This window comes from Pacificibacter sp. AS14, from assembly GCF_038899935.1.
Taxonomy (GTDB): domain Bacteria; phylum Pseudomonadota; class Alphaproteobacteria; order Rhodobacterales; family Rhodobacteraceae; genus Celeribacter.
Genome location: NZ_JBBMQI010000006.1, coordinates 112,096 through 160,828 on the forward strand (window position 1 = coordinate 112,096; position 48,733 = coordinate 160,828).

Consider the following 48,733-nt stretch of genomic DNA (forward strand, 5'->3'; position numbering starts at 1 on the left):
GCGCTGCGCATTGAGGGTATGGGCTTTTTCGATCCGGATCTCGTTACATTTTATGGCTCTGATGAGGCTGGTACCAAAACCCAGCTTGTGCAACATGTGACTCAGCTCAACGTCATGCTGCGCGCTTTGCCAAAGTCAAAGCCAGAAGTCGCCGCGATGCGTATTGGCTTTCGTTTGGTCGATGATCTGGAAAGCAACAGTGAGACATAAGTTCACACGGGATGCGAAGAGCAGGTGACACAGGCGCGCAATTCCTTTAATTCAATCCAAAAATAGCGATAAGGATCAAAGCACATGTCCGAACATAAACATGGCGAAATGGATATTTCCGTTCAAGAACAGTCTTTTGAAGGCTTCATCAAATGGTCGACACGCGTCGCCGTTTTCTCGATTCTCGTGTTGGTTTTCCTCGCGATCTTCAGAACATAAGCGTGGCCAATCTTGTGGAAGGTGGAGCGCTGCGCGGTCTGCGACTTGGAATGCTTCTTTTAGCGGCAGCATTTCTGACGGCATGTGGCGCAGCTGAACCCGTTTGGGCACCTGACACGGAGGTTTCTCGGTCGGTCTATCGTGACGATGGGCCCGCTGCGATCACGCTATTCACTGTTGTGGGCGCCAAATCCGGTGTAGGCGCCCATTCCGGCCTGATGGTCAACGCGCCGTCTCAACGCGCGATCTTTGATCCAGCAGGCACATTCAACCACCCGCATTTACCAGAACGCAACGATGTGATTTTTGGTATGTCGGATGCAGCAGTGGCGTTCTACATAGATTACCATGCTCGCGTAACCTACGATGTGATTGAGCAAACGGTTTTGGTCAGTCCTGAGGTTGCCGAGCTTGCCTTGGCACGCATCCAAGCATATGGAGCTGTGGCTAAGGCGCAATGCGCGGACAGCATCACAGACATTTTGGCTGGTTTGCCTGGGTTCGAGGATGCTCCACAAACCATGTTCCCTAAAAAGGTGATGACATGGTTTGCCGACTTGCCCGGTGCCACTTACGAACTCCATTCGGACGATTCGCCGGCGCAAAATGGTAACTCGGTGGAAGCCCCCCACTTGTTGCTAAACTGATCAGCCGATAAGCGCACCCAGTCCGAAAAAGACGCTTAGGCCCGCAACGATAGCGTATAGCACATTGCGGGTTAGCAGACCCACAACAAGCGTGACCATAGCCGCTGACAGTCTAAGTGGGTCTGACGAATGCGCGGCAGTGCTGCCGATTAACATCGGGGCAACCACCCCAGGTAAAACGGCCACAGGTGTGAATCTGAGCATTTTTAAAAGCCAGCCTGGAAGATCTCTATTTCCGATCAATCCTAAGAATGAAAAGCGGATCACGTAGGTTCCGATTCCCATTGCAATGATGATGATCCAAATTTGTGTGTTGCTGGCCTCAATCATCGGGCTTTTCCTTGTGTTTCAGTCCATGTTTCAACCAGTGCACCCACCGCAAGCGCCACAACTGCTGCTGCCAAAAGGCCAGTGCCGTAGGGCATAAAGCTGAGCGTAAGTACTAAGGTGACAGATGTCATAGCTGCGGCGACATGCGCCAAGGACTTTAGCATAGGTGCCACGACGGCCAAAAAGGTGATCGGAACGGCAAAATCAACGCCGATATCAGATGGAATTTTTTCCCCCAGCACAGCACCGAAAAACGTTGCGATGTACCAAGTAATGCCCAACGGTACGCCGGCCCCAAGGAAATAGCTGAGCTTGTCAGCTGTGCTGCGATCAGGGTGCTTTTCAAATTCGATCGTTGACAGAGCATAGGGTTGGTCGAACAGGACATATGCCGCAAAAGCGCGTTTCCACAAGGGGGCTGCTCCAAGGTGCGGGGCGAGAGATGCCGAATACATTGCCATACGCAGATTGACTGCCAGCGCGGTGACGATAACGATCAAAGTAGGGGCGTGATCCGTCAAAAGTTGTAACGCCGTCAGTTGTGATGCGCCTGCAATCACTAGAACGGAAAATCCCATGATCTGCGCCAAGTTCATGCCTGCTTCGGTGGCGATAACGCCAAACAAAACACCAAATGGAATAACGACGATGAAAAATGGCAGGCTGCCTAAAGCGCCCTTAACAAATGGTCTGCGGTGGCGGGGGTGCTGCATGGTTTTGCTTTCAAAAATCTATCTGGTCGATGTCGCGCCTAATCGCATGAACGGCGTCGGGGGTATCTATTTTCAGCGGGCGTCGGGTTAGTCAAAGGTGCCCGTGACTCGCCCCAGCAGCATAAAGGCGCGCGCTGTGCGTGAATCAGACAGGGCCGCGATGTCTTCGTCGGTTGCCGTGGCTTCGAATTCAGCGAAGGTCTTGTCGAATTTGCGTAAGAAATGATGGACTGCATCGCGGAAAATCGCGTCCTGCTTCATCCGTCCAGAGGCCAGCGCCAAGCTGGATCGATCACGCACGCCGCCCAAAGGCGCCACAACGCGACCACGTTCTCCTTTGGCGAAGTGGCGCCAAATTTCAGGTTTGGCGCGGTCTGGACGCAGATCGTCCATGTAAATGCCGTCCTGACTGAGCAGGGTCAAAATATCTTGTGCGGCATGAATCAGCTGGCTGACTTTTCGATCAGTCAACGCGCGGCGTAGGGCGCGAAAACCTTCTTTGTCTTCGGCTGTCTCAGGGAAATTCATCGCACGGATGAAGTCGGCAACGGACAGGGGCGGCGCAAGGTTTTCTGACGGCGTGCCTAGCGCCAAAGAGGCTTGGTCTTCGGACAGCACCGGCGATGCAATCGCAAGCTTGTCTTCTGGCGAGGTCTCTTGTGGGCGGATCGACGTGAAGGTTGCCAGTGTCGTCTGAGTCTTGCGCTGCGCGGCTACAATTTCTTCAAGCTTTTTTTCGACTGACGCCGACGCGCCGGTGCCTTGGCCAGACAGATAGCTTTGACGCATCGCGGAAATCGCGGCCTGAAGGCGTCTACTTTCTTCGCGCATCGTCTGCGATGCGCGTATGGCTAGGGCACCGACCCAAAACATTGCAATCGGCATGAAAATTGCGATCAGCATCATCACAAAGCGAATGCTGTCGAAATTGGTTGCATTTTCGCCGCCATCAACAATGATAAAAAAACCAGTCGTCATCGCCAGCCAAATGATCGACAAAGCGCCAGCAACAATTTCAGTCAAAGTGATCCGCGCATTATCTTCTGGGCGTGTGTACACGCCAAGTTCGATGGATTGTTTGCCGTCATGAGCCAAATTGGCCTCCCAGCGAAATATTTTAAGCAGACAGTCAGTTAAAGACTAGATGTATTCAACTTTGAGAATTTCGTAGCTTTTCATGCCGCCTGGCGTGCGGACTTCGACGCTATCGCCTTCTTCTTTGGCGATCAATGCACGTGCAATTGGTGACTTTATGTTCAGCAAGCCGTTTTCAATATCTGCCTCGTGTTCGCCGACGATTTGATAGGTTTTCTCTTCGTCTGTATCTTCGTCAACGATTGTGACCGTCGCGGAAAACTTCACCGAGCCTGACAGGCTTTTGGGATCGATTATTTGAGACAAAGACAGAATGCCTTCGAGCTCTTTTACGCGCCCCTCAATGAAGCTGTGTTTTTCACGTGCTGAGTGATATTCAGCGTTTTCCGATAAATCGCCATGCTCGCGCGCTTCTGAAATCGCTTGAATGATTGCAGGGCGTTCAACTGATGTGAGGTTTTTGAGCTCAGCACTCAGCGCGGCGTGGCCGGCGCGGGTCATTAGAATTTTTTCCATAGCACTCATTCGTACGAAAAGAGGTCACGCCACAAAATGTTGCGCGTCCGATTGTTGATTTTGTTCAAACACCAGACCCCGAACCCGGTCAGATTGCAAGAGCAGAGACTGCCACCGAGAGAATGTGGCTGAAAAAATCCGTGTTGATTTCCATAATTGTGCCGTATTCGCGAACAATACTTCAGGTAAACGTAAACAATCTTGAGCGAGCCAAGGCCAAATGACTGTTTTTGCAAGATTTTCCATCCTTTATCTTGTCTTTGCCATCGTTACGACCGTAGTGCTTTACGGATTTTCCTTTGGGCATTTGACCAAAATCGGTTTCTTGGCCACTGACTTGATTAAATATATGGGCGCTGGTCCGTGGGTTTTGTGGTTGTCGCCCATTTTGATCTATTACGTCGTAGGTCACCCCGCGCGTATATCCGAGGCACTTTATGGTTTTGTCGCCACCATCGCGCTTGTGTGTGGCTATACCTTGATGAAAGGAATCATTCCCGTTCTGGTCCCCTATTGGGCAGACGGAATGTTTGCGCAGTTTGATTTTGCATTACATGGTGGTGTGGCACCGTGGGAATTGTCGCATCGATTGAGCGTCTACATTGATACGGATGGCGCGGTGCGGACGTATTCTGGTTTTTGGGGCGCGTTTGCGTTCTCATTTCCAGCATTTTTGGCGTTGAGTGACCAGGACTCGATCCGCAAGGCACGGTTTTTGGCGTTGTATGCCTTGGCTTGGATTGTGATTGGTAATGTCTTGGCCACTGTGTTTTCGTCCCTTGGGCCGATTTACTTTGATCGTTACTACGGTGGTGACACCTTTGCGCCGATGATTGCATCGCTCAAAGATCTTACCTTCCCCGGCACCTCTGTTGACGCTTTGCAAACGCGGCTTTGGGAGGGTTTGACAAGGGATGACGGCATGCAAACCGGTGGTGCGGCGATTTCAGCGTTTCCGTCCATGCATGTCGCTGTGGCTACGGTTTGGGCCGTTTACATGACCGAACGCAGTTGGTTTTTTGCGCCTGTTGCCATTGGCTTTGCCGTGACAATTTTGTTTTTATCGGTCTACACAGGCTGGCATTATGCAGTAGACGGTTACGCTTCTATTGTTTGCGTTTTGATGCTTTATGCTGCTTTGCGGCAGGTGATCAAAAAATAATTGCAGATCCGTTACAAAAAGGCTTTCCAGAAATTGACCACGCCCACTTTTAAAGGGTAGGAAGGCCAAGTGAATGACTGGCCGAGGGAGCAATTTTATGTCAAATATTGAGCGCGAGGCGATGGAATATGACGTCGTTATCGTTGGTGCGGGACCTGCGGGCCTGTCCGCCGCGATTCGATTGAAGCAGCTCGATGCTGACCTAAACGTTGTTGTTTTGGAAAAAGGTTCAGAAGTGGGCGCGCATATCTTGTCAGGCGCCGTGCTCGACCCAAGTGGTCTGGACGCTCTGATCCCTGATTGGAAAGCCAAAGGCGCGCCGCTGAAGACCCCTGTGAAAACCGATAATTTTTATATGCTCGGCGCTGCGGGTCAAATCCGTATCCCCAATTTCCCTATGCCGCCTTTGATGAACAACCATGGCAACTACATCGTGTCTATGGGCAATGTCTGTCGCTGGATGGCTGAGCAAGCCGAAGAATTGGGCGTCGAAATCTTCCCTGGCATGTCCTGTTCCGAGCTCATTTATGGTGATAACGGCGAAGTCAAAGGTGTGGTCGCAGGTGTGTTTGGTCTAGAGGCTGACGGCACGCTTGGCCCTGACTCAGAGCCCGGCATGGAATTGCATGGCAAATATGTTTTGCTGTCCGAAGGTGTGCGTGGGTCTTTGTCCAAAGAGGTCATCGCGAAATACGACCTGTCTGCTGGGCGCGATGTGCAAAAGCACGGCCTTGGCATGAAAGAAATTTGGGAAATCGACCCTGCTAAGCACAAAGAAGGCACAGTGACCCACACAATGGGCTGGCCTTTGGGTGGCAAAGCTGGCGGCGGAGCTTTTTTGTATCACGCTGAAAACAATCAAGTATTCATCGGTTTTGTGGTTCACCTGAACTATAAGAACCCGAACCTGTTTCCTTATATGGAATTCCAACAGTTCAAACATCACCCGATGATCGCAGAGCTGCTCAAGGGCGGCAAACGCGTAGCTTACGGCGCGCGTGCGATTTCCGAGGGCGGCTATCAGTCGATGCCAAAGGGGGCGTTCCCTGGTGGGGCATTGCTAGGCTGTTCGGTCGGTCTGGTGAATGTGCCACGCATCAAGGGCAATCATAACGCGATGTTGTCTGGCAAGGCGGCTGCCGAGGCTGTTGTATCAGCCATCAAAGACGGTCGCTCAGGTGATACGCTTGAGGCATATGAAACTGAACTGCGCACCGGGGCTGTTGGCAAAGATTTGAAAAAAGTCCGCAATGTTAAGCCGCTTTGGTCCAAATTGGGATTGTTCCCGTCTTTGGCGCTTGGTGGCTTTGACATGTGGTGCAACACGATCCTTGGGACCTCTTTGTTTGGTACGGTCAAACACGGCAAGACCGATGCGGCCAGCACGGGCAAAGCCAGCGATTACCCGATGATTGATTATCCTAAACCGGATGGCGTGTTGTCCTTTGATCGTTTGACGAACGTGTCTTTTGCGGCGACCAACCATGAGGAAAGCCAGCCAAGTCATCTGCAGCTGGCGGATCCGGCTGTCGCCATTTCAACGGATTATAATGTCTTCGGTGGTCCTGCTGCGCGCTACTGCCCAGCAGGTGTTTACGAATATCTGACCGAAGAGGGTCAAGAGCCTAAGTTCGTTGTGAACTTCCAAAACTGTGTGCATTGCAAAACATGTGACATCAAGGAAGCGAGCCAAAATATCACATGGACTGTTCCGCAGGGCGGTGATGGGCCGAATTACCCTAATATGTAGGCGCTTTGCCGCGAGCGTGATTGTTACGGACAGTTTTGGGGGCCTTTACGGGCCCCCAATCCATTGCAGCCCCCGAATGTGCGCGCTAGGTTCTTGTCAGCACAAAGGGAGACGCGTGTGAAACAGTTCGCGATTTTAAAACTTGCCGCCATGGGCCTGTCCATCGGTCTGACTCTATCCTCAACCACGGCGGCGTTCGCTGATGCGGGGTCTTACTTAGCGGCGCGACAGGCTGTGATGAAGCGTGATTATCAAGAACAAGCTTTTTACGCGACGCAATCACTTGTCTCTGATCCGCGCAATCCAGACTTGTTGGAAACCTTGATCGCGGCAAAAATGTCGGTCGGCGCATTTGAGGATGCCTTTGGCTATGCGACGATGCTCAAAGACATTGACCCTAGCAGTCAAACCGCAGCGATGATTTTGTTTCCCCGCTATGTTGAAGCTGGTGACTGGGACGGGCTGTTGACAATCATTGATGCGGGTGAGGGCGTTTCGTCTATTGTTGATGGGTTGAGCCGCGCCTGGGCCCATGTCGGCAAAGGTGAAATGAGTGAGGCACTGGAGCTGTTTGAGACCTTCTCAAAGGGTGATGAAGGTTTCCAAGTGTTTGGGCCCTATAGTCATGCTTTGGCCTTAGCTTTGGTTGGCGACTTTGAGGGCGGTTTGGCGCTTTTGTCCGATCTATCGATGCCGCAAACCGGTGGCGTTGTTTTCGCTCGCGCGCAAATGCTAAGTCAGCTGGAGCGTAACGATGAGGCGCGCGCGTTGCTTCGTGACGCGTTTGGTGCCACCCGAGATCCACAAGTTCTTGCGCTCGATGGGCAATTGTCGACTGGTGAAAGTGTACCCTTTGATATCGTGACCAATGCCCAAGATGGAATTGCTGAAGTCTTTAGTTCAGTCGCAGACGCAGTGAACGGCGAGTTTGATGATGGCTACACGCTTTTGTATGCCCGCGTCGCATTGAAACTGCGACCTGAAAAACCTGATTACGCGCTCAAAGTTGCAAGTCTTCTGGAGCGCCTGCAGCATTATGATCTGGCCTCGCAGGTTTATGGCACCATCGATCCTGCCTCGCCCACCTTCTACATGGGTGAGCTGGGCCGTGCTGCCGCGTTGCGTGCAGAGGGAAAATCGGACGCTGAGCTTGAGGTTTTGCGCGCCTTATCCAAAACCCATAGCGATATGCCTGAGATTTATACAGCGCTTGGCGATGCGATGCGGCGAGAAGAAATGTATGTTGAGGCTATTGAGGCCTATTCAACCGCGCTGTCGAAGTTCTCCGAGTTTACGGCCGCCGAGTGGCCGTTGTTTTTCACGCGGGCCATCGCCTATGAACGCAATGATCAATGGGCTAAAGCTGAAGCAGATTTTCGTTATGCGCTCGAATTGCAACCCGGCCAGCCGCAGGTTTTGAATTACATGGGGTACTCATTTCTTGAGATGAACGAGAACCTTGATGAGGCCATGGACATGATCCGCGCTGCTGTCGCTGCGCGCCCCAACGACGGCTATATTACCGATAGTTTGGCTTGGGGGCTTTTCCGTCTGCGTGACTATGAGGGTGCCGTGGCCCCAATGGAAAAAGCCACAGCGCTTTTGCCTGTCGATCCCATTCTGAACGACCACTTGGGTGACGTTTACTGGGCCGTAGGGCGCACACGCGAGGCGCGCTTTCAGTGGAACCGCGCTTTGTCGTTTGATCCTGTTGAAAAGGATGCGGAGCGCATTCGCCTCAAATTGTCCATCGGGTTGGATCGTGTTTTGATCGAAGAAGGGCTCGAACCAACTCGGACGCCCAGCGATGGTTGAAGTCTTTGCGCCTGCCAAAATTAACCTGTCACTGCATGTGACCGGACAGCGCAGTGATGGGTATCACATGCTTGATAGTCTGGTTGCATTTGTTGATGTTGGCGATCAGATCGTGGCGGAAGCTTCAAATGAGACAAGCCTCGCGGTCACCGGACCGTTCGCGCTGGGCGTGCCCACGGGTGATAGCAATTTAGTTGTGAAAGCGGCGAAGGCTTGCGGCTTTCCAATGGCGTTGACACTGGACAAACACCTTCCTCCGTCTTCGGGCATAGGGGGTGGTTCCGCAGATGCTGCGGCAACGATTCGTGCCGCGATGCGTCTTGGCGGCCCAATGGTGTCTCCTGACCATGCTTTGCTGCTTGGCGCAGATGTGCCCGTGTGTTTGGCGTCCAAATCGACACGAATGCGGGGAGTTGGTGATGTTTTGACGCAGACTAATCTGCCTGCGTTGCACATTGTAATGGTCAATCCGCGGGTCGAAGTGTCGACGCCTGCGGTTTTCGCGCAGCTGACATGCAAAGACAACCACCCTATGCCCGAAGACTTGCCACATTGGCCCGACAGCCTTGCGTTTGCAGATTGGCTGGGCACGCAGCGTAATGACCTGCAAAGCTCCGCTGCCAAACTTGCCCCCGAAATTGCCGCCGTTTTGGTTGCCTTGGCGCTTTCGCCTGAGGTTTTGATGTCACGGATGTCGGGATCAGGGGCGACCTGCTTTGCGATCTACCCAGACAGGTTTAAAGCTGAAGCCGCTGCCGCACGCATAGCGCACAGCAATCCATGGTGGTGGGTGAAGGCGGCAAGTACTTTGCCAGCCTAACCAATATTTTAACGCAGGCGCGCGACAACATAGTCCGCGATATCACTCAACATTTGACGAATGTCGCTTTCAGGCAATGCAGTCAAAGCGGACTTTGCTTTTTCCGCCCAGTCCAGTGCCTCAAGACGTGTCTCGGCCAGTGTGTCATGCTTTTTGAGTAATGTAATGGCGTGTTCTAGGTCGCCATCGGCTTGCTTGCCCTTTTCGATGGTTTTCACCCAAAACGCGCGCTCGGCCTCATCGGCCTTGGCCACAGCTTTGATCACGGGCAGCGTTAGTTTGCGTTCGCGGAAATCATCGCCAACGTTCTTACCAGTCTCGCCTGTGCCCTCGTAATCCAACAAATCATCAACAATTTGGAACGAGATACCCAAGGCATCACCATAGTCGTACAAGGCTTGTGTGATCTCAGGCTCAGCCTCGGCAATCACGCCGCCCACTTCGGTGGCCGCTGAAAACAGTGCTGCGGTTTTGCCGCGCACAACTTGCAAATAGATGTCTTCAGTCGTGGCCAAATCTTGCGCTGCGGTTAGCTGCAACACTTCGCCCTCGGCAATCGTTGCCGAGGCACCAGATAAGATATGCATCACGCGCATCGAATTGCATTCCGTCATCAACTGGAACGAACGCGCAAATAAATAGTCGCCCACAAGTACCGATGATTTGTTATCCCAAAGCAGGTTCGCGGTGGGGCGACCTCGACGTTGTGCGCTTTCATCAACGACATCGTCGTGTAGCAAAGTGGCTGTGTGGATGAACTCGACCGTGGCTGCGAGGTGAATGTGGTAAGGACCATCATATCCGCAGGCTTTGGCCGCCGCGAGCGTGAGCATCGGGCGCAAGCGTTTGCCGCCTGCCTCAACCAAATGCGCGGTCACTTCAGGAATGCGTGGGGCATGTTTAGAGGCCATGCGATCTTTGATGAGCGTGTTTACCTCTGCTAACTCCGACGCGAGTGCTGCGGCCAGTCTTTCATGTGGTTTAACAGTTGCGTTACCAAGGCTCATTCTGCAGGTCCTTCACTCGACAAATCAAACTGTTTGCCGTTAAATCGGAATTATGAAACAGCTCCTACGCACAACTGATCCTATGAAAATCATCTATGCCAAAGCATTGCTTGCTGGCGACGATATAAACTGCTTTGAAATGGACGTCCATATGAGCGTGCTAGAAGGGTCCGTTGGTATATTGCCGCGCCGCCTTATGGTGCTCGATGACGATCTTCCCCAAGCGCGCCGAATTCTAACCGAAAATGAGTTCGAGTTGGAGCCTGAGTGACCGACCAGTCTGAGACTGTTGACGCGTTTTTGATGGGGTTGGTGCAACTCAGACAGCCTGTGCGCGGTTATCGGGCAGGGGTTGATCCTGTTCTTCTTGCCGCGGCTACTCCAGGTGAGGCGGACCAATCGGTTCTTGAGCTTGGGTGTGGCGCTGGTGCTGCCTCTTTATGCCTCAATGCACGTGTCTCTGGCATGACGTTTGTCGGAGTGGAACTGCAAAGCTATTACGCAGATCTGGCGCGGCGCAACGCGGCAGAAAACAACGCGCAAATGGAGGTTGTTGAGGCGGACATTCGTGCATTGCCTTTAGGGGTGCGTGATCGCCGCTTTGATCATGTGATCGCCAATCCACCCTATTATCTGAAAGAAAAATCGACAGCATCCGATGATTCTGGACGAAACTTGGCCGTCAGCGGTGAGACGCCGCTGGACACTTGGATCGATGTGGCCTCGCGCCGTCTTGCGCCGCGTGGGTACTTCACCATGATCCAAAAAGCAGACCGCTTGCTTGATATTCTGTCCGCGCTCGAAGGACGCCTTGGGTCTGTTCGTGTGCGCCCCATTCAGGCCAGAGCTGGCCGTTCCGCACGCCTTGTTATCGTCCAGGCGCGTAAATTGGGACGCGCGGATTTTGTGCTAGAGGCCCCTTTACGTATGCATGATGGGCCTCACCATGAACGAGACGGTGACAGCTACAGTCAAAAAGCGTTATCCATATTGCGTCATTCTGCTGCTCTAGGCTGGGATGATTAAGGAATTGGCAAGGTTTCGCGTGCCAACCTCGGCCTATGAAAAAGTTTCGTAACAGATAGGTGACAAAACTCAAAAAATATGCTGCACTCTAGGTGTGGCTTTATAATTGGGCCAGTCAACACGAGAGAGAGGATTTAAAATGTCATTGAGTTCCCACATCCATGAGTTGAAGAAGAAACACCAAAATCTTGCTGATGCCGTCGAAAGCGCGCAGCGCTCGCCCGGTACCGATGCGCTGCAGGTTGCTGCCATGAAAAAACAAAAACTCCGTCTCAAAGAAGAAATTTCACGCCTCTCGGCATAGATTTTTCCTCAATCGGTTTGGCGGCTCGCATATGCTGCCAAGCCGGCGCCTACAGTGATAAAAACGGCTGATACGAAAAGTGATGCCTTTGGATCTGTGACGCCAAAAATGACCAGAATGAGCGTGGATAACAGGGGCGCGGCATAGGACGCGGTGCCCAAAATCTGGATGTTTCCCCGCTTGACCCCGATATCCCATACATAAAAAGCGGCACCAACTGGCCCCACACCAAGTGCCAAGATGGACAGCCATCCAATCGGCGCACTTGGCCATGCTGTGATTTCCAAAAATACATGCGCGAGCGCTGACAACAGGGCGGCTGCAAAACAGAACACAGCGACCGATGCTGTCGGAATGTCGCCCAGCCGTCGCGATAAAACGGAATAGGCAGACCACGTAAACGCACAGGCCAGCGCAAGCCCATATCCGAACAAGTTTTCAACCTCGAATTTTGCACCAGCGGCGACAATTAAACTGGCACCCATGAAGGACGTTATTGCCCCAACAATATGCAGTCCGCGCAGGCGTTCTCCGGGCAAAAGTCCCGAAAACAAAACGATTAGCAATGGCCAGAGATAGGCGATCAAGCCTGCCTCAGCAGGTGGCGCAGCGCGCAGGGCCGAGAAATATAAAAAGTGATAGCCAAAAAGGCCTAATGTTCCAAAACCGTATACCGAAAGGGGGACGCCTTTAAGGTCAGACCAACTTTTGGTCCAGCCGATCCACAATAGCCCGATGATCCCTCCAATTGAAAAGCAAAGTGCATTCAATTGGAACGGCGGTACAGGATTGGTTCCAACGGTCAAAAGCGCAAGGAGCGCCCAGAGCAGGATGGCGATAGATCCAATGAAAGTTGCTGAGCGTTTGGTCATAGCGAAAACTAGTCCGCTTTATGTGCGCAATCAACAAAAAGGGCCGCCCTAAGGCGACCCAAATTTTAAAAGTGAGTTATGTTCAAACGAAGAATTGAGCGCCATTCGCAGAAATGGTAGACCCGTTCATAAAGCCAGCATCATCACTGGCTAAGAACGCCACGCAGCGCGCAATTTCCTCGGGCTCTCCGAGACGTCCCGCTGGGATGCCCGCGACAATTTTATTGCGGACCTCTTCGGGAATGGCCATGACCATTTCTGTCGCGATATAGCCTGGACAAATCGCATTTGCTGTAATGCCAGCGCGTGCACCTTCTTGCGCCAGCGACTTCACAATGCCCAGATCGCCCGCTTTGGTCGCGGCATAGTTGACCTGTGCAAACTGACCTTTTTGACCGTTGATTGACGAAATCACGATCACGCGTCCAAATTTGCGTTCGCGCATTCCCGGCCAAACAGGATGTACCGTGTTAAAAACACCTGTTAGGTTTGTATCAATCACCTGATGCCATTGCTCGGGCGTCATTTTGTGAAACGGAGCGTCGCGTGTGATGCCTGCGTTAGCAACAACGACCTCAATTGGCCCAAGCGCAGCTTCGACAGCAGCTATGCCAGCTTTTGAAGCTTCATAGTCAGCGACGTTCCATTTAAACGTTTGAATGCCTGTTTCTTCTGTGAATTTTGCAGCGGCTTCTTCATTGCCTGCAAAACTCGCTGCAACCTTATAGCCTTCAGCTTTTAGTTTTGTTGAGATAGCAGCGCCAATTCCGCGCGTGCCTCCTGTTACAAGTGCAACTCTACCCATAGTGCCCTCCCCGGCGAGTAATTTTTAATATGAAATGATTTTCACTGCGCGAAACAATTGTTGCGCAGTGAATTCTGTTGTTAGTCGCGCTCAACGCAGAGAGCTACGCCCATTCCGCCGCCAATACAAAGTGTCGCGAGACCCTTCTTCGCATCGCGACGCTGCATTTCGAACAACAACGTGTTCAGAATGCGCGCTCCAGAGGCACCGATTGGGTGACCAATTGCGATCGCGCCGCCATTGACGTTCACGATCTCTGGGTTCCAGCCCATGTCTTTGTTCACCGCGCAGGCTTGCGCTGCAAAAGCTTCATTGGCTTCAACAAGATCAAGATCTTCAGCTTTCCAGCCAGCCTTTTCGAGCGCTTTTTGTGAAGCACGAATTGGACCTGCGCCCATGATGGATGGATCCAGACCAGCCGTCGCATAGGATGCGATGCGCGCAAGTGGTTTGATGCCGCGTTTGGCAGCGTTATCGGCAGACATCAGTAAAACGCCAGCAGCGCCATCGTTTAGGCCAGAGGCATTACCTGCGGTTACGGTGCCTTCGCGATCGAACGCAGGGCGTAGTTTTTGCATGCTCTCAAGCGTTGCGCCGTGGCGGATATATTCGTCTGCGTCTACAATTGTTTCGCTGCGACGCGTTTTGACCGCGAACGGAATGATCTCATCTACAAACTTGCCAGCCAACTGTGCTGCTTCCGCTTTGTTTTGTGATGCCAAAGCAAACGCATCTTGCATTTCGCGTGAAATTTCCCACTTCTTGGCAACGTTTTCAGCGGTGATGCCCATGTGGTAGCCGTTGAATGCGTCCCACAATCCGTCTTTGATCATAGAATCAATGAATTGCATGTCGCCCATTTTGTGGCCAGCACGAAGGTTGGCAACATGTGGGGACAAAGACATGTTTTCTTGTCCGCCAGCGCAAACGATGTCCGCATCTCCAAGCATAATATGCTGGGTCGCCAAGGCGACAGTGCGTAGACCGGATCCACAGACTTGATTGATGCTCCAAGCCGACGATTCTTGTGGCAGACCCGCAAGAATATGGGCTTGGCGCGCCGGATTTTGGCCTTGGCCGGCGGTCAAAACTTGTCCAAGAATAGTTTCAGAGACTTCGTCTTTGTCAATTTCAGCGCGGGCGACCAGGGCCTCAAGGACTGCGGCACCGAGGTCATGTGCCGGCGTATTGGCAAAAGAGCCGGTAAAGCTGCCAACGGCGGTGCGAGCGGCCGAGGCGATTACGACATTTGTCATGATAGTGCTATCTCTCCTAAAAAATTAGAGGGAGATTGCCATTTAGGCGCGTTTTTTGCAACAAAGTTGCGCACTCCCCGACACAAGACTATGCCGCGATTGCACCATAATCAATGGTCAGGACGCTTCACTTGCGATAAAAAATCCTGTTTAGCCCGCAATTTTGTGTGCAGAACGCTGTTTCCAGACGGGATCGATCGTAGCTGCACCAAAATAGTACCCTTGCATGCAGTCGATTCCGATGGATGCAAGATAGTCTGCATCTTCTTTCGTTTCGACAAATTCCGCAACAGTATACATGTCAAAATGCTGAGCGATTGAGACGAGCGCTTGGGTTAGTACCTGATTATCCGGCGTGTTCGCTATGCCACGGATAAATGATCCATCGATTTTGACCATGTCGAAATAGAAATTCCTGAAGTACCGAAAGGCAGTATATCCTGCGCCGAAATCATCCAATGCAAATGATATGCCTTTGGCCTGAAGTTCGGTCATAAAGACGCTGACCAGATCAGGCATGACAATTGCCGAACTTTCGGTGATTTCTAGAATCAAGCGTTCAGCAATGGTTTCATCTTTTGCCAAACCGCCCATCAAAGCCTCTTTCCATCGCGGGTATCCGATTGACCGCGCTGACATGTTTATCGACAACCGAATTTCAGGCTGCTCTAAAAGTGTTTGCAGCCCAAATTCAATGGCCAAGCAATCTAGTTCGCGCCCAATTTCCGACATCTCAGCAACTTCAATAAATTCGCGCGCAGGAATGACACGACCATTTCTGTCGAGAACACGAAGCAAGCCTTCATGAAACGCGGGACGATCGGGCCGTAACGTTTGTACGATAGGTTGATATGCCAACAGGACCTGCTTAGCCTTGATCGCGTCACGCACCATTTGCATGGTGTGACGGTCTCGTTCGGTGATGGCAGCAGATAATGGGCTGTCAAAGCCGCCTTGTAGTGAAACTGAACTGATCATCTCTGACTCCTTCGCACCCCGTTTGGTCATCGTTATACCAACATGGCTTAGAGTAGATAACGGTAAGTAAATTGATGAGTTTTACTTAGTTTTAGGACGATTTTTGGTAAAAATTTCAAAGCTTTGATTTCGTTAAGCTTTGTCATAATGTGCTTTGGGTTGGTTAGATTTGGTCTCAGGTTGACTTAGATTTTAACGATTTTTCTGATGGGCAGCAACAACGACTGTCTTGAAAAGCCAGTGTGTTGCAAAAGTTTTCCAAGATTGGCCGATTTCCTTAACTATATAGCAAGGTCAAATTGCTTGTATGTGTGCGTAAACAAATTCTGGATAGATCATGACTTTTCAACACAGCACATCGGCGTTTCAAAGCCATTTTGACGAAGTCCGGTTCGACTTTGAAGAACTGTTCTTTTCGTGCACTGATGAACGCGGGCTAATTACAAGCGGCAATGATGTCTTTCAACGTGTGTCAGGGTTCGAATGGGATGCGCTTTTGGGTGCCCCACACAAAGTGGTCCGTCATCCTGACATGCCTAAGGGTGTATTTCATATCCTTTGGAACCAGATCCAAAAAGGCGTTCCCGCCGGAGCATATATCTTAAACCGATGCAAAGATGGAAAAGCCTATTGGGTTTTCGCGGTCATTGCTCCAATTGAGAGTGGCTTCTTGTCGATCAGGATCAAGCCCTCATCAGAGCTATTCAATAAAACTCGAGAGCTATACGGCACATTGTTGGAGAAAGAACGCGAAGGGCTGTCTGTCGAAGAAAGTGCAGAGCTTTTCCTAAATACCCTCAAAACTGAAGGGTTCGATGACTATGTATCTTTTGGGGCGCGCGCAATTGGGCGAGAAATTGCTGCGCGCGATTCCGCACTCTCTCGCGAACCGAGTAAGCTTACCTCTGCGTTGAAATCTATGTCTGACCAATTGTTAGAACTAAGCGACAACCAAGAACAGCTCTTTGAGTTCTTTGAGGCCATCCGCGGCATTCCATCCAATATGCGAATCGTCGCTTCGCGTTTGGAACCCGCAGGCGGGCCCATTTCTGCAATTTCTCAGAACTATAGATTGATGTCCGATGAAGTGCAGGGCCATCTGGATGGTTTTCGAGCCGAGAAAGGTTCGAAAGTAACAGTATCATCTATTGTGTCCGCCCAAGTGGACACAGCTCTTTTACTTGCCGCTATGGCGCAGCTTTTGAAAGAGTTGCAAGCGCAATGCAATCAGCCGAACTCAGAGACGAGGGTGCTTAATGAGAGTGTTCGAGAGAATGAGGATCGGGAAAAACTCCTGCAAAGTTATTCAACACAATCAAGTAAAGCTATCAAAGACGCCAGCGTTGAAATTTTGCGGCTTGCGCGCTCATCAAAGGATCTGCGCCAGCTCGTCACGGGTCTCGATTCCATTCGGGTTTTATGCCGTGTTGAGGCGGGGCGGCTCGGTGCAGATTCTGTTTCATTGACGCCTGTCATTGATCAACTCGATAAGTTTCACAAAGAAATCGACAAATCTTTAAAAAGTATCTTGGCTCATGCAGAAAAAATCTCAGAGCTAATTGATACGGCGACGACGCATTCTGTGCTCTCAATTGACCGATTTGGCCGCATTTCTTGACATCTCGGTAAGGGCATCAAAGAGAGTAACGGCCTCAGGTGATGCCCAAGCGGCATCGCCAATGAGTCGCGCTACCTCTTTTCCTTCAGGCGAAAGAATGACGGTAACAGGTAAAGCCAAAACATTCATGTCGCGAGAGAATGTGCCCTTTGGATCAAGCAGAATGGGTAGGCTGTCTAATTCCTTATCTTCATAAAACTTTTTTATTGCGGGCAGTGGATTATGTCCGGATGCCACGGTGACCACTTTGAGCCCTTTATCGGAATATGTTTTCGAAAGGCTGTTCAAATCGGGCATTTCTTTGCGGCAAGGGACGCACCACGTTGCCCAAAGATTTAACAGGACATACTGTCCCTCAAAATCAGATAATTTGAACGCTGTGCCGTCGGGCGCTGTGAAAGGAACCTCAGACACCTTTTTTGGGTCGGTGTGAAAAACAAGTTTTCGCATAGATCCTTCGCGCAGCTGTGCAATATCGGACATGTCCAAGCCATGCGCAGCAATTGCAGTAAGGCTCAGGGCCGTGTAGAGGAGGGCAACAATTAGCTTATTTAACATTTGGGTGTGTCCATGACCGACAAAAAATCCAACGCGATGTGGGGCGGGCGGTTCGCCGCAGGTCCAGACGCAATCATGGAAGCCATCAACGCTTCGATAGGTTACGACAAACGATTGGCGTTCCAAGATATAACAGGGTCGCGTGCCCATGCCGCGATGCTTGCAGCACAAGGTATCATCACTGATACCGATGCCAAGACCATTCGTGAAGGGCTTCTCACGGTATTGTCAGAAATTGAGAGCGGGACGTTTGAATTTTCGACCGCGCTCGAAGACATTCATATGAATGTCGAATCTCGATTGAAGGAAATTGTTGGCGAACCTGCAGGGCGTCTGCACACCGCGCGGTCCCGTAATGACCAAGTCGCCACAGACTTTAAGCTGTGGACGCGTGATCAGATGGATGCATGTGTTGAAGGGCTTGAAGCTTTGATCAAAGCCTTGCTCGGTCAAGCTGAGGCGGGCGCCGATTGGGTCATGCCTGGATTTACACATCTGCAAACAGCGCAGCCCGTGACATGGGGTCACCACATGATGGCTTATGTTGAAATGTTGGGCCGCGATGTGTCGCGTTTCAAAGATGCGCGCGCACGAATGAATGAAAATCCACTTGGATCCGCCGCTTTGGCCGGAACAGGATTTCCCATTGATCGCCACATGACATCCGAAGCGTTGGGCTTTGATTGTCCGACTGCCAATTCGCTAGATGCTGTCGCTGACCGCGATTTCGCGCTTGAGTTTTTGTCCTGCGCGTCCATCACGGCTATGCATTTGTCGCGCTTTGCTGAAGAATTGGTGATTTGGTCATCCGCGCAATTCCGTTTTGTTACCTTGTCGGATCGTTTTTCAACTGGTTCATCCATCATGCCACAAAAGAAAAACCCAGATGCCGCAGAGCTGATTCGCGCCAAGGTGGGCCGCATCATGGGCGCTATGGTTGCTTTGTTCACTGTAATGAAGGGCCTTCCGCTGGCCTATTCAAAAGACATGCAAGAAGACAAAGAGCAGGTTTTTGACGCGGCGGATAACTTGATGCTCGCATTGGCTGCGATGACTGGCATGGTGTCGGATATGACTGCAAATGTGGACAGTCTACGGGCCGCTGCGGCGTCTGGTTTTTCAACCGCCACAGATTTGGCCGACTGGTTGGTGCGCGAAGCGGGCTTGCCGTTCCGTGACGCTCATCATGTAACCGGCGCTTTGGTTGCTTTGGCTGAGTCTAAAGGCTGCGATCTGCCAGACCTCAGCATTGATGAGATGAAATCTGCCCATGAAGCGATCACTGAAGATGTATACAGCGTATTAACAGTTGAAAACTCTGTGGCGTCTCGGACAAGCTATGGTGGTACAGCACCGTCGCAGGTGCGTGCTCAGATTGCGCGTTGGAAAGAGGTTCTTGGATGATAAGACTTTTTACGGCTTTCGCGTTTTGCGGTCTCATTGCGTCCTGTGGTGCAGACGGCACACCGACGCCGCCGAAAGTGACTGGCGGTACAACGGTCTCCGTGAACTCAAATAGCGGTGTCAGCACATCGACGTCTATCGGATTGGTTTTCGGGGCAGACTAAGACACGAAGTTTGCGAATTGATAGGGCGTCTTTAATGAGGCGCCCTTTTTGCACATTCACGGCTCTTTCATTGCGCTTGGAATTCCAGTATCTCCAGCACGACTTTATTTTGAAAGGCGCGGCCCATGGATCACTTTCTTTATCGCAACGGCGTGTTGCACGCTGAAGACGTCGCTTTAAGCGATATCGCCGCTTCCGTTGGGACGCCGTTTTACTGCTATTCGACTGCGACGTTGACGCGTCATTTTACACTTTTTGACGAAGCCTTGCATGGCATGGACCATCTCGTTTGCTTTGCGATGAAGTCAAATTCCAACCTTGCCGTGTTGAAATTAATTGGCGATCTTGGCGCTGGAATCGATGTTGTGTCGATGGGAGAGTATCTCAAAGCGCGCGCTGCTGGCGTGCCGGGCGAACGCATCGTCTTTTCTGGGGTTGGTAAGACCCGCGAAGAAATGCGCACTGCTTTGTCTGGGGGCATCCGTCAGTTCAATGTGGAATCGGAGCCTGAGCTTGAAGCGCTCAACGAGGTCGCGATCTCAATGGGCGTTAAGGCCCCGATTGCCATCCGCGTGAACCCTGATGTTGATGCCAAAACCCACGCGAAAATCGCAACGGGCAAAAGTGAAAACAAATTTGGCATTCCGATTAAAAGCGCGCGCGAGGTCTATGCGCGCGCCGCGAAAATGGAAGGTATTGATGTCGCTGGTATCGATGTACACATCGGATCGCAGCTGACACAACTTGAGCCATTTGAATTGGCTTTTACAAAAGTTGCCGAGTTGACCGAGGTTTTGCGCGGCGATGGCATTCATATTCGTCGCCTCGACTTAGGCGGTGGACTTGGCATTCCCTATGAACGGTCTAACGAGGCCCCGCCGTTGCCGATGGAATACGGCGATGTGATCCGCAAAACGGTTGGTCATTTAGGATGCGAGATCGAGATCGAGCCGGGGCGTTTGATCTCTGGCAATGCTGGCGTGATGGTGTCATCAGTGATTTACTTAAAGCATGGCGAAGGGCGCGATTTTTTGATCATCGATGCCGCAATGAACGATTTGATCCGTCCTTCAATGTACGATGCGCATCACGATATCGTGCCTGTTGTTGAGCCGAAAGCGGGTAGCGCGAAAACCATTTATGATATTGTGGGGCCTGTTTGTGAAACAGGCGACACTTTCGCCAAGGCACGCGAGATGACTGCGCTCGGACCTGATGATTTGGTCGCTTTCAGATCTGCAGGGGCTTACGGCGCTGTTATGGCGTCCGAATACAATTCCCGCCCTCTTATTCCAGAGGTTTTGGTGAATGGTGATCAATTCGCTGTCATCCGTGCTCGTCCCACCTATGAGGAAATGATAAATCGCGATACGATCCCTGAATGGCTCTGACGCGCGGATCATTTTGACCTGCGGCGGGAGTAAGCGGGCAACAGGTCATGGACTCACAAACGCCAATTGAGCGCGCACTGACGCGCCACATCAAACGCACGCTGCGCCTCACATTTGTGGGGCTTGTTGTCGAACGCTTTGTTCAAGCGTTTCTTTGGTTTGGTGTACTGGCGTCCTGTGCTCTTGCTGCTTTACTGTTCGATACGTTCGCAGCGCTCACTCCCTTGGCCTCAATTATTTCGGTGGCCTGTGTCGCAGTTGCGCTGGTTGTGTCCTTTGGCCTTTGCACGATGCGGTTTCGAATGCCGACAATGCGCGAGGCACGGGCGCGTGTTGATGAGGCTTTGCCGCACAGGCCGATTCAAGCGCTTGATGATCTTATGGCAACTGGCCATGACAACCTACAAACCCAAGGCATTTGGCGCGCGCATCAAGCACGTATGGCACAGCAGGCGTTGAGCGCGCGCGCGATTGGACCACATGTACGCCTGTCTGCGCGTGACCCTTATGCGCTGCGTTTGATGGCGGTCACAGTTTTGATCATGGGGCTTTTATTTGGAACGGGGGCTTTGCGGTTCGGCGGCGTGAGTCTTGCAAATGACATTGCTCTTGGGCCTGCGTGGGAGGGCTGGATAGAGCCGCCAGCCCATACCGGCAAGCCCACTTTGTATCTTTCTGACATGCCTGAGCGCTTTACCGCGCCACAAAATTCGAAAGTGACAATACGTTTATATGGCGACGCAGAGGCATTTCAGATGCGTGAAACAGTGTCTGGTCAAAGCGATCAGGCCGCGCTTTTGGGGCAAGACTTTACACTTCAGCAAACCGGCGAAATCGAGATTAAGGGCGAGACTGGGCGTTTGTGGAATGTGGCACTTTTACCGGACCAACCACCGGTCGCTGAACTGGTAGGCGATATGACCCGCGCGCCCTCAGGTGAATTGCGTCAATCGTTTAGGATGTCAGATGATTTTGGAATCGCCCGCGCGCAGTTTGAAATCGAATTGGATAGAAACGAAGTTGTGGCGCAATACGGCTATCGCGTGGACCCTGAGCCACGGCAGGCTGTAGTGCTGTCCATTCCTTTGCCGCGTGCTTTGCAACGTCAAGATTTTGAAGGAGTCGTGGCTGAAAACCTGTCGCGTCATCCGTTTTCAGGGCTTCCTGTGCGCGTGCGCTTGACGGCATGGGATGTGTCTGGACACGAGGCTGCGTCGCAGCACAATCAAGCCATTTTGCCGGGGCGTAAGTTTTTTGACCCCCTCGCTGCGGCTTTAATTGATGTGCGTCGAGAATTGCTGTGGAGTCGTAAAAATGCTGTTCGGTCGGCGCAAATCATTCGAGCAGTCAGTTATGCGCAAGACGATTCTTACGGCGGCGATCATGCCATTTTTTTAAGTCTGCGGGCTGTTGCAGGACTGATCGAGGCGCAGGGGCCGAGCATGTCTGACGAGGTTTGGGACACTGTGGCGGATAGTCTTTGGACGATTGCGGTCGAGCTTGAGGATGGTGAGCTGTCGGAGGCGCTTGAGCGTTTGCGCCGTGCACAAGAGCGCCTAACCCAAGCGATGCGCGATGGCGCGACACCTGATGAAATTGCGAAACTTATGCAAGATTTGCGGGACGCCACAGATGATTACATTCTCCAACGCGCCGAGCAGCAAAGCAAAGAGCAGGACCAAGACCAAGATGGGGCACAGGACGGCGAGTCCTTTGATGTCTCGCCCGATCAGCTGCAAGAACTGATGGATCGTATCCAAGAATTGATGGAGCAAGGCCGCATGGCCGAGGCGCAGCAATTGATGGAAATGCTTAACGAGATGCTTGAAAATATGCAGGTGTCACCAGGCCAGCAAGGGCAGGGGGCGCAAGCGATCGAAAGTTTGGAAGACATGTTGCGTGAGCAGCAGGATCTAAATGACGAGACGTTTTCTGACCTACAAGAGCAGTTTGGAGCTGACGATGATGATTCATCCGAGCCAAACCCCGCTGACGATCGTGCAGAGTCTTTGGCGGATCGCCAGCAAGCGCTGCGCAGCCAAGCGCAACGCCAGGGCGGCGCCTTACCACCAGAGGCATCAGCACAAGGTGACGGGGCGGCGTCCGAATTGGAACGCGCCGAACGGTCTATGGAAGGTGCAGAAGAAGCTTTGCGCAATCAGGACTATGCGGGCGCATTGGACAATCAGGCTCGCGCCATGGAGGCGCTACGCAATGGGCTGAAGCAGTTGAATGAACAGTTGAGCCAATCGGGTTCTCCTGAGGATAGTCAAAACGCGGAGGCTCAGTCAGGTCAGCCTAACGGGCGCGATCCGTTGGGGCGCCGTGATGGGCGAGATCAGGGGGCTAGCATTGGCAGTGATGGCTCCGGTGGGTCTGAACAAGACGACGTCTATAAGCAAGCAGAAGAGCTGTTGGATGAAATTCGGCGACGCTCGGCACAAAGAGAACGGGCAGATGAGGAACTGGATTACCTCAAACGCCTACTCGATCGCTTTTAGAGGTCCATTCGTGACTAAGCCGTGTCGTTGAGCTGGCCCAAAAGTGCATTCAAACGTGCGCTCGTTGAAGTGATGGTTGCATCAAGCCAAGCGCGAAAGGCGTTTGCCGCAGTCACATAGGCATTCAAAATACCTTCGAGCGCAGGAACTTTTTGTGCCAGCATAGGTGCTAAAGTATAGAACAGAACCAAGAGTAACACGACAAAAATAAAGATCAAAAATGTTGTACGGAAGCTGGTGCGACGCGCGCGCTCTTTGCGTGTTTTGTCATTCAAAACAGTGCCATCTACATCGCGTTCAGAAGCCGCACTCAGTGTCGAGTTAATCTCTTCAATGTCAGGTAGCAAATCGCGACGTTTGCCTGATCCCGATGCAGCGGTGTTAGATGGGTTTAGGCCTCGCAAACGGGCCATACGCTCACGCAATCCTTGCTTTTGTTCATTTGACGGGGCCTCATCAAGGCCAAGTTCGGCTTGTATTTCCAAAGCATCAGGTTCGGGCTGCCGTTCGTTCTGACTGTAGGCGACTTCGGCTCGTAAAATGTCGCGCACACTTTCTGATACGGCTGAGCGTCGCACAGGTGCGGCTAAAGTAACCTCTGGCGCGACTGTTTCTGCCTTCTCAGCGGTGTTCTCAATGTCGAGAGAGGTAGCAGCACTGACTGCGGATGCGATGTCGTCACTAAATTCTACATCATTGTCATCGCCAAAATCTGGGCTGGGGGGCGCAGGCTGGTCGTGGGACATTGGTTCAGATACGGTATCTGAAGTCGCATCTTCGGTCATCAGTTCAAAACCCATTTCTTGGGCAAGATCCGAATCTACTTCTGCGGACCGCTGAAACCATGTGTGACCACAATTGGAACACTGGACATCTCGTCCAGAGCTTGGGATGACTTTGGCGTCAACTTCGTACTGAGCGCCGCAATTGGGACAAATAAGCCGCATATCTTCCTCTGCCACCGGTTATGTGTGGTGTAACTGCTTTGTTTTCCTAAATTATTAACGCTGGATGGCGGATTGTCCATGTTTTTGCAACAGTTGGATTGAATCGTGCCCATCTGTGAGGCAAAACTGTCGCGACTGAGGGATAGGGGCCAACTGTGATTGAGTTTAACAATGTTGCTTACGGATATGGCGGTCAGGATCTTTTAACTGAGATTTCCCTGTCTCTTGCGCCTGGATCGTTCCATTTTCTGACAGGGCCATCTGGGGCGGGTAAAACCACCTTTTTGAAATTGTGCTATTGTGAACTGCAGGCCACTGCCGGCCGTGTCCATCTTTTGGGCAAAGACACACGCAATATTGCGCGCGATGACGTCGCTGCCTTGCGCCGAGATATTGGCGTGGTGCATCAAGACTGCAAGTTTTTAGATCATCTTAGTGTCGCCGAAAATGTAGCATTGCCATTGCTTGTGGCGGGTAAGCCGCGTGATGAGACGAATTTGAACGAATTGTTGTCATGGGTTGGCCTGTCGGAACGTGCAGATGCATTGCCTGCCGAATTATCTGGTGGCGAACGCCAACGTGCTGCCTTGGCGCGCGCAGTGATCATGTCGCCAGAGGTTATCATCGCGGATGAGCCAACGGGGAATGTCGACTGGGAGATGTCCCTAAGACTTCTGCAGTTGTTGGTTGAACTGAATAAAATGGGCAAAACAGTCATAATTGCGACCCATGACATGCATTTGATCAGGCAAGCTAAGTCGCAAGTCCAAGCGCGCGTGTTGCGCATAGCCAATCGGCGCATTCAACAAGCAGGGGTAGATTTGTAATGTCCTTTATCTTGCCCTTTTTGAAAATCGATAAAACTGTCCAAGATCGCATCGTGCCCCCCTCTGGGTTCACAGCGCAGCTGACTGTTTTGACATCTGCTGCGATGGCGTTTTTGGCTGTGTTTGCTTTGACGTTGTCTTTGGCCACAGGGCGATTGGCAGATCGCTGGGCTGGCGAACTGGCGCAGTCGTCGACGGTGCGTATCTCGGCCCCTATTGAGCAGGTTGAGGCGCAAACGAAGGCTGCCTTGGCTGTGTTAGAAACAACGCCTGGGGTGCGTGAAGCGCGTGCCTTGGGCGCCGACGAGCAGCGTGCGTTGTTAGAGCCATGGTTTGGGCCGACCTTGCCTTTGGACAGCCTGCCTTTACCGGTGCTGATCGATGTGAAAGAAACGGCAGAAGGTTACGATTCGGAAAGCCTGAGGTTGCGCCTTGCGGGTGAAGCGCCGGGGGCTGTGCTTGATGATCACACGCGCTGGCGTAAACCGTTGATCACGGCGGCCAGTCGTTTGCGATTGCTAGGTGTGGTCAGTCTGGTTTTGATCGGCGGAGTGACAGCTGCGATGATCACTTTGGCAGCAAACGCGGCATTGGCGGCGAACGGGCAAGTGATCCGTGTGCTGCGTTTGGTTGGGGCCAAAGACGGGTATATCGCGTCGGCATTCGTGCGTCAGTTCACGTTTCGCGGCTTTAGTGGCGCGCTGTTTGGTGCGTTTTTCGGCACCGTTGCGATCGCTTTGTTGCCCGATGCGCAAACCACGGGCGGGTTTTTAACCGGACTGGGATTTCAAGGGTATGAATGGTTTTGGCCTTTCGTTATCCCGCCTTTTGCAGCATTCGTGGCGTTTGGCGCGACACGGTTTGCGGCAAAACAAACATTAAAAAGGCTGATGTAATGCTCTATGCGCTTCAATGGGTCCTGTCCCTGATCTTTATCTTTCAGATGTATCTGGCGATGACCATCATTGGTCTGATCTTTACGCCGCTGGCTATTTTTGACCGCAAGTTTGCCTTCATCGCGATTCATCTGTGGTGTCATTGGGTGCGTCTGAGTGCCCATGCCATTTGCGGACTGAAATCCGAGGTGCGTGGTGTGGTGCCGACGGATGAAGTTATCGTCGCCTCCAAACATCAAAGTTTCTTTGACATCATTTTGATTGTGTCTGCCTTGCCGCGACCAAAGTTCATTATGAAGAAGTCGTTGGAAAAGATGCCGATTGTGAACTTTTACGCTGAGCGTTGCGGCTGTATCGGCGTGGATCGCGGTAAGCGTGGGCAGGCAATTAAAAAAATGGTCGCGGACGTAAAGGCAGGCAATATTCGCCCCGGTCAGTTGATCATTTTCCCCCAAGGAACGCGCATAGCCCCTGGCGCTAAGGCCGAGTTCAAGGTTGGTACGGGCGTGTTGTACAAAGAGCTTGGCCAAGATGTCGTGCCTGCTGCGACCAATGTTGGCGTGTTTTGGAAGCGCCAAGGCATTTACCGCGGGCGCGGCACAGCAGTTGTTGAATTCCTACCACGCATTGAGGCAGGTCGCGGATTGAAGGTCTTTATGAAAGACCTAGAGGAATCCGTGGAAGCGAGATCTAACCAGCTGATGATCGATGCCGGATTTGAAATATCTGCGGACCAATTGCGGCCTGCGGTGCCAAAATAAATCACATGAAAATGGCCAAATGAGTGACCTGATGACACCGATTTCCACCATCTCAGACCTAGAGCTGCTTTACGGCACGCCCAAACCTGCCGCGACGGACAAAATAGCACGGCGCATGACACCTGAGTTTCGCGCATGGATTACGCGATCGCGGTTTTGTATTTTATCAACAGTCGGGCCAGAGGGCACAGACGCCAGTCCGCGTGGTGACGATGGCCCCGTTGTCGCTGAACTTGACGAGGGCACGCTGGCTATGCCCGATTGGCGCGGCAATGATCGGATCGATAGTCTGCGCAATATCGTGCGCGATCCTCGTGTCTCACTCATGTTTTTTGTGCCAGGGTCAAACAATGTTGTGCGGCTCAACGGCAAAGGTTTTGTTACAGCTGATGCGGATTTGATAGCGCAGTTTGAAAAAGATGGAAAAAAACCGCGCACTGTGACGGTGATTCAGATCGAAGAGCTGTACACTCAATGCGCGCGGGCCTTGATCCGCTCAGGTCTTTGGACTTGTGGCGATGAAAGTGATGGCCTGCCAACGGTGGGCGATATTTTGGCGTCTTTGACTGAGGGGCGCATCGGCGGTAAAGCCTATGACGCAGAATGGCCGCACAGGGCGGCCAATTCTATGTGGTGACGGTCAGGGGCGTGTTACGCAGCCAATCCCTTTGATCCAATGTCCAAGAACTTCTTGCGACGTGCGGCCACCAGGACTGCGGGCTCTTCTTTAGACAAGGGCGCGAGCATACCGGCGATGGCTTTGCCAACGGAAGCAATCGCAGCTTCGCGACCGCGTTGCGCACCGCCTTGGGGTTCAGGAATGATTTGATCGATCACACCAAGCTCTATCAGCTCTTGTGCTGTCAAACGCATCGCTTCGGCGGCCTCGCGCATTTTTGTGGCGTCTTTCCACAAAATCGATGCACAGCCTTCAGGCGTGATGACGGAATAGATCGAATGTTCAAGCATTGCGACTTTGTTGGCCGCCGCAAACGCAACCGCACCGCCAGAGCCACCTTCGCCGATGATCACAGCGATCAATGGGACAGAAAGTTGTAGGCATTTTTGCGTGGAGCGCGCGATGGCCTCGGATTGGCCGCGTTCTTCTGCGCCTTTCCCTGGGTAGGCGCCGGGGGTGTCTACAAGCGCAATCACAGGGATGCCGAATTTGTCGGCCAATTCCATCAACCGAATGGCTTTGCGGTAGCCTTCAGGACGCGCCATGCCGAAATTACGCTCGATACGTGATTTGGTGTCGTTGCCTTTTTCATGGCCAATCACCATTACGGGCTGATCGTTGAAACGTGCAAGTCCGCCCATAATGGCGTGATCGTCAGCAAAGTTCCGATCACCAGCCAAAGGCGTGTATTCTGTGAACAGCGCTTCTATGTATTCAGCGCAATGGGGGCGGTCTGGATGACGCGCCACCTGACATTTGCGCCAAGGCGTCAAGGTCTTGTACATGTCAATCAACATGGCTGCTGCCTTGTCGTCCAAGGCCGAGGCCTCTTTTTCTACGTCCATATCTTCGTTGGCACGGGCCATGGCGCGCAGCTCTTCAGCTTTGCCTTCGATTTCCGCTAAGGGTTTTTCGAATTCCAGATAGTGGGTCATATTACGCTCCGATACGGTACATCTGAACTGTATATGGCGATTTTTTTCACCGGGTGCAACTTAGCAAGATTTGTGAATTGGCTTTGTGCAATTCAAGTGGTGCAGCAAAGGAAGGATCATCCCAATGGCACAGAGTTATGAAGCGCGGCTTATGCGTGTACTGAACTACGTTTACGCCAACTTGGATGGTGATTTGTCACTCGACACGCTTGCAGATGTCGCCGCTTTATCGCGGTTTCATTTTCATCGTGTGTTCACAGGTATGACAGGGGAAACCGTCGCGGCCTTTACCCGACGTGTGCGGCTGTTTCGTGCGTCTGCGGCTTTGCTGCAAACGCACGATCCTATTGAGCGCATCGCTATCTACTGCGGCTACGTGAATGTGCGCAGTTTTGTGCGGGCGTTTCAAAGTGCTTATGGGATGACGCCGGATGCCTTTCGTAAACGCGGAGTTGTGCAACCTGCGCTGCAATTCAATGCACATGGAGACTATGAAATGTATGACGTAAAAATCGAAACCCGCGAAGATATCCGCCTTGCTGTGATGCCGCATCACGGGGCTTATATGGAAATAGGCGAAGTGTTCGAGGCGGTGATGACGACGCTGATGACGCGCGGGTTGGGGGCGCAGCTGGGGCAGATGGTCGGGGTGTATCTTGATGATCCCGCGGCTGTGCCGGAATCCGAACTGCGCAGTTTCGCGGGCGCGCAAATTCTTGGAGATGCCGAGATCACGGCGCCTTTAGAAGTTATGGAGATCACTGGCGGAAAGTTCGCCATGCTCACATACCAAGGCCACTATTCAGGTTTGGCCAAAGCCTATGCCTATTTGTTTGGGGAGTGGTTGCCAAAATCAGGGGAGGTGCCCCGTGATTCGCCGCCTTTTGAGATCTATTTGAACCGACCGCAAGACACGAAGGTGGAAAATTTAATCACTTTGATCTGCGCACCTTTAAAATAGTGCTTCAATATTAAGCGTTTAGAAAAAACAAACGTCTCGAGATTTTCATCTCGAGACGTTAGCCTCAACATTCAGGCTCCTCCTCCTGAACGGAGTTAGCCTACGTTAGCGATCAATTCGGATTGCGCAACGATAACTTCTGCTTGTTTGATGGAGGCCATGTCGACAAGACGTCCTTTATAGACTGTCGCGCCCTCACCATTGGCTTTGGCTTGCGCCATGGCTGCCAAAATTTCGCGGGCTTCCGCCACCGATTCTGCGGACGGGGTGAACACCTCGTTGGCCAATGCGATCTGTTTGGGATGAATTGCCCACTTTCCGACCATGCCCAAAGTCGCAGACCGTCGCGATTGGGCGCGGTAGCCTTCGTCATCCGAGAAATCGCCAAACGGACCATCGACAGGCAGAATGCCATGTGTGCGACAGGCCGCGACGATGGCAGTCTGGGCCCAGTGCCAAGGATCAGGATAGTGACGGGTGTCCCCATGCAACATGTAATAGTTGTCCTGCGTCCCGCCAATGCCTGTGGTTTGCATGCCCATTGAGGCCGCGAAATCAGCAGCCCCAAGGCTCATGGCCTCAAGGCGTGGTGAGCTTTTGGCGATTTCTTCTACATGGGCAAGTCCCGCAGCAGATTCGATGATGACCTCAAACGCGATCTTTTTCTTGCGCCCCATGGCCTGCTCAATTGCAGTGACAAGCGCGTCGACTGCATAGACGTCTTCTGCACAGCCCACTTTGGGGATCATAATTTGATCAAGGCGCTCGCCGGCCTGTTCAAGCAAATCGACCACGTCACGATACCAATAAGGCGTGTCGAGGGAATTGATCCGCACGGCAAGCACCTTGGTGCCCCAGTCAATCGTGTCAATGGCCTCAATAATATTGGCGCGCGCAGTGACCTTGTCTGAGGGGGCAACGCTATCTTCGAGATCCAGATTGATCACATCTGCAGCAGAGGTCGCCATCTTGGGGAACAGCTTAATATTCGATCCTGGTCCAAACAGCTGGCAGCGATTGGGGCGAGCTGGTGGTGTCGGTTGCAAGCGAAAGGACATGTTGATTCTCGTATGTAATTATATTCTTATTGATTTAAGTATATTGATATTATCTTGCGCATCAAATCTCAAGTATTGTTTCGCGTTTGCAGAAATTTTGCGAATCTGCATCGGGAGATAAGGACGCTCTAGTGCGAGTCGCACGGTTTCCATTCCTCGGGTTGATCGTCATATGGGATAAATTTACATTTATGAGGGATGTAATGGTTTTAAATCCCATTTTAGCTCTGAATTTTCGCAAGAATGAAAGCACCTTGCATAAAAGGACAGGCAATATGACGTAAATTCAACCGGAGAGCTGTCATGATCCAAACACCGTACCTACTGTTCCTTGGCGATGCGCCCGACGCACTTGCCGCGAAAGTTGCTCAAGGCATCAAAGACTGGCGCCCTGAATTCGCCGTTGGCCAATTGCGCATGGAAGGCTGTAAAGCCGACATGGGGCTGACAGACATGTCACTCGCAGAGGCGAAAGCCGCCGGCGCGAAGACACTGGTGATTGGTGTTGCCAACCGTGGTGGCGTGATTTCACAAGCTTGGAAAAAAGTTTTGGTTGCAGCGCTTGAGGAAGGCTTTGATCTTGCCTCTGGTTTGCACAACCTTTTGACGGACGAAGAAGATCTTGTTGCCGTGGCCAAAGCCTGCGGACGCGAGCTGCACGACGTGCGTGTTGCGTCAGTAGATTACCCCATCGCGACCGGCGTGAAACGCACAGGCAAACGCTGCTTGGCTGTTGGGACAGATTGTTCTGTTGGCAAAATGTACACTGCTTTGGCAATTGATGCGTCAATGCGCGAACGCGGTTTGAAATCGACATTCCGCGCCACAGGGCAAACAGGTATCTTGATCACGGGTGACGGTGTACCATTGGACGCTGTTGTTGCTGACTTTATGGCGGGCGCTGTTGAATATCTTACGCCTGACAACGATGCGGATCACTGGGATCTTATCGAAGGCCAAGGCAGTTTGTTCCACGTGTCTTATTCTGGTGTGACGATGGCGCTTGTGCACGGTGGTCAACCTGATGCGTTGATCTTGTGCCATGAGCCGACACGTACACACATGCGTGGCCTGCCAGATTACGATCTGCCGACTTTGCAAGCTTTGGCTGAAACGGCATTGCCTCTGGCGCGCTGGGCAAACTCTGCTTGTGAAATCGTCGGTATTTCCGTGAACACGCAGCACATGTCCGAAGCCGAAGCTGTGACATACCTCGCGTCATTGGAAGCTGAAATGGGCGTGCCTGCCGTTGATCCATTCCGTCAAGGTGCCGGCCGTTTGGTTGATGCGTTGGTGAAATTGGACGACAGCGTCGCTGCATAAGTATTGAAAACAAGACCCTAATCCAAGGAAAAGCCATGACTTTGCCCGTGACCTTGAGCGCGACTGCCGAGGCGTTTCGCCTTGCTGAAGCCTTTGTAATTTCGCGCGGATCGCGCACTGAAGCAAAGGTGATCACGGTCAAAGCCACGGATGGCACCGTGACGGGCTGGGGCGAATGTGTGCCCTATGCGCGTTACGGCGAAAGCTTGGACAGCGTGACTGCGCAGATTGAATCTTTACCTGCAGGGATCTCGCGGGTCGAATTGCAAGATGCGCTTGAACCGGGGGCCGCGCGCAATGCGGTTGATTGTGCGTTGTGGGATTTAGAAGCGAAACAGGCGGGCAAACGCGTTTGGCAAATGCTGGATATGGCCGCGCCAACGCCATGCCTTACGGCTTATACTTTATCCCTAGGTACGCCTGAGAGCATGCAAGCGGCGGCGGCAAAGAATGCATTTCGCCCCTTGTTGAAAATTAAATTGGGTACGCCTGATGATATGGAGCGGCTAGAGGCCGTGCGCCGCGGTGCGCCGAAATCTCGTATCATCGTGGATGCCAATGAAGGATGGAGCGCAGAGGTCTATGCAGATCTTGCGCCGCATCTGGTGCGGATGGGGGTCGATCTGGTTGAACAGCCGATGCCCGCCGGACAGGATGACATGTTGGCTCAGATGGAACGTCCCCTTCCGGTCTGTGCTGACGAGTCCTGTCATGATCGTGCCAGCCTCGCGGGTCTTAAGGGCAAATACGATATGATAAATATCAAGCTTGATAAGACCGGCGGCCTCACCGAGGCCCTCGCCTTGCGTCTGCAAGCGCAAGCCGAGGGCTTTGGTATTATGGTCGGTTGTATGGTTGGTACGTCGCTTGCGATGGCGCCTGCTGTTATTTTGGCGCAGGGCGCGCGTGTAACAGACCTTGACGGGCCGCTGCTTCTGGCCGAAGACCGTAAAAACGCATTACAATATGACACCGATGGGGTGCACCCACCCCGCAGCGCGCTTTGGGGATAAACCCGCCATAAGGAGACCACTATGAGCCAGATCGTTTACGTAAACGGAGAATATGTTCCAGCAGCAGAGGCGAAAGTCTCTGTTTTTGACCGTGGGTTCTTGATGGCAGATGCCGTTTATGAAGTGACCTCGATCATTGGTGGCAAGATCATTGATTTTGACGGCCACGCGACCCGTTTGCAGCGCTCTATGTCTGAGCTTGAAATGGTGTCCCCTGTGACAATGGACGAGCTTTTGCAAATCCACCGCGATTTGATTGAGAAGAATAATCTAGATGAAGGCGGCGTTTACCTGCAAATTACGCGCGGCGCGCCGGATACACGTGACTTCGTTTGGCCTGATCCTGAAGAGGTGCCTTGTGGCATCGTGTTGTTCACCTTCGCGAAATCTATGGTCGACAGCAAAGTGATGGATGAGGGCATCAAAGTTATCTCAATCGCAGACGAGCGCTGGGGCCGTCGTGATATCAAAACCACACAATTGCTTTACCCATCCTTTGCCAAAATGCAGGCCAAGAAAAAAGGCTGCCAAGATGCTTGGCTCGTCGAAGATGGTTTTGTGACCGAAGGCACAGCGAATAACGCCTATATCGTTAAAGATGGCACGATCATCACGCGTCAGCTGGGCAACGATATTTTGCACGGCATCACCCGTGCAGCGATCTTGCGCTTTGCGCTTGAGGCGCAAATGAAAGTTGAAGAGCGCCCCTTCACCATCGCAGAAGCTCAAGGTGCAGATGAGGCTTTTGTGACCTCTGCGACAGGCTTTGCTCAACCCGTGATCGAGATCGACGGCGCACAGATCGGCACTGGTGTACCGGGCGACATTTCAAAACGCCTGCGTGACATCTACACCGAAGAAATGATCAAAGCGGCGATTTAATCGCTTACCGATTAGCGTTTTCTATAGAAAAGGCCCGCCAAATCGGCGGGCCTTTTTGTATCAGTTGATGTGCACGCAGTGATTAGCTTGGTGTGATGACAACTGTGTCTGTCTCGTGTGGCTGTCTCGATTTCGGTCGTGCCGTGGGTTTCCTCTTCTGCGCCAAAGTCGTAAACAGATTTGAATGCTGCCTGTGCTGCATCTTTCCAGCTCAGGGAATTCTTCGAATGGCGCGTCAGCGAAGGAAACATTTGCTGTTTCCGTTTGCAAAGCCGTCACATTTTCAATGGATGCGATATCGACGCCGCTGTAGGAGTACATAACCCCGCCACCGTCGACATCTGCAACGTCTACAGTTATATCTGTCGGCCGCGTGCCTTCCAAGATCAGTTCTAGCGCGTCTTTAGTCTGATCAAAGCCAGTGACAGTCACATCGCCATCTTGAGTGCCTTGGTACGCAACAATAGTGTCTGGACCTGTGCCAGTGTCGCCGGAGTCTGCGTAAATCGTATCATCAATGACAAAGCCGCCATCAACGGTGTCGCCAGAGTGCCCTGATCAAAGAAGAAGTCGACTGCAGATATAGTCTCAGACCCCTCATCACCGTGAAGCTCGTTGGACCCAAGGCGGTCAATCATCGTATCGCCACCTTCGCTACAGCGGGCGAAATCATCACAATTGTCCAAGTAAGCGTCATCAAAGCAAGGATGTCGTCGCCGTCTCTGCCCGAGATGATGTCGTCAAAGGACGTGCCTTCGATATCGATAGATTCTGTTTATGTGATTCTTATATCTAAGGTGCGGCGAACATCGATCGAAAACATATCGCTAAGGCTTGGTCGCAGGGCTGACGTTCGCTTTAAATGCTTCCGTGAAACGCTCTTGAGTGGCAGCTGACGCATCCGTTTGAAAGTTCGCTTTCCACTCCGACATCGTCATACCGTAATAGAGTTCGCGGGCCTCATCTTTTGTCATGTCGATCCCGCGCGCGTTGGCGGCCTCTTGATACCAGCGCGACAAGCAATTTCTGCAAAATCCTGCGAGGTTCATCATGTCGATATTTTGCACGTCTGTGCGCTCTTGCATCAAATGCTTCTGGAGGCGACGAAAAGCGGCGGCTTCAAGTTCAAGTTGAGTTTGCGCATCGATATCTTGGGTCTGCGTCATGGTCATTCCTTCATGCGTTTAGCTGAGCCACTTTTGGCGATGTCATAGGGGTAGACCGACAAGCTTGCGGCATGGGGCAGGTGCTTTTCCATCACGCTGAGAACCAATGCGCACATATGGGTTTTTGTCGCATCATCGCGACCGATCAGCATGTGAAAATCTGCATGGGCAAAGCTTTGGTCGTCAAAACCGGTGGCAAAATAGTCATGAGCCCGCGCGCGTACGCGAATGTTTTTGGGCGCTGGGATAGAGTCATCCTTGGCCAGCGCATCGCGAATATCGAGGCACATTTGTTGCATGTCTGCTGTACCTTCAAGGCCGGCTGAAAAGTCGATGACAACGTGGGGCATGGGGTTTCTCTCTCATTTTAAGGTGCGCGCACTTTGCACTATTGCTGCGGGAAGTTCGCACAAAGTTCAAGGGGCTGCACGGTCTTTCACAGACCTGTGTCTTTGAGCGTTTGGGCGAGGATGGGGGCTAGAAGCCCGGCCCAGCGGTGCTGATCTTGAGTGGTTTCAATCAAATCTGAGCGCAGCTCAATGAGCACATTCAAGCGCCCGTGTTGAATTGCATGGGTGTCAACAGCGTCCCCTGGGAAGTGTCCAATATAGGGCTCATTGTCGCCAATACACAGACGCTCTCCAAGTTTTTCGACTTCGGTGCGCAGGGGCTCTGAGTCCTCCAGCGCTTTGATCAACGGCGCGGTCAAACGTTTGTCGTAATGGGACAGAATACCGATTTGCCAAGGACGACGCGGGCGGGACTTAAGTTGCGGTGTAAATGAATGAATGGCGCAGATCGCTACATCGTCACGCACGCTTGCAAGAGTCTCATAGGCGTCGTGGTAAGGGCGATAATAGGTGTCCAAGCGGCGCGCAATTTCTGCCTCATCTATATAGCGATTGGCGGGGATGATTGTTCCATCATAGAGGCGCATCACCAAAGTCGGGTCAATCACGCCGCGATTGGGGTCGATCACCAAGCGCGAAAAATCACTGAGAATTGCGGGGCTGTTTAGCTGCCGAGCCAGCTCTAAGGTAAAGCCCTTGGCGCCAATGTCATAGGCGATATGGCGGGCCAAATCGGTGTGGGGCAGGCCAAGATCGGTTTGTATTTCGTCAGGAATGCGGTTGGTTGCGTGATCACAGGTGATCAGCCAACGACCTGTCCGCTGCTCTGTAATTTGCTGGAATGGTGAAAAATCGTTCATTTTACCGTCATCTTGTGCTGTCATGTCCCTAATAAGACCTTTGAGGATAAAGGGCCAGTTGTGCCGCGCGCAGCTTTGCGGCATAGAGAGGATGGCCCACCGCGAATTGAAATAATAAAAGGATGTAAGGCAAATATGAGACGCCTTCGCAATGTAAAGATCGTGGCCACTTTGGGCCCGGCATCGAATGACTATGACATGATCCGTGCCCTCACAGAGGCCGGTGCAAATGTTTTCCGCTTGAACATGAGCCATGGTGAACATGGTGAGATTCGCGAACGTCACGCGATGATCCGTAAAGTTGAAGCCGACTTGGGGAGCCCGATCGCAATTCTGGCTGACCTTCAAGGTCCAAAGCTTCGTGTTGGCAAGTTCGCCGAGGAATCATACGATCTAGCGGTCGGTGCAAAATTCCGTCTCGATTTGGATGACACGCCCGGTGATATCACCCGCGTGCAACTGCCCCACACAGAAATTTTCGCAGCCCTTAAGCCGGGATCAAACCTGTTGGTGAACGACGGCAAAATCCGTTTGCAAGTCGAAGATTGCGGCAAAGATTATGCCAATTGCATTGTCACTGTCGGCGGCGCGATTTCCAACCGCAAGGGCGTGAACGTGCCTGACGTGGTTTTGCCTTTGGCAGCCTTGTCTGACAAAGACCTTAAAGACCTCGAGTTCGTTTGCGACCTCGGTGTCGATTGGTTGGCGTTGTCCTTTGTCCAGCGCCCAGAAGATGTGTTGCAGGCCAAAGAACTGGCCAAAGGCCGAGCTTTCATTTTGTCCAAAATTGAAAAGCCGTCTGCCGTCACTGACTTTGACGAGATTTTGGCTGTGTCTGACGGCATCATGGTTGCACGTGGCGACTTGGGTGTTGAATTGCCCGTACACGCTGTGCCCCCCATTCAAAAACGCCTGATCCGCAAATGTCGCGCGGCTGCTAAGCCTGTGATCGTTGCCACTCAGATGCTTGAGTCGATGATCGAAAGCCCAATGCCGACACGCGCCGAGGTCTCTGACGTTGCAACAGCGATTTATGAGGGCGCTGATGCGATTATGCTTTCAGCCGAATCTGCTGCAGGTGATTTCCCGATTGAAGCTGTCACCACAATGAACAACGTGGCGATGGAAGTCGAAAACGATCCTGTTTATGTTGAAGTGATGGACGCATCGCGCGCCGGCAAAAAAGAAACGATTGCGGATGCTATCGTATCTGCAGCCCGTGAAATCGCTGAAACCACAGATGTGAAAGCGATTGTTTGCTACTCTAAAAGTGGCGCGACTGCGGCCCTTACCGCGCGTGAGCGCCCACATGTGCCAATCATTGCCATGACACCGCATCATACAACGGCACGTAAATTGTCTTTGTACTGGGGCATGCACTGCGTTGTGACGCCGCCGGTTGATCGCTTTAAAACTGCGGTTGTGAACGCGGCGCGGGCTGCTGTTGCAACTGGCTTTGCCACAGAAGCCGACAACATTGTCGTGACTGCGGGCGTGCCTTTCAACACAAAAGGATCCACAAACATCCTGCGTGTTGCGCCTTGTGATGAGAGATTGATTCATTCGGCAGATCCTGAATAATAGACCAAACTTTTTGGCATAAGGTGATGGGTATGGATACAGATCTTTTTCTGGTGATTGGGTCGGCGGTGCTTGTTTTGGCACTGCCAGCTTTGATTGGGGCTTTCTCTGAAAGCCGTCCACCCCGCGCCGCGGCGATTCTTGTTTTGATCGGGGGCGCTTTGGTCGCTTTGGCCGTCACGCAAAGCCCCAGCGGCTATGGGTTTGATGATGTCCCACAGGCTTTAACCCGTGTGATTGGGCGTTTTTTCTAAAACACCACTCAATGCAACCTTTTTACTTGCCAAGCTGAGCAGTCCACAGTAATTGCTCAGCTTCATGGTGCGCGTCCGGCGATCTGGCATGCCGAGTCGCGCGTTTAACCATCCGAACACTCGAAAAAGGAGATGGAAATGCCTAAGATGAAGACGAAGTCAGGTGCTAAGAAGCGCTTTAAAATGACTGCAAGTGGCCTTGTAAAAGCCGGTCAAGCTGGCAAACGCCACGGCATGATCAAACGTTCAAACAAATTTCTACGTAACGCACGTGGCACGACAACGCTTTCCGCACCTGATGCGAAAATCGTTAAGTCGTACATGCCGTACAACCGCTAATAGGAGGCTCAGAATATGTCCCGTGTTAAAGGTGGTACAGTCACTCACGCTCGTCACAAAAAAGTCATCAAAGCTGCAAAAGGCTACTACGGCGCGCGCTCACGCTTGTTCCGTACAGCTACGCAAGCTGTTGACAAGGCGAACCAATACGCAACCCGCGACCGTAAAAACCGCAAGCGCAACTTCCGCGCTTTGTGGATCCAGCGTATCAACGCTGCGGTACGTGCACATGATGAAGCTTTGACATACTCAAAATTCATCAATGGTCTGTCATTGGCTGGTATCGAAGTTGACCGCAAAGTCCTTGCTGACTTGGCTGTTCACGAACCAGAAGCTTTCACAGCGATCGTTGAAAAAGCACAAGCTGCTCTCGCTGCGTAAGCGCGTTTCAGTTTTCTAAGATTTTAAAACCGCGGGGCTCAATAGAGTCTCGCGGTTTTTTGTTGAAAAACATATCTCACTTTGTCGATTTCGGTTTGGCTCATCCGTCTAACGCTTTTGCCTGATCATGCAGACACCAAAGGCCTGTCTTTGGTCGAAGCCGCTTTGTCACACGGACCCGCAGAACCATACGCCATTCAGGTCGCCATCAGCGCTTTGCATGCCCAAGCCACCAGTTTTGAGGACACAGATTGCGGGCTCTATACAGCCTGATTTCGCCTGTTTACTTGCGCTTTTGCACGTCTCGCGTTAGCACGAGGACGAGTTAGATAAAGGTACCGTCATGGATGATCTCAAGAACAAATACCTCACCGCCATCAATGAGGCTGGTGACGAGGCGACACTCGAAGACATCCGTCTGAAAGCCGTTGGCAAAAAGGGCGAAGTGTCCTTGAAAATGCGCGAGCTTGGCAAAATGACAGCCGAGGAACGCCAAGTCGCGGGCCCGAAACTCAATGCGCTGAAAGACGAGATCAATTCCGCGCTTGCCGCCAAGAAAATCGCCTTGGAAGATGCCGCTTTGAATGCGCGTCTGTCCAATGAATGGCTTGATGTGACCCTGCCTGCGCGCCCGCAGCGCCAAGGCTCTATTCACCCGATCAGTCGCGTTTCTGAAGAAATCTATGCCATTTTCGCTGACCTTGGATTTGCCGTGGCCGAAGGCCCGCAGGTCGAAGACGATTGGCACAATTTCGATGCGCTCAACATTCCGCCGCATCACCCCGCGCGCCAAGAACACGACACGTTTTACATGCACCGCGACGCAGATGATGATCGCCCGCCGCATGTCTTGCGCACGCACACGTCACCGGTGCAGATCCGTACATTGCTCGACCAAGGCGCGCCGATCCGCATCATCGCGCCGGGCCGCGTGTACCGTTGTGACTATGACCAAACACATACGCCGATGTTCCACCAAGTCGAAGGCCTGTGCATCGGCAAAGACGTATCCATGGCGAACCTCAAATGGGTGCTCGAGGAATTCTTTACGGCCTTCTTTGGCACAGAAGTCAAAACCCGTTTCCGCGCCTCGCATTTCCCGTTCACTGAGCCGTCTGCCGAAGTGGACATCCAGTGCAAATGGGAAAACGGCACCGTCAAAGTGGGCGAGGGCGATGATTGGCTTGAAGTTTTGGGATCAGGCATGGTGCATCCGAACGTGTTGAAAGCGGGCGGCATCGACCCTGAGGAATGGCAAGGCTTTGCTTTTGGCATCGGCATCGACCGTTTGGCCATGCTGAAATACGGCATCCCAGACCTGCGCGCCTTCTTCGATTCCGACCTGCGCTGGCTGAAACACTACGGTTTTAACCCGCTCGGCGTGCCAACGCTGGCTGGGGGTATTAACGGGTGAGTATTGTAGTCCGGTACTTGCAATCAACGCTGCTTCTAATTTCAAACTTTAGACTTGGGCGCAGGAAAGCTGAATGGGTTGCGGGTGCCGCGACTGGAACAGGCGTGGTAGGGTTGGGTGCTGCGCATTTGATTTCGATACTTGGTTTCTCTGCTGTTGCTCATAGCTCGGGCGCCGCGATTTTGACGGGGGCTGGTGGATATATTGCAGGAACATACGGTGTCGCTTTGCTCGTGGCTGTTTTGTTGGCTCCGCTAACGATAACGATCTTAATTCTTTGCGTTGTATTGGGGGTTGGATTTAGGTTGCGCGTTGTTTTGAGCGCAAAAATACAACACGCAGTTAGCTGGTTAAATGCTGTACTCAATAAAGGTCCCAAAAATGACTGACCAAAACGACTCAATGGAAGACCTTCAGGTCACCTACCCAGGCGCGGGCATGTTCCAGCTGGCGACAAATCGCACGCGTTGTGAACAGCTCAACGAGCTGGTGGCGACGGGCAAAAAAACCGCGACTTGTTTACCGTGGTCGGAATTCGAAGGTGACGAAGGCGCGCTGCCCGTGGCGGGTCGCGTTGACATCATCGCCGATTGGGACGGCAACCCCGCGTTGATCGTGCGCACGCTGGAAGTGGAAAAGGTCAAGTTTCGCAATGTCACGCCCACCATGGCGCTGCGCGAAGGCGAAGACAGCGAAATCGAGGCTTGGCGCAAACGCATGAACAAAAAGTTCGGCAAACAAGGCAAACTCGACCGCGATACATTGCTGGTGTTTGAAACATTCGAACTTGTCGAAGACCTCGGCGTCCGCTGAACAGGCAAAGAAAGTTAAGGAAAACCATGGCCCTTTTTGAACCACAGTATGAAACCCAAAGTTCGCAGGCACGGCATGTCTTTGCGCTTTATGAGATCGCGCATACGCTTGTCGATTTCTTTGCGGCTGTGTTTTTTATCATCGGGTCGATCATGTTTTTCTACGAGAATTTGCAAACGGCGGGGACATGGCTGTTCCTGATCGGCTCGATTTTATTTGCCACAAAACCAACACTGCGCCTTATGCGCGAACTCAAACTGCTTGGCATGGGGCGTGACGCTGCCATTGTCGCGCAGGCTGACGACAAAGGGGATTCCCTATGAAATTCACAGTATCTTGGCTCAAAGAGCACTTGGACACAGATGCGTCTTTGGACGACATTCTATACGCTTTGACCGATTTGGGGCTTGAAGTGGAAGGGGTCGAGAACCCTATGGATGTGTTCAAAGATTTCGAGATCGCGAAAATCACCCACGCGGAACAGCACCCAGACGCCGACAAATTGCGTGTGTGTAAAGTGCAAGCGGGCGCGGGCGAAACGCAGATCGTTTGTGGCGCGCCGAATGCACGGGAAGGCATCACTGTGGTTCTGGCCAAGCCGGGCACGTATATTCCGGGTTTGGATATCACTATTTCTGTCGGCAAAATCCGCGGCGTTGAATCTTTTGGCATGATGGCCTCTGAAAAAGAGCTGGAACTGTCTGATGAACACAACGGTATTATCGAATTGCCTTCTGGCACCGTGGGTCAGTCTTTTGCTGATTATTTGGCTGAAACTGATCCTGCCAAAGTTGACCCTGTGATCGAGATTGCCATCACGCCAAACCGTCCCGACGCCTTGGGCGTGCGTGGTGTGGCGCGTGATTTGGCGGCGCGTGGTTTGGGCACGTTGAAACCTGTGACGCAAAACACTGTCACTGGTAGCTTTGCCAATCCAATCTCTGTCACGATTGACGAGAGCGCAAAAGACAGCTGCAAAGTCTTCGCAGGTCGCTTGATCAAAGGCGTCACCAACGGGCCATCGCCTGCATGGTTGCAAGATCGTTTGAAAGCCATCGGTTTGCGCCCCATTTCCAAGCTGGTCGATGTCACGAACTTTTTCACCTACGATCAAAACCGTCCTTTGCACGTGTTTGATGCGGCTAAAGTCGACGGAGGCTTGACCATTCATCTGTCCAAAGGTGGCGAAGAACTGATGGCCTTGGACGAGAAATCCTACACACTGCCAGCGGGCGTGACGGTGATTTCATCGGGCGGCAAGGTCGAAAGCATCGCGGGCATCATGGGCGGTTTGGAAACAGGCTGCACCGATGAGACCACAGATGTGTTTTTGGAAGCAGCGTTCTGGGACACCATCGCGATTGCCAAAGGTGGTCGTGCGTTGAAGATCAATTCCGACGCGCGTTACCGCAATGAGCGCGGCATCGATCCGGCTTACAACATGCAAGCCATCGAGGACGCAACGCAGATGATCCTTGATCTGTGCGGTGGTGAGGCGTCTGAGGTGACTGTCGCGGGCGAGGTGCCTGACGTATCGCGGGCCTACAGGCTTGACACAGATCGCGTGCAAAGCCTTGTGGGTATGGAGATTTTGCCAGCTACTCAGATCGCCACGCTGACTGCGCTTGGGTTCGTCATGGACGGCGATATGGCCAAGGTGCCTTCATGGCGCCCTGACGTTTTGGGCTCGGCCGATTTGGTCGAAGAGGTCGCGCGTGTTGAATCACTGACCCAGCTTAAAGGCGTGCCTTTGCCGCGTCCCGCTGGTATCGCCAAGCAAATTCAAACGCCGATGCAAATCCGCGAAAGCATGGCACGCCATACGGCTGCGGCCTTGGGCTACAATGAATGTGTGACCTATTCTTTCGTCGATGAGAAATCTGCGAAACTGTTTGATGGTGGCTCGGACGCTGTGAAGCTTGAAAACCCGATTTCATCGGAAATGAGCCACATGCGCCCTGATCTTTTGGTCGGCTTGTTGCAAGCTGCCAGTCGGAATCAAGCGCGCGGGTTTAACGATCTGGCGCTGTTCGAAGTGGGCGCTGCCTTCCACGGTGGTGAGCCGGGTGAGCAGCATGTGCAAATTGGCGGTATTTTGGTTGGCGCAACGGGTCCCAAAGATGTGCACGGCGCGCGTCGTGACGTGGATGTGTTTGACGCAAAGGCAGATGCCGAGGCGGTTTTGTCCTCGATTGGTGCCCCTGCTAAAGTTCAAATTTTGCGCGATACACCAGCGTGGTTTCACCCTGGTCGGTCCGGTAAAATCTGTCTGGGTCCGAAAAAGATCTTGGCGCAATTCGGTGAGGTTCACCCCAAGACGCTTAAAGAAATGGGCGTCAAAGGTCCTGCTGTTGCGTTCACAATTTTCCTTGAGCAGCCGCCATTCCCACGTGGAAATAAAGCGGCGCGGGCTGCGTTTTTCACCAATGACTTGCAAGCAGTTGAGCGTGACTTTGCCTTTGTTGTCGACAAATCCACAGCCGCTTTGGATGTGGTGAATGCAGCTTTTGGCGCGGATAAAAACCTGATCTCTGATGTGCGCGTCTTTGATGAATTCATCGGCGGCAGCCTGGGCGAGGACAAAAAGTCGCTTGCGATCACAGTGCGTTTGCAGCCCGCCAAAGAGACGTTGAAAGAAAAGGACATCGAAGAGGTGTCCGCAAAGATCATCGCCAAAGTGGAAAAATCCGTTAAGGCTGTCTTGCGCGGTTGATCAGCTCTTTCAACTGTTTTGTAAGCTGACTAAATTTACAGGGCGCGGTTTTTGCCGCGCCCTTTTCAATGGGGCCCTCGCGCCGATCTAAACAACAAGGAACGTGATCAATGAAAGTCTATTTGTCCGGCGAAATCCACACCGATTGGCGCGATCAAATCGTACAAGGCGCACGCGGGTTGGATGTCGAATTTTCATCCCCTGTGACGGATCACGCGTCATCTGATGATTGCGGTGTGGCGATTATGGGGGCTGAGACCGATAAGTTTTGGCACGACCACAAAGGCGCTAAATTGAACGCAATCCGTACACGTAATGCGATTGAAGCGGCGGATGTTGTGATCGTGCGCTTTGGCGATAAATACAAACAATGGAACGCGGCCTTTGATGCGGGTTATGCGGCAGCCCTTGGCAAGTCGCTGATCGTGATGCACGGTGCAGATCATCAACATGCGCTGAAAGAAGTGGATGCTGCGGCGCTGGCTGTCACCGAGACGCCGCAACAAGTTGTCGATATTCTAACCTATGTGCTCAATGGCGCATTGCCGACGTCCGTTTAACCGTTGGGGTTTGGGATCGATTTTGCACGCTCCACAGCGGGGCGGGCAAAGAAACGGTCACGATATGCCGTAACATTGGCGAAGTTTTCCAAACCCACGGCCTCTTCTGCGCCGTAGAATTCCAGCGCCGCTATCCATGGCGCAATGGCCATATCTGCGATGGAATAGTCATCCGCAACCCAATCACGGCCTTCCAATCGTTTGTTTAGCACGCTCAACAGGCGGTTTACCTCGGCGATGTAGCGCTTTTGGGGGCGCAGGTCTTCGATCTCGGCGCCCGCGAATTTGTAGAAAAACCCAAGCTGTCCTGACATCGGTCCAAGTCCGCCCATTTGCCACATCAGCCATTGAAGGGTCTCGAAGCGTTTCTTGGGATCGCTTGAAAGAAACTTGCTCGTTTTTTCCGCGAGGTAGATCAAGATCGCGCCAGATTCAAACAGCTCGATCTGCGTACCATCTGGACCGTTTGGATCAATGATGGCGGGGATTTTGTTGTTTGGGTTAAGACTTAGAAATTCGGGGCTTTTGACGTCCGCGTCTGACAGCGTGATCAAATGCGCTTCGTAAGGCAGGCCCATTTCTTCGAGCGCGATAGAGACTTTGCGGCCATTCGGGGTTGGGTATGAGTAAAGTTGCAGCTTGCTTGGGTCTTGTGCTGGCCAGCGCGCGGTGATCGGGTGTGCGTTAAGATGAAGCATAGGGGAAATCCTTCTTGTTTCTAAGGCAGATATGGGGAGTTTCGCGGAAAGATTAACCTCTTCTGTCTGTGCGCTCTTGTGCTATGCAGTGTGTGCACACGCGCTAGAAGACGCGTATTAAACGCACGAGGGAAGAAATGCTAAAAGAATTCAAAGACTTCATTGCTAAGGGCAATGTCATGGACATGGCCGTTGGTATCATCGTCGGCGCTGCCTTTACAGCCATCGTTAAAGCTATGGTCGCTGATTTGATCAACCCGATCATTGGCGTGTTCACCGGCGGCCTGGATTTCACCAACCGTTTTGCCGTGATCTCTGGTGACGTTGCTGCCGGCACAAGCTTGGAAGCAGCACGCGAAGCTGGCGCGTCCGTCTTTGCCTACGGTTCATTCATTATGGCGGTTATCAACTTTTTGATCATCGCATTCGTGGTGTTCATGCTGGTTCGCTACGTCAACAAAATCAAAGCGGCGACTGAGAAACCTGTTGAAGAGGCACCTGCCGCTCCAGCGGGCCCAAGTGAACTCGACGTTCTTTTGGAAATTCGCGATTCGTTGAAAAAGTAAGACCACTGCTCTTCATAGAATGTGAGGCCTGCAAGCAATCGCTTGCGGGCCTTCTTTGTTTGGACAGCAGGCGAAAGGTCACCGCAGTACTGTCCTGTGACTTGTATTTTAAAAGTGCACGTGGGATGTATATTGGTATTTTATCAAAAAATCAGGATAACTTTGACTAATGATCCAAATGGACGAGACAGATCGGCGAATTTTGCGCATTTTGCAAAAGAAAGGTCGCATTTCAAACGCTGATTTGGCCGTGGCTGCCAATGTGTCCAGTTCTGCCTGTCATCGCCGCGTCCAAAGGCTTGAGGCCGATGGTGTCATTCGCGACTATGTGGCCCTGTTGAATCCCATTCATCTGGATCGGCGATCGACCTTGTTTGTCGAGGTGACGTTGACGTCACAAGCGGATGATGTGTTGGCGGAGTTTGAAAGAGCCGTTCAGCTTGTACCGGATGTGTTGGAATGTCATTTGATGGCAGGCGCTGCGGATTACATGCTTAAAGTGGTCGCCGCTGACACAGATCATTTTGCTAAAATCCATCGAACTTTGGTACGGCTTCCGGGTGTGGTTAAGATGCAATCGTCATTTGCCATGCGCACTGTCTTTAAGACAACAAGCCTGCCAGTTTGATACGTTGCCAAGTGCGTTTGCATTCGCATAGGGTCATGCTGGAGATTGTTTGCGTTGTGGAGGAGGCAAACCGATGTCATTGGCAGACCATACGGAGCAGGTTTTAAGCGCGGTTGATTCTGGGTCTGCGTCCTCATGGCTAACGGCCTCTTGGCGCCGTTCGATGGTCAAGCATGGTTTAGACCCGTCCCAGCGCAAAAGTCCCCGCCGATATGACATGAGCCACGTTGCGCGCCGCCGCGAGGAGCTGGGTGCATTTTTAGAGATCGCGACGCCAAAGCTTGATCACCTGTTTCAGATGGTGGGAAACACTGGGTGTTGTGTGGTGTTGACTGACAATCAGGGCGTCGTGCTGGATCAGAGATCCAAAGACGCGGACGTCGACATATTCAATCGTTGGGGGCTGTGGTCTGGCGCAGATTGGTCAGAAGGTTCAGAGGGCACCAACGGTATCGGAACCTGTCTTGCCGAAATCCGCCAAGTGACCATTCATCGCGATGAGCATTTCTTCACACGCAACACGGGGATGTCTTGTATGGACTCGCCGATCTTTGGACCGGATGGTGAACTGATTGGCGCTTTGGATGTTTCATCATGTCGGGCAGATCAAACCGAAGCTTACGCGCGGTTGATCGGTAATGTTGTGGCGCAGACAGCCAAGCAGATTGAAACAGATGCCTTTCGCATGGCGTTTCCAAAGGCACGAATTATTGCCGCACCTGACGCGCGCAGTGATGGCGCGGTTTTGCTGGCCGTTGATCAAGATGATTTGCTCATCGGTGCCACGCGTGCGGCGCGACGTCTATATCAGTTGGGACAGAACGGAGTCATAGCGCCCACGCCTGCGTCAGATATATTGGGGCGTGACGGTGATGTGTCTGCTTTGGAGCGCGCCGAGCGTGCTGCGCTCAAACGGGCGATTGCACGGGCTGGTGGCAATGTGTCAGCAGCGGCACGCGAACTTGGAATTGGCCGTGCGACGCTCTATCGCCGGATGAATCGCCTTGGGCTTGGGGAATCTTAAGCGACCTGTCTCACCTTTGAGACATTACTGCGCTGCAGCGTTTCGTGTGCGGGGTGACGAAAATAACTGCGATGGTCATGTTCTCATGCAACCGAGGTGGGGGATCTCGGATGTCAGAGGAGGACATATAATGAATGTAATGACCCAAAGCGATACCAAGTACAGATCGCCTTTCAAAACACGCTACGACAACTTTATTGGTGGCGCTTTTGTCGCCCCCGTAAACGGTCAATATTTCGACAACATCACACCCATTGATGGCTCTGTCGTATGCGAAGTTGCGCGCTCGGACGTTGATGATGTGAACTTGGCTCTTGATGCCGCACATGCTGCGAAAGTGGCTTGGGGCAAAACATCTGCCGCAGAGCGCTCAAATATCTTACTCAAAGTGGCAGATCGTCTGGAAGAAAACCTCGATCTTTTGGCGCAGGCTGAAACTTGGGACAACGGCAAGCCGATCCGCGAGACAACTTTTGCCGACATCCCGCTTGCGATCGACCACTTTCGTTACTTTGCGGGCGTCTTGCGTGGCCAAGAAGGCTCAATGTCCGAGATCGATGCAGACACAGTGGCTTACCATTTCCATGAACCTTTGGGTGTCGTTGCTCAGATCATCCCGTGGAATTTCTCCATCTTGATGGCGGCATGGAAGCTGGCGCCCGCTTTGGCGGCTGGGAACTGTGTTGTTATCAAACCTGCTGAGCAGACACCCGCAGCCTTGATGGTTTTGATCGAAATCATCGCCGATCTGTTGCCTGCTGGCACGCTCAACATCGTCAACGGCTATGGCGGCGAAGTCGGTGCGGCTTTGGCCACGTCGAAACGCATCGCCAAGATCGCCTTCACCGGTTCAACAGTCACTGGCAAGAAAATCATGGCCGCTGCGACAGAGAACCTGATCCCTGTGACGCTTGAATTGGGTGGCAAATCCCCAAACATCTTCTTCTCTGACATCATGGCCGCAGATGATGCGTTCTTTGACAAAGCGATTGAAGGGTTTGTTCTGTTTGCCTTCAACCAAGGTGAGGTTTGCACATGTCCATCACGCGCACTGGTGCAAGAAGACATCTATGAGGCCTTCATGGCGCGCGTGATCGAACGTGTGAAAGCGATCAAGCAAGGCGATCCACGCGAAATGGACACAATGGTCGGCGCGCAGTGTTCCCAAATGCAGCAAGACAAGATTCTGTCCTATTTCACCATCGGTCGCGAAGAAGGGGCTGAGGTGCTTGTGGGCGGTGCGGCTGCGGATGTTGGCAAAGATCTCGAAAACGGGTTCTACATTCAGCCGACCATCTTCAAAGGCACCAACGACATGCGCGTGTTCCAAGAAGAAATCTTTGGCCCAGTTGTCTCTGTCACAACATTTAAGGACGAAGACGAAGCCTTGGCAATTGCCAATGACACGATGTACGGCCTTGGTGCTGGCGTTTGGTCACGGGATGCAAACCGTTGCTTCCGCTTTGGTCGCGCGATCGAGGCAGGCCGCGTTTGGGTGAACAACTACCATGCCTACCCAGCGCATGCTGCCTTTGGTGGGTACAAACAGTCAGGTATCGGACGTGAGAACCACAAGATGATGCTCGACCACTACCAGCAAACCAAGAACATGCTCGTCAGCTACAACCCCAACAAACTGGGTTTCTTCTAAGAGCCCCTCTCATGGAGCGCATTGCGGTGCGCTCCATGCCTTCTGCGACTCACCTGATTGGATGTGATTCCGGTTTTTGGTTGGTTTGTTGCGCATAAAACCTCAAAAATTCGGAAGGTATGCGCCTTTGAGTTTGGATTTTGACAACGTAATCCGCGAATATCTCCAAAAAATATGCATTTTTGAGTTTTTTCAAGAAAAGTTCACAAACTTTCTAAAAAGGGCTTGCGGGCTTTGTTTGTTAGCCTTAGAACCCCCCTTACCGGAAGCGAGACGATGTGGACGGGTTGAA

Annotated in this window: 55 protein-coding genes (1 of these 55 cut by a window edge); 37 read left to right on the forward strand and 18 right to left on the reverse strand. The window is 52.4% G+C overall.

Features of this window, described 5'->3' with window-relative positions; all coding sequences use genetic code 11:
* The 3 genes from WNY38_RS08450 to WNY38_RS08460 form a co-directional block, all read left to right on the forward strand.
* On the forward strand, positions 1-210 hold the 3' portion of the coding sequence (locus WNY38_RS08450; RefSeq protein WP_342856901.1) for a DUF6173 family protein. The gene continues 267 nt to the left of window position 1, outside the view; only the last 210 of its 477 coding nucleotides appear in the window; the start codon falls outside the window, past its left edge; its stop codon occupies positions 208-210.
* Positions 211-294: 84 nt separating this feature from the next.
* Positions 295-429 carry an aa3-type cytochrome c oxidase subunit IV gene (locus WNY38_RS08455; protein ID WP_342856902.1) on the forward strand — a complete coding sequence of 45 codons (135 nt, stop codon included), beginning with the start codon at positions 295-297 and terminating at the stop codon, positions 427-429.
* A gap of 2 nt (positions 430-431) precedes the next feature.
* Positions 432-1,076 carry a hypothetical protein gene (locus WNY38_RS08460; protein WP_342856903.1) on the forward strand — a complete coding sequence of 215 codons (645 nt, stop codon included), beginning with the start codon at positions 432-434 and terminating at the stop codon, positions 1,074-1,076.
* Here the strand turns inward: WNY38_RS08460 and WNY38_RS08465 are convergent, their stop codons facing one another.
* The 4 genes from WNY38_RS08465 to greA form a co-directional block, all read right to left on the reverse strand.
* Positions 1,077-1,406, reverse strand: a complete 330-nt coding sequence (locus tag WNY38_RS08465; protein ID WP_342856904.1) for an AzlD domain-containing protein — start codon at positions 1,404-1,406, stop codon at positions 1,077-1,079.
* Positions 1,403-2,119 (reverse strand): AzlC family ABC transporter permease, encoded by a 717-nt coding sequence (locus WNY38_RS08470; protein WP_342856905.1) that lies wholly within the window; start codon positions 2,117-2,119, stop codon positions 1,403-1,405. The genes WNY38_RS08465 and WNY38_RS08470 overlap by 4 nt, the downstream gene beginning before the upstream one ends.
* Before the next feature lie 87 nt (positions 2,120-2,206).
* The gene (locus tag WNY38_RS08475; RefSeq protein ID WP_342856906.1) at positions 2,207-3,214 is read right to left on the reverse strand and encodes a hypothetical protein; all 1,008 of its coding nucleotides are present in this window, start codon (positions 3,212-3,214) and stop codon (positions 2,207-2,209) included.
* A 45-nt stretch (positions 3,215-3,259) separates the two neighbouring features.
* Positions 3,260-3,730 carry a transcription elongation factor GreA gene (greA, locus tag WNY38_RS08480; protein WP_342856907.1) on the reverse strand — a complete coding sequence of 157 codons (471 nt, stop codon included), beginning with the start codon at positions 3,728-3,730 and terminating at the stop codon, positions 3,260-3,262.
* Between the two features lie 220 nt (positions 3,731-3,950).
* Here greA and WNY38_RS08485 point away from each other — a divergent pair, with 220 nt between their 5' ends.
* The 4 genes from WNY38_RS08485 to WNY38_RS08500 all read left to right on the forward strand — a co-directional run bounded on the left by WNY38_RS08485 (position 3,951) and on the right by WNY38_RS08500 (position 9,277).
* Positions 3,951-4,892 (forward strand): phosphatase PAP2 family protein, encoded by a 942-nt coding sequence (locus tag WNY38_RS08485; protein ID WP_342856908.1) that lies wholly within the window; start codon positions 3,951-3,953, stop codon positions 4,890-4,892.
* Between the two features lie 97 nt (positions 4,893-4,989).
* Positions 4,990-6,642 (forward strand): electron transfer flavoprotein-ubiquinone oxidoreductase, encoded by a 1,653-nt coding sequence (locus tag WNY38_RS08490; RefSeq protein ID WP_342856909.1) that lies wholly within the window; start codon positions 4,990-4,992, stop codon positions 6,640-6,642.
* Positions 6,643-6,759: 117 nt separating this feature from the next.
* Positions 6,760-8,457 carry a tetratricopeptide repeat protein gene (locus WNY38_RS08495; protein ID WP_342856910.1) on the forward strand — a complete coding sequence of 566 codons (1,698 nt, stop codon included), beginning with the start codon at positions 6,760-6,762 and terminating at the stop codon, positions 8,455-8,457.
* Positions 8,450-9,277, forward strand: coding sequence for a 4-(cytidine 5'-diphospho)-2-C-methyl-D-erythritol kinase (locus WNY38_RS08500; protein ID WP_342856911.1), 828 nt, complete (start codon positions 8,450-8,452; stop codon positions 9,275-9,277). The genes WNY38_RS08495 and WNY38_RS08500 overlap by 8 nt, the downstream gene beginning before the upstream one ends.
* Before the next feature lie 8 nt (positions 9,278-9,285).
* Here the strand turns inward: WNY38_RS08500 and WNY38_RS08505 are convergent, their stop codons facing one another.
* Complete coding sequence (locus WNY38_RS08505; RefSeq protein WP_342856912.1) at positions 9,286-10,284, reverse strand: polyprenyl synthetase family protein; 999 nt, start codon at positions 10,282-10,284, stop codon at positions 9,286-9,288.
* Between the two features lie 52 nt (positions 10,285-10,336).
* On the opposite strand from WNY38_RS08505, the gene WNY38_RS08510 reads away from it, so the two are divergent.
* The 3 genes from WNY38_RS08510 (at position 10,337) to WNY38_RS08520 (ending at position 11,614) form a co-directional block, all read left to right on the forward strand.
* Positions 10,337-10,555 carry a DUF2007 domain-containing protein gene (locus WNY38_RS08510; protein WP_342856913.1) on the forward strand — a complete coding sequence of 73 codons (219 nt, stop codon included), beginning with the start codon at positions 10,337-10,339 and terminating at the stop codon, positions 10,553-10,555.
* Complete coding sequence (locus tag WNY38_RS08515) at positions 10,552-11,310, forward strand: methyltransferase domain-containing protein (RefSeq protein ID WP_342856914.1); 759 nt, start codon at positions 10,552-10,554, stop codon at positions 11,308-11,310. The genes WNY38_RS08510 and WNY38_RS08515 overlap by 4 nt, the downstream gene beginning before the upstream one ends.
* 139 nt (positions 11,311-11,449) lie before the next feature.
* A complete protein-coding gene (locus tag WNY38_RS08520; protein ID WP_342856915.1) occupies positions 11,450-11,614 on the forward strand; it encodes a YdcH family protein in 165 nt (54 codons plus the stop codon).
* Between the two features lie 8 nt (positions 11,615-11,622).
* On the opposite strand, the gene WNY38_RS08525 is transcribed toward WNY38_RS08520, so the two are convergent.
* From WNY38_RS08525 to WNY38_RS08540, 4 genes are all read right to left on the reverse strand, one after another.
* A complete protein-coding gene (locus WNY38_RS08525) occupies positions 11,623-12,486 on the reverse strand; it encodes an EamA family transporter (RefSeq protein WP_342856916.1) in 864 nt (287 codons plus the stop codon).
* 82 nt (positions 12,487-12,568) lie between these two features.
* Positions 12,569-13,291, reverse strand: coding sequence for an acetoacetyl-CoA reductase (gene phbB, locus WNY38_RS08530; protein WP_342856917.1), 723 nt, complete (start codon positions 13,289-13,291; stop codon positions 12,569-12,571).
* 80 nt (positions 13,292-13,371) lie between these two features.
* Positions 13,372-14,547, reverse strand: coding sequence for an acetyl-CoA C-acetyltransferase (locus tag WNY38_RS08535; protein ID WP_342856918.1), 1,176 nt, complete (start codon positions 14,545-14,547; stop codon positions 13,372-13,374).
* 150 nt (positions 14,548-14,697) lie between these two features.
* The gene (locus WNY38_RS08540; RefSeq protein WP_342856919.1) at positions 14,698-15,525 is read right to left on the reverse strand and encodes an EAL domain-containing protein; all 828 of its coding nucleotides are present in this window, start codon (positions 15,523-15,525) and stop codon (positions 14,698-14,700) included.
* 337 nt (positions 15,526-15,862) lie between these two features.
* Between WNY38_RS08540 and WNY38_RS08545 the strand changes: the two genes are divergently transcribed.
* Positions 15,863-17,143, forward strand: coding sequence for a PAS domain-containing protein (locus tag WNY38_RS08545; RefSeq protein ID WP_342856920.1), 1,281 nt, complete (start codon positions 15,863-15,865; stop codon positions 17,141-17,143).
* On the opposite strand, the gene WNY38_RS08550 is transcribed toward WNY38_RS08545, so the two are convergent.
* Positions 17,114-17,626: a TlpA disulfide reductase family protein gene (locus tag WNY38_RS08550; protein ID WP_342856921.1), complete on the reverse strand. Its 513-nt coding sequence runs from the start codon at positions 17,624-17,626 to the stop codon at positions 17,114-17,116. The genes WNY38_RS08545 and WNY38_RS08550 overlap by 30 nt on opposite strands.
* 87 nt (positions 17,627-17,713) lie before the next feature.
* Between WNY38_RS08550 and argH the strand changes: the two genes are divergently transcribed.
* The 4 genes from argH to WNY38_RS08570 all read left to right on the forward strand — a co-directional run bounded on the left by argH (position 17,714) and on the right by WNY38_RS08570 (position 23,161).
* Positions 17,714-19,105, forward strand: a complete 1,392-nt coding sequence (argH, locus tag WNY38_RS08555; protein ID WP_342856922.1) for an argininosuccinate lyase — start codon at positions 17,714-17,716, stop codon at positions 19,103-19,105.
* Entirely contained in the window at positions 19,102-19,269 is a 168-nt protein-coding gene (locus WNY38_RS08560; RefSeq protein ID WP_342856923.1) for a hypothetical protein, read from the forward strand. The genes argH and WNY38_RS08560 overlap by 4 nt, the downstream gene beginning before the upstream one ends.
* Before the next feature lie 125 nt (positions 19,270-19,394).
* On the forward strand, positions 19,395-20,660 hold the full coding sequence (gene lysA, locus WNY38_RS08565) for a diaminopimelate decarboxylase (protein WP_342856924.1): 1,266 nt from the start codon (positions 19,395-19,397) through the stop codon (positions 20,658-20,660).
* Positions 20,661-20,707: 47 nt separating this feature from the next.
* Positions 20,708-23,161: a DUF4175 family protein gene (locus tag WNY38_RS08570; protein WP_342856925.1), complete on the forward strand. Its 2,454-nt coding sequence runs from the start codon at positions 20,708-20,710 to the stop codon at positions 23,159-23,161.
* A gap of 14 nt (positions 23,162-23,175) precedes the next feature.
* Here WNY38_RS08570 and WNY38_RS08575 read toward each other — a convergent pair whose 3' ends face one another.
* A complete protein-coding gene (locus WNY38_RS08575) occupies positions 23,176-24,108 on the reverse strand; it encodes a zinc-ribbon domain-containing protein (protein WP_342856926.1) in 933 nt (310 codons plus the stop codon).
* 155 nt (positions 24,109-24,263) lie between these two features.
* Between WNY38_RS08575 and WNY38_RS08580 the strand changes: the two genes are divergently transcribed.
* From WNY38_RS08580 to WNY38_RS08595, 4 genes are read left to right on the forward strand one after another with little or no spacing between them, the layout of a single operon-like run.
* Positions 24,264-24,935, forward strand: a complete 672-nt coding sequence (locus WNY38_RS08580) for an ATP-binding cassette domain-containing protein (RefSeq protein WP_342856927.1) — start codon at positions 24,264-24,266, stop codon at positions 24,933-24,935.
* Positions 24,935-25,831 (forward strand): FtsX-like permease family protein, encoded by an 897-nt coding sequence (locus WNY38_RS08585; protein ID WP_342856928.1) that lies wholly within the window; start codon positions 24,935-24,937, stop codon positions 25,829-25,831. Before WNY38_RS08580 ends, WNY38_RS08585 begins: the two co-directional genes overlap by 1 nt.
* Positions 25,831-26,592 carry a lysophospholipid acyltransferase family protein gene (locus WNY38_RS08590; RefSeq protein ID WP_342856929.1) on the forward strand — a complete coding sequence of 254 codons (762 nt, stop codon included), beginning with the start codon at positions 25,831-25,833 and terminating at the stop codon, positions 26,590-26,592. The genes WNY38_RS08585 and WNY38_RS08590 overlap by 1 nt, the downstream gene beginning before the upstream one ends.
* A 31-nt stretch (positions 26,593-26,623) precedes the next feature.
* Entirely contained in the window at positions 26,624-27,229 is a 606-nt protein-coding gene (locus WNY38_RS08595) for a pyridoxamine 5'-phosphate oxidase family protein (RefSeq protein WP_342856930.1), read from the forward strand.
* A gap of 14 nt (positions 27,230-27,243) precedes the next feature.
* Here the strand turns inward: WNY38_RS08595 and WNY38_RS08600 are convergent, their stop codons facing one another.
* Entirely contained in the window at positions 27,244-28,206 is a 963-nt protein-coding gene (locus tag WNY38_RS08600; protein WP_342856931.1) for an acetyl-CoA carboxylase carboxyltransferase subunit alpha, read from the reverse strand.
* A gap of 124 nt (positions 28,207-28,330) precedes the next feature.
* Here WNY38_RS08600 and WNY38_RS08605 point away from each other — a divergent pair, with 124 nt between their 5' ends.
* Positions 28,331-29,167, forward strand: coding sequence for an AraC family transcriptional regulator (locus WNY38_RS08605; protein WP_342856932.1), 837 nt, complete (start codon positions 28,331-28,333; stop codon positions 29,165-29,167).
* 95 nt (positions 29,168-29,262) lie between these two features.
* Here the strand turns inward: WNY38_RS08605 and WNY38_RS08610 are convergent, their stop codons facing one another.
* Positions 29,263-30,225, reverse strand: coding sequence for an L-malyl-CoA/beta-methylmalyl-CoA lyase (locus WNY38_RS08610; protein WP_342856933.1), 963 nt, complete (start codon positions 30,223-30,225; stop codon positions 29,263-29,265).
* A gap of 303 nt (positions 30,226-30,528) precedes the next feature.
* Here WNY38_RS08610 and dgcN point away from each other — a divergent pair, with 303 nt between their 5' ends.
* The 3 genes from dgcN to WNY38_RS08625 are packed head-to-tail and all read left to right on the forward strand — an operon-like array spanning position 30,529 to position 33,443.
* On the forward strand, positions 30,529-31,548 hold the full coding sequence (gene dgcN, locus WNY38_RS08615; protein WP_342856934.1) for an N-acetyltransferase DgcN: 1,020 nt from the start codon (positions 30,529-30,531) through the stop codon (positions 31,546-31,548).
* Between the two features lie 47 nt (positions 31,549-31,595).
* Positions 31,596-32,561: an N-acetyl-D-Glu racemase DgcA gene (gene dgcA / locus WNY38_RS08620; protein ID WP_342856951.1), complete on the forward strand. Its 966-nt coding sequence runs from the start codon at positions 31,596-31,598 to the stop codon at positions 32,559-32,561.
* Positions 32,562-32,582: 21 nt separating this feature from the next.
* Positions 32,583-33,443, forward strand: coding sequence for a D-amino-acid transaminase (locus WNY38_RS08625; protein WP_342856935.1), 861 nt, complete (start codon positions 32,583-32,585; stop codon positions 33,441-33,443).
* Positions 33,444-33,871: 428 nt separating this feature from the next.
* Here WNY38_RS08625 and WNY38_RS08630 read toward each other — a convergent pair whose 3' ends face one another.
* From WNY38_RS08630 to WNY38_RS08645, 4 genes are all read right to left on the reverse strand, one after another.
* Positions 33,872-34,081, reverse strand: a complete 210-nt coding sequence (locus tag WNY38_RS08630) for a hypothetical protein (RefSeq protein WP_342856936.1) — start codon at positions 34,079-34,081, stop codon at positions 33,872-33,874.
* A 189-nt stretch (positions 34,082-34,270) separates the two neighbouring features.
* Positions 34,271-34,591, reverse strand: a complete 321-nt coding sequence (locus WNY38_RS08635; protein ID WP_342856952.1) for a DUF1244 domain-containing protein — start codon at positions 34,589-34,591, stop codon at positions 34,271-34,273.
* 20 nt (positions 34,592-34,611) lie between these two features.
* Entirely contained in the window at positions 34,612-34,959 is a 348-nt protein-coding gene (locus WNY38_RS08640) for a 5-carboxymethyl-2-hydroxymuconate isomerase (protein WP_342856937.1), read from the reverse strand.
* A gap of 86 nt (positions 34,960-35,045) precedes the next feature.
* Positions 35,046-35,819: an N-formylglutamate amidohydrolase gene (locus WNY38_RS08645; protein ID WP_342856953.1), complete on the reverse strand. Its 774-nt coding sequence runs from the start codon at positions 35,817-35,819 to the stop codon at positions 35,046-35,048.
* 135 nt (positions 35,820-35,954) lie between these two features.
* Here WNY38_RS08645 and pyk point away from each other — a divergent pair, with 135 nt between their 5' ends.
* The 10 genes from pyk (at position 35,955) to WNY38_RS08695 (ending at position 43,874) form a co-directional block, all read left to right on the forward strand.
* Positions 35,955-37,400, forward strand: coding sequence for a pyruvate kinase (gene pyk / locus WNY38_RS08650; protein WP_342856938.1), 1,446 nt, complete (start codon positions 35,955-35,957; stop codon positions 37,398-37,400).
* 32 nt (positions 37,401-37,432) lie between these two features.
* Positions 37,433-37,654 carry a hypothetical protein gene (locus tag WNY38_RS08655; RefSeq protein WP_342856939.1) on the forward strand — a complete coding sequence of 74 codons (222 nt, stop codon included), beginning with the start codon at positions 37,433-37,435 and terminating at the stop codon, positions 37,652-37,654.
* 138 nt (positions 37,655-37,792) lie between these two features.
* On the forward strand, positions 37,793-37,993 hold the full coding sequence (gene rpmI / locus WNY38_RS08660; RefSeq protein ID WP_123792998.1) for a 50S ribosomal protein L35: 201 nt from the start codon (positions 37,793-37,795) through the stop codon (positions 37,991-37,993).
* Positions 37,994-38,008: 15 nt separating this feature from the next.
* Complete coding sequence (gene rplT / locus WNY38_RS08665; RefSeq protein WP_215944369.1) at positions 38,009-38,374, forward strand: 50S ribosomal protein L20; 366 nt, start codon at positions 38,009-38,011, stop codon at positions 38,372-38,374.
* Positions 38,375-38,455: 81 nt separating this feature from the next.
* On the forward strand, positions 38,456-38,647 hold the full coding sequence (locus tag WNY38_RS08670) for a hypothetical protein (RefSeq protein WP_342856940.1): 192 nt from the start codon (positions 38,456-38,458) through the stop codon (positions 38,645-38,647).
* Between the two features lie 70 nt (positions 38,648-38,717).
* On the forward strand, positions 38,718-39,788 hold the full coding sequence (gene pheS, locus WNY38_RS08675; protein ID WP_342856941.1) for a phenylalanine--tRNA ligase subunit alpha: 1,071 nt from the start codon (positions 38,718-38,720) through the stop codon (positions 39,786-39,788).
* Between the two features lie 381 nt (positions 39,789-40,169).
* Positions 40,170-40,601: an ASCH domain-containing protein gene (locus WNY38_RS08680; protein ID WP_342856942.1), complete on the forward strand. Its 432-nt coding sequence runs from the start codon at positions 40,170-40,172 to the stop codon at positions 40,599-40,601.
* A gap of 26 nt (positions 40,602-40,627) precedes the next feature.
* Positions 40,628-40,924: a YrhK family protein gene (locus WNY38_RS08685; RefSeq protein ID WP_342856943.1), complete on the forward strand. Its 297-nt coding sequence runs from the start codon at positions 40,628-40,630 to the stop codon at positions 40,922-40,924.
* Positions 40,921-43,314 carry a phenylalanine--tRNA ligase subunit beta gene (gene pheT / locus WNY38_RS08690; protein ID WP_342856944.1) on the forward strand — a complete coding sequence of 798 codons (2,394 nt, stop codon included), beginning with the start codon at positions 40,921-40,923 and terminating at the stop codon, positions 43,312-43,314. Before WNY38_RS08685 ends, pheT begins: the two co-directional genes overlap by 4 nt.
* Positions 43,315-43,424: 110 nt before the next feature.
* Positions 43,425-43,874: a YtoQ family protein gene (locus WNY38_RS08695; RefSeq protein WP_342856945.1), complete on the forward strand. Its 450-nt coding sequence runs from the start codon at positions 43,425-43,427 to the stop codon at positions 43,872-43,874.
* Here the strand turns inward: WNY38_RS08695 and WNY38_RS08700 are convergent.
* Positions 43,871-44,572: a glutathione S-transferase N-terminal domain-containing protein gene (locus tag WNY38_RS08700; RefSeq protein WP_342856946.1), complete on the reverse strand. Its 702-nt coding sequence runs from the start codon at positions 44,570-44,572 to the stop codon at positions 43,871-43,873. The two genes, WNY38_RS08695 and WNY38_RS08700, sit on opposite strands and share 4 nt — an antisense overlap.
* A gap of 137 nt (positions 44,573-44,709) precedes the next feature.
* On the opposite strand from WNY38_RS08700, the gene mscL reads away from it, so the two are divergent.
* From mscL to WNY38_RS08720, 4 genes are all read left to right on the forward strand, one after another.
* Positions 44,710-45,138, forward strand: coding sequence for a large conductance mechanosensitive channel protein MscL (gene mscL, locus WNY38_RS08705; RefSeq protein WP_342856947.1), 429 nt, complete (start codon positions 44,710-44,712; stop codon positions 45,136-45,138).
* A gap of 172 nt (positions 45,139-45,310) precedes the next feature.
* The gene (locus tag WNY38_RS08710) at positions 45,311-45,766 is read left to right on the forward strand and encodes an Lrp/AsnC family transcriptional regulator (protein WP_342856954.1); all 456 of its coding nucleotides are present in this window, start codon (positions 45,311-45,313) and stop codon (positions 45,764-45,766) included.
* 73 nt (positions 45,767-45,839) lie between these two features.
* Complete coding sequence (locus tag WNY38_RS08715) at positions 45,840-46,790, forward strand: GAF domain-containing protein (RefSeq protein WP_342856948.1); 951 nt, start codon at positions 45,840-45,842, stop codon at positions 46,788-46,790.
* 130 nt (positions 46,791-46,920) lie between these two features.
* Positions 46,921-48,441: an aldehyde dehydrogenase family protein gene (locus tag WNY38_RS08720; RefSeq protein ID WP_342856949.1), complete on the forward strand. Its 1,521-nt coding sequence runs from the start codon at positions 46,921-46,923 to the stop codon at positions 48,439-48,441.
* The last annotated feature ends 292 nt before the right edge of the window (positions 48,442-48,733 follow it).

Bases quoted from the DNA above. Each gene is read 5' to 3' on its own strand.
- WNY38_RS08455 (WP_342856902.1), top strand. From the start codon at position 295: ATGTCCGAACATAAACATGGCGAAATGGATATTTCCGTTCAAGAACAG.
- WNY38_RS08465 (WP_342856904.1), bottom strand. From the start codon at position 1,406: ATGATTGAGGCCAGCAACACACAAATTTGGATCATCATCATTGCAATG.
- WNY38_RS08470 (WP_342856905.1), bottom strand. From the start codon at position 2,119: ATGCAGCACCCCCGCCACCGCAGACCATTTGTTAAGGGCGCTTTAGGC.
- greA (WP_342856907.1), bottom strand. From the start codon at position 3,730: ATGGAAAAAATTCTAATGACCCGCGCCGGCCACGCCGCGCTGAGTGCT.
- WNY38_RS08485 (WP_342856908.1), top strand. From the start codon at position 3,951: ATGACTGTTTTTGCAAGATTTTCCATCCTTTATCTTGTCTTTGCCATC.
- WNY38_RS08490 (WP_342856909.1), top strand. From the start codon at position 4,990: ATGTCAAATATTGAGCGCGAGGCGATGGAATATGACGTCGTTATCGTT.
- WNY38_RS08500 (WP_342856911.1), top strand. From the start codon at position 8,450: ATGGTTGAAGTCTTTGCGCCTGCCAAAATTAACCTGTCACTGCATGTG.
- WNY38_RS08505 (WP_342856912.1), bottom strand. From the start codon at position 10,284: ATGAGCCTTGGTAACGCAACTGTTAAACCACATGAAAGACTGGCCGCA.
- WNY38_RS08510 (WP_342856913.1), top strand. From the start codon at position 10,337: ATGAAACAGCTCCTACGCACAACTGATCCTATGAAAATCATCTATGCC.
- WNY38_RS08520 (WP_342856915.1), top strand. From the start codon at position 11,450: ATGTCATTGAGTTCCCACATCCATGAGTTGAAGAAGAAACACCAAAAT.
- WNY38_RS08525 (WP_342856916.1), bottom strand. From the start codon at position 12,486: ATGACCAAACGCTCAGCAACTTTCATTGGATCTATCGCCATCCTGCTC.
- phbB (WP_342856917.1), bottom strand. From the start codon at position 13,291: ATGGGTAGAGTTGCACTTGTAACAGGAGGCACGCGCGGAATTGGCGCT.
- WNY38_RS08535 (WP_342856918.1), bottom strand. From the start codon at position 14,547: ATGACAAATGTCGTAATCGCCTCGGCCGCTCGCACCGCCGTTGGCAGC.
- WNY38_RS08540 (WP_342856919.1), bottom strand. From the start codon at position 15,525: ATGATCAGTTCAGTTTCACTACAAGGCGGCTTTGACAGCCCATTATCT.
- WNY38_RS08545 (WP_342856920.1), top strand. From the start codon at position 15,863: ATGACTTTTCAACACAGCACATCGGCGTTTCAAAGCCATTTTGACGAA.
- WNY38_RS08550 (WP_342856921.1), bottom strand. From the start codon at position 17,626: ATGTCCGATATTGCACAGCTGCGCGAAGGATCTATGCGAAAACTTGTT.
- argH (WP_342856922.1), top strand. From the start codon at position 17,714: ATGACCGACAAAAAATCCAACGCGATGTGGGGCGGGCGGTTCGCCGCA.
- WNY38_RS08560 (WP_342856923.1), top strand. From the start codon at position 19,102: ATGATAAGACTTTTTACGGCTTTCGCGTTTTGCGGTCTCATTGCGTCC.
- lysA (WP_342856924.1), top strand. From the start codon at position 19,395: ATGGATCACTTTCTTTATCGCAACGGCGTGTTGCACGCTGAAGACGTC.
- WNY38_RS08570 (WP_342856925.1), top strand. From the start codon at position 20,708: ATGGACTCACAAACGCCAATTGAGCGCGCACTGACGCGCCACATCAAA.
- WNY38_RS08575 (WP_342856926.1), bottom strand. From the start codon at position 24,108: ATGCGGCTTATTTGTCCCAATTGCGGCGCTCAGTACGAAGTTGACGCC.
- WNY38_RS08585 (WP_342856928.1), top strand. From the start codon at position 24,935: ATGTCCTTTATCTTGCCCTTTTTGAAAATCGATAAAACTGTCCAAGAT.
- WNY38_RS08590 (WP_342856929.1), top strand. From the start codon at position 25,831: ATGCTCTATGCGCTTCAATGGGTCCTGTCCCTGATCTTTATCTTTCAG.
- WNY38_RS08595 (WP_342856930.1), top strand. From the start codon at position 26,624: ATGACACCGATTTCCACCATCTCAGACCTAGAGCTGCTTTACGGCACG.
- WNY38_RS08600 (WP_342856931.1), bottom strand. From the start codon at position 28,206: ATGACCCACTATCTGGAATTCGAAAAACCCTTAGCGGAAATCGAAGGC.
- WNY38_RS08605 (WP_342856932.1), top strand. From the start codon at position 28,331: ATGGCACAGAGTTATGAAGCGCGGCTTATGCGTGTACTGAACTACGTT.
- WNY38_RS08610 (WP_342856933.1), bottom strand. From the start codon at position 30,225: ATGTCCTTTCGCTTGCAACCGACACCACCAGCTCGCCCCAATCGCTGC.
- dgcN (WP_342856934.1), top strand. From the start codon at position 30,529: ATGATCCAAACACCGTACCTACTGTTCCTTGGCGATGCGCCCGACGCA.
- WNY38_RS08625 (WP_342856935.1), top strand. From the start codon at position 32,583: ATGAGCCAGATCGTTTACGTAAACGGAGAATATGTTCCAGCAGCAGAG.
- WNY38_RS08630 (WP_342856936.1), bottom strand. From the start codon at position 34,081: ATGATTGACCGCCTTGGGTCCAACGAGCTTCACGGTGATGAGGGGTCT.
- WNY38_RS08640 (WP_342856937.1), bottom strand. From the start codon at position 34,959: ATGCCCCACGTTGTCATCGACTTTTCAGCCGGCCTTGAAGGTACAGCA.
- WNY38_RS08645 (WP_342856953.1), bottom strand. From the start codon at position 35,819: ATGAACGATTTTTCACCATTCCAGCAAATTACAGAGCAGCGGACAGGT.
- pyk (WP_342856938.1), top strand. From the start codon at position 35,955: ATGAGACGCCTTCGCAATGTAAAGATCGTGGCCACTTTGGGCCCGGCA.
- WNY38_RS08655 (WP_342856939.1), top strand. From the start codon at position 37,433: ATGGATACAGATCTTTTTCTGGTGATTGGGTCGGCGGTGCTTGTTTTG.
- rpmI (WP_123792998.1), top strand. From the start codon at position 37,793: ATGCCTAAGATGAAGACGAAGTCAGGTGCTAAGAAGCGCTTTAAAATG.
- rplT (WP_215944369.1), top strand. From the start codon at position 38,009: ATGTCCCGTGTTAAAGGTGGTACAGTCACTCACGCTCGTCACAAAAAA.
- pheS (WP_342856941.1), top strand. From the start codon at position 38,718: ATGGATGATCTCAAGAACAAATACCTCACCGCCATCAATGAGGCTGGT.
- WNY38_RS08680 (WP_342856942.1), top strand. From the start codon at position 40,170: ATGACTGACCAAAACGACTCAATGGAAGACCTTCAGGTCACCTACCCA.
- WNY38_RS08685 (WP_342856943.1), top strand. From the start codon at position 40,628: ATGGCCCTTTTTGAACCACAGTATGAAACCCAAAGTTCGCAGGCACGG.
- pheT (WP_342856944.1), top strand. From the start codon at position 40,921: ATGAAATTCACAGTATCTTGGCTCAAAGAGCACTTGGACACAGATGCG.
- WNY38_RS08695 (WP_342856945.1), top strand. From the start codon at position 43,425: ATGAAAGTCTATTTGTCCGGCGAAATCCACACCGATTGGCGCGATCAA.
- WNY38_RS08700 (WP_342856946.1), bottom strand. From the start codon at position 44,572: ATGCTTCATCTTAACGCACACCCGATCACCGCGCGCTGGCCAGCACAA.
- mscL (WP_342856947.1), top strand. From the start codon at position 44,710: ATGCTAAAAGAATTCAAAGACTTCATTGCTAAGGGCAATGTCATGGAC.
- WNY38_RS08715 (WP_342856948.1), top strand. From the start codon at position 45,840: ATGTCATTGGCAGACCATACGGAGCAGGTTTTAAGCGCGGTTGATTCT.
- WNY38_RS08720 (WP_342856949.1), top strand. From the start codon at position 46,921: ATGAATGTAATGACCCAAAGCGATACCAAGTACAGATCGCCTTTCAAA.